This window comes from Streptomyces sp. NPDC058195 (assembly GCF_042883525.1).
Taxonomy (GTDB): Bacteria; Actinomycetota; Actinomycetes; order Streptomycetales; family Streptomycetaceae; genus Streptomyces.
In genome coordinates this window covers 1-57,408 of the sequence record NZ_JBHVVM010000015.1, presented here as the reverse complement: position 1 = coordinate 57,408, position 57,408 = coordinate 1, and the positions used below count along the sequence as shown (strand labels likewise).

At 72.3% G+C, this 57,408-nt stretch carries 52 protein-coding genes and 1 pseudogene (1 of these 53 only partly in view); 35 read left to right on the top strand and 18 right to left on the bottom strand.

The features are described from left to right. The 3 genes from ACFVWY_RS19880 to ACFVWY_RS19870 form a co-directional block, all read left to right on the top strand. A protein-coding gene (locus ACFVWY_RS19880; protein ID WP_389873948.1) for a GNAT family N-acetyltransferase crosses the window boundary here: on the top strand, positions 1–267 show its 3' portion. The gene continues 216 nt to the left of window position 1, outside the view; 267 of the gene's 483 nt are visible here — the last part of the coding sequence; its start codon lies off the left edge, out of view; it ends in the stop codon at positions 265–267. 205 nt (positions 268–472) lie between these two features. After that, positions 473–2,059, top strand: coding sequence for a Na+/H+ antiporter (locus ACFVWY_RS19875; protein WP_389873945.1), 1,587 nt, complete (start codon positions 473–475; stop codon positions 2,057–2,059). Positions 2,060–2,076: 17 nt separating this feature from the next. Beyond that, a complete protein-coding gene (locus ACFVWY_RS19870) occupies positions 2,077–2,655 on the top strand; it encodes a dienelactone hydrolase family protein (RefSeq protein WP_389873943.1) in 579 nt (192 codons plus the stop codon). 52 nt (positions 2,656–2,707) lie between these two features. Here the strand turns inward: ACFVWY_RS19870 and ACFVWY_RS19865 are convergent, their stop codons facing one another. From ACFVWY_RS19865 to ACFVWY_RS19850, 4 genes are all read right to left on the bottom strand, one after another. Next, positions 2,708–3,673, bottom strand: coding sequence for a zinc metalloprotease (locus ACFVWY_RS19865; protein ID WP_389873940.1), 966 nt, complete (start codon positions 3,671–3,673; stop codon positions 2,708–2,710). 315 nt (positions 3,674–3,988) lie between these two features. After that, the gene (locus tag ACFVWY_RS19860) at positions 3,989–5,659 is read right to left on the bottom strand and encodes an alkaline phosphatase D family protein (RefSeq protein WP_389873938.1); all 1,671 of its coding nucleotides are present in this window, start codon (positions 5,657–5,659) and stop codon (positions 3,989–3,991) included. A 144-nt stretch (positions 5,660–5,803) separates the two neighbouring features. After that, complete coding sequence (locus ACFVWY_RS19855; protein WP_389873936.1) at positions 5,804–6,622, bottom strand: thioredoxin domain-containing protein; 819 nt, start codon at positions 6,620–6,622, stop codon at positions 5,804–5,806. 54 nt (positions 6,623–6,676) lie between these two features. After that, positions 6,677–7,336 carry a hypothetical protein gene (locus ACFVWY_RS19850; RefSeq protein ID WP_389873933.1) on the bottom strand — a complete coding sequence of 220 codons (660 nt, stop codon included), beginning with the start codon at positions 7,334–7,336 and terminating at the stop codon, positions 6,677–6,679. A gap of 607 nt (positions 7,337–7,943) precedes the next feature. On the opposite strand from ACFVWY_RS19850, the gene dnaE reads away from it, so the two are divergent. Further along, positions 7,944–11,483, top strand: a complete 3,540-nt coding sequence (gene dnaE, locus ACFVWY_RS19845) for a DNA polymerase III subunit alpha (RefSeq protein WP_389873930.1) — start codon at positions 7,944–7,946, stop codon at positions 11,481–11,483. Positions 11,484–11,573: 90 nt separating this feature from the next. Here the strand turns inward: dnaE and ACFVWY_RS19840 are convergent, their stop codons facing one another. Further along, positions 11,574–11,753 carry a hypothetical protein gene (locus ACFVWY_RS19840; RefSeq protein ID WP_389873928.1) on the bottom strand — a complete coding sequence of 60 codons (180 nt, stop codon included), beginning with the start codon at positions 11,751–11,753 and terminating at the stop codon, positions 11,574–11,576. Positions 11,754–11,977: 224 nt separating this feature from the next. On the opposite strand from ACFVWY_RS19840, the gene ACFVWY_RS19835 reads away from it, so the two are divergent. The 4 genes from ACFVWY_RS19835 to ACFVWY_RS19820 all read left to right on the top strand — a co-directional run bounded on the left by ACFVWY_RS19835 (position 11,978) and on the right by ACFVWY_RS19820 (position 16,059). After that, the gene (locus ACFVWY_RS19835) at positions 11,978–13,258 is read left to right on the top strand and encodes an NYN domain-containing protein (protein ID WP_389873926.1); all 1,281 of its coding nucleotides are present in this window, start codon (positions 11,978–11,980) and stop codon (positions 13,256–13,258) included. Positions 13,259–13,399: 141 nt separating this feature from the next. Beyond that, positions 13,400–14,374: an ABC transporter ATP-binding protein gene (locus ACFVWY_RS19830; RefSeq protein WP_389874262.1), complete on the top strand. Its 975-nt coding sequence runs from the start codon at positions 13,400–13,402 to the stop codon at positions 14,372–14,374. Between the two features lie 88 nt (positions 14,375–14,462). Then, positions 14,463–15,272, top strand: coding sequence for an ABC transporter permease (locus tag ACFVWY_RS19825; RefSeq protein WP_389874260.1), 810 nt, complete (start codon positions 14,463–14,465; stop codon positions 15,270–15,272). Positions 15,273–15,306: 34 nt separating this feature from the next. After that, a complete protein-coding gene (locus tag ACFVWY_RS19820; protein WP_389873923.1) occupies positions 15,307–16,059 on the top strand; it encodes an ABC transporter permease in 753 nt (250 codons plus the stop codon). 171 nt (positions 16,060–16,230) lie between these two features. On the opposite strand, the gene ybaK is transcribed toward ACFVWY_RS19820, so the two are convergent. The 4 genes from ybaK to ACFVWY_RS19800 form a co-directional block, all read right to left on the bottom strand. Beyond that, complete coding sequence (gene ybaK, locus ACFVWY_RS19815; protein WP_389873921.1) at positions 16,231–16,737, bottom strand: Cys-tRNA(Pro) deacylase; 507 nt, start codon at positions 16,735–16,737, stop codon at positions 16,231–16,233. A 19-nt stretch (positions 16,738–16,756) separates the two neighbouring features. Further along, complete coding sequence (locus tag ACFVWY_RS19810) at positions 16,757–17,500, bottom strand: LON peptidase substrate-binding domain-containing protein (RefSeq protein WP_389873919.1); 744 nt, start codon at positions 17,498–17,500, stop codon at positions 16,757–16,759. Positions 17,501–17,505: 5 nt separating this feature from the next. Continuing rightward, positions 17,506–18,546: a hypothetical protein gene (locus ACFVWY_RS19805; RefSeq protein ID WP_389873918.1), complete on the bottom strand. Its 1,041-nt coding sequence runs from the start codon at positions 18,544–18,546 to the stop codon at positions 17,506–17,508. A gap of 233 nt (positions 18,547–18,779) precedes the next feature. Then, a complete protein-coding gene (locus ACFVWY_RS19800) occupies positions 18,780–20,381 on the bottom strand; it encodes an oxidoreductase (RefSeq protein ID WP_389873916.1) in 1,602 nt (533 codons plus the stop codon). A 138-nt stretch (positions 20,382–20,519) separates the two neighbouring features. Between ACFVWY_RS19800 and hisD the strand changes: the two genes are divergently transcribed. The 10 genes from hisD (at position 20,520) to ACFVWY_RS19750 (ending at position 28,273) form a co-directional block, all read left to right on the top strand. Continuing rightward, a complete protein-coding gene (gene hisD / locus ACFVWY_RS19795; RefSeq protein WP_389873913.1) occupies positions 20,520–21,842 on the top strand; it encodes a histidinol dehydrogenase in 1,323 nt (440 codons plus the stop codon). Further along, positions 21,839–22,960, top strand: a complete 1,122-nt coding sequence (locus ACFVWY_RS19790) for a histidinol-phosphate transaminase (protein WP_389873912.1) — start codon at positions 21,839–21,841, stop codon at positions 22,958–22,960. Before hisD ends, ACFVWY_RS19790 begins: the two co-directional genes overlap by 4 nt. Further along, positions 22,957–23,550, top strand: coding sequence for an imidazoleglycerol-phosphate dehydratase HisB (gene hisB, locus ACFVWY_RS19785; RefSeq protein ID WP_389873909.1), 594 nt, complete (start codon positions 22,957–22,959; stop codon positions 23,548–23,550). The genes ACFVWY_RS19790 and hisB overlap by 4 nt, the downstream gene beginning before the upstream one ends. Next, a complete protein-coding gene (locus tag ACFVWY_RS19780) occupies positions 23,547–23,714 on the top strand; it encodes a hypothetical protein (RefSeq protein ID WP_389873906.1) in 168 nt (55 codons plus the stop codon). Before hisB ends, ACFVWY_RS19780 begins: the two co-directional genes overlap by 4 nt. A gap of 9 nt (positions 23,715–23,723) precedes the next feature. Continuing rightward, on the top strand, positions 23,724–24,365 hold the full coding sequence (gene hisH / locus ACFVWY_RS19775) for an imidazole glycerol phosphate synthase subunit HisH (RefSeq protein WP_389873903.1): 642 nt from the start codon (positions 23,724–23,726) through the stop codon (positions 24,363–24,365). Beyond that, the gene (gene priA, locus ACFVWY_RS19770; RefSeq protein ID WP_389873901.1) at positions 24,365–25,090 is read left to right on the top strand and encodes a bifunctional 1-(5-phosphoribosyl)-5-((5-phosphoribosylamino)methylideneamino)imidazole-4-carboxamide isomerase/phosphoribosylanthranilate isomerase PriA; all 726 of its coding nucleotides are present in this window, start codon (positions 24,365–24,367) and stop codon (positions 25,088–25,090) included. The genes hisH and priA overlap by 1 nt, the downstream gene beginning before the upstream one ends. Continuing rightward, positions 25,087–25,485 carry a RidA family protein gene (locus tag ACFVWY_RS19765; protein ID WP_389873899.1) on the top strand — a complete coding sequence of 133 codons (399 nt, stop codon included), beginning with the start codon at positions 25,087–25,089 and terminating at the stop codon, positions 25,483–25,485. The genes priA and ACFVWY_RS19765 overlap by 4 nt, the downstream gene beginning before the upstream one ends. Further along, positions 25,482–26,237: an imidazole glycerol phosphate synthase subunit HisF gene (gene hisF, locus ACFVWY_RS19760; protein WP_389873897.1), complete on the top strand. Its 756-nt coding sequence runs from the start codon at positions 25,482–25,484 to the stop codon at positions 26,235–26,237. The genes ACFVWY_RS19765 and hisF overlap by 4 nt, the downstream gene beginning before the upstream one ends. A 154-nt stretch (positions 26,238–26,391) precedes the next feature. Then, positions 26,392–26,979, top strand: a complete 588-nt coding sequence (locus ACFVWY_RS19755) for a winged helix-turn-helix domain-containing protein (protein WP_389873894.1) — start codon at positions 26,392–26,394, stop codon at positions 26,977–26,979. A 25-nt stretch (positions 26,980–27,004) separates the two neighbouring features. Beyond that, complete coding sequence (locus tag ACFVWY_RS19750; protein ID WP_389873892.1) at positions 27,005–28,273, top strand: MFS transporter; 1,269 nt, start codon at positions 27,005–27,007, stop codon at positions 28,271–28,273. Positions 28,274–28,280: 7 nt separating this feature from the next. On the opposite strand, the gene ACFVWY_RS19745 is transcribed toward ACFVWY_RS19750, so the two are convergent. After that, a complete protein-coding gene (locus tag ACFVWY_RS19745; RefSeq protein ID WP_389873890.1) occupies positions 28,281–28,913 on the bottom strand; it encodes a TIGR03085 family metal-binding protein in 633 nt (210 codons plus the stop codon). A gap of 84 nt (positions 28,914–28,997) precedes the next feature. On the opposite strand from ACFVWY_RS19745, the gene hisI reads away from it, so the two are divergent. The 11 genes from hisI to lgt all read left to right on the top strand — a co-directional run bounded on the left by hisI (position 28,998) and on the right by lgt (position 37,948). Continuing rightward, positions 28,998–29,381, top strand: coding sequence for a phosphoribosyl-AMP cyclohydrolase (hisI, locus tag ACFVWY_RS19740; protein WP_389873888.1), 384 nt, complete (start codon positions 28,998–29,000; stop codon positions 29,379–29,381). Between the two features lie 11 nt (positions 29,382–29,392). Next, positions 29,393–30,886, top strand: coding sequence for an anthranilate synthase component I (locus tag ACFVWY_RS19735; protein WP_389873886.1), 1,494 nt, complete (start codon positions 29,393–29,395; stop codon positions 30,884–30,886). A 14-nt stretch (positions 30,887–30,900) separates the two neighbouring features. Then, on the top strand, positions 30,901–31,551 hold the full coding sequence (locus ACFVWY_RS19730; RefSeq protein ID WP_389873884.1) for a TIGR02234 family membrane protein: 651 nt from the start codon (positions 30,901–30,903) through the stop codon (positions 31,549–31,551). A gap of 134 nt (positions 31,552–31,685) precedes the next feature. After that, a complete protein-coding gene (locus ACFVWY_RS19725; protein ID WP_389873882.1) occupies positions 31,686–31,937 on the top strand; it encodes an HGxxPAAW family protein in 252 nt (83 codons plus the stop codon). 83 nt (positions 31,938–32,020) lie between these two features. Next, the gene (locus ACFVWY_RS19720; RefSeq protein ID WP_389873880.1) at positions 32,021–32,530 is read left to right on the top strand and encodes a DUF2752 domain-containing protein; all 510 of its coding nucleotides are present in this window, start codon (positions 32,021–32,023) and stop codon (positions 32,528–32,530) included. Between the two features lie 114 nt (positions 32,531–32,644). After that, entirely contained in the window at positions 32,645–33,454 is an 810-nt protein-coding gene (gene trpC, locus ACFVWY_RS19715; protein ID WP_389873878.1) for an indole-3-glycerol phosphate synthase TrpC, read from the top strand. Positions 33,455–33,461: 7 nt separating this feature from the next. Then, positions 33,462–33,680, top strand: a complete 219-nt coding sequence (trpM, locus tag ACFVWY_RS19710) for a tryptophan biosynthesis modulator TrpM (protein WP_389873875.1) — start codon at positions 33,462–33,464, stop codon at positions 33,678–33,680. 132 nt (positions 33,681–33,812) lie between these two features. Beyond that, positions 33,813–35,054, top strand: a complete 1,242-nt coding sequence (gene trpB / locus ACFVWY_RS19705; protein WP_389873873.1) for a tryptophan synthase subunit beta — start codon at positions 33,813–33,815, stop codon at positions 35,052–35,054. After that, on the top strand, positions 35,051–35,863 hold the full coding sequence (trpA, locus tag ACFVWY_RS19700) for a tryptophan synthase subunit alpha (protein WP_389873871.1): 813 nt from the start codon (positions 35,051–35,053) through the stop codon (positions 35,861–35,863). Before trpB ends, trpA begins: the two co-directional genes overlap by 4 nt. Positions 35,864–35,937: 74 nt before the next feature. Beyond that, on the top strand, positions 35,938–36,765 hold the full coding sequence (locus ACFVWY_RS19695; protein WP_389873869.1) for a thioredoxin domain-containing protein: 828 nt from the start codon (positions 35,938–35,940) through the stop codon (positions 36,763–36,765). A gap of 109 nt (positions 36,766–36,874) precedes the next feature. Then, positions 36,875–37,948, top strand: a complete 1,074-nt coding sequence (gene lgt / locus ACFVWY_RS19690) for a prolipoprotein diacylglyceryl transferase (protein ID WP_389873867.1) — start codon at positions 36,875–36,877, stop codon at positions 37,946–37,948. 62 nt (positions 37,949–38,010) lie between these two features. On the opposite strand, the gene ACFVWY_RS19685 is transcribed toward lgt, so the two are convergent. The 7 genes and pseudogenes from ACFVWY_RS19685 to ACFVWY_RS19655 all read right to left on the bottom strand — a co-directional run. Continuing rightward, a complete protein-coding gene (locus ACFVWY_RS19685) occupies positions 38,011–38,814 on the bottom strand; it encodes an HpcH/HpaI aldolase/citrate lyase family protein (protein ID WP_389873865.1) in 804 nt (267 codons plus the stop codon). Beyond that, positions 38,811–40,010 (bottom strand): CaiB/BaiF CoA transferase family protein, encoded by a 1,200-nt coding sequence (locus ACFVWY_RS19680; RefSeq protein ID WP_389873862.1) that lies wholly within the window; start codon positions 40,008–40,010, stop codon positions 38,811–38,813. The genes ACFVWY_RS19685 and ACFVWY_RS19680 overlap by 4 nt, the downstream gene beginning before the upstream one ends. Continuing rightward, positions 40,007–40,891: a ribokinase gene (rbsK, locus tag ACFVWY_RS19675; RefSeq protein ID WP_389873859.1), complete on the bottom strand. Its 885-nt coding sequence runs from the start codon at positions 40,889–40,891 to the stop codon at positions 40,007–40,009. The genes ACFVWY_RS19680 and rbsK overlap by 4 nt, the downstream gene beginning before the upstream one ends. Then, complete coding sequence (locus ACFVWY_RS19670; RefSeq protein ID WP_389873856.1) at positions 40,888–42,261, bottom strand: ADP-ribosylglycohydrolase family protein; 1,374 nt, start codon at positions 42,259–42,261, stop codon at positions 40,888–40,890. Before ACFVWY_RS19670 ends, rbsK begins: the two co-directional genes overlap by 4 nt. Then, positions 42,258–43,445: an ADP-ribosylglycohydrolase family protein gene (locus tag ACFVWY_RS19665; RefSeq protein ID WP_389873854.1), complete on the bottom strand. Its 1,188-nt coding sequence runs from the start codon at positions 43,443–43,445 to the stop codon at positions 42,258–42,260. The genes ACFVWY_RS19670 and ACFVWY_RS19665 overlap by 4 nt, the downstream gene beginning before the upstream one ends. After that, complete coding sequence (locus tag ACFVWY_RS19660; RefSeq protein WP_389874257.1) at positions 43,387–44,688, bottom strand: ADP-ribosylglycohydrolase family protein; 1,302 nt, start codon at positions 44,686–44,688, stop codon at positions 43,387–43,389. Before ACFVWY_RS19660 ends, ACFVWY_RS19665 begins: the two co-directional genes overlap by 59 nt. Before the next feature lie 87 nt (positions 44,689–44,775). Continuing rightward, positions 44,776–45,837, bottom strand: a pseudogene (locus ACFVWY_RS19655) (ADP-ribosylglycohydrolase family protein); the annotation flags it as partial. 263 nt (positions 45,838–46,100) lie between these two features. On the opposite strand from ACFVWY_RS19655, the gene ACFVWY_RS19650 reads away from it, so the two are divergent. The 3 genes from ACFVWY_RS19650 to ACFVWY_RS19640 all read left to right on the top strand — a co-directional run bounded on the left by ACFVWY_RS19650 (position 46,101) and on the right by ACFVWY_RS19640 (position 53,360). Beyond that, positions 46,101–46,835, top strand: coding sequence for a VIT1/CCC1 transporter family protein (locus ACFVWY_RS19650; protein ID WP_389873851.1), 735 nt, complete (start codon positions 46,101–46,103; stop codon positions 46,833–46,835). 479 nt (positions 46,836–47,314) lie between these two features. Next, on the top strand, positions 47,315–51,907 hold the full coding sequence (gene gltB / locus ACFVWY_RS19645; protein ID WP_389873848.1) for a glutamate synthase large subunit: 4,593 nt from the start codon (positions 47,315–47,317) through the stop codon (positions 51,905–51,907). Continuing rightward, positions 51,900–53,360: a glutamate synthase subunit beta gene (locus tag ACFVWY_RS19640; RefSeq protein WP_389873846.1), complete on the top strand. Its 1,461-nt coding sequence runs from the start codon at positions 51,900–51,902 to the stop codon at positions 53,358–53,360. The genes gltB and ACFVWY_RS19640 overlap by 8 nt, the downstream gene beginning before the upstream one ends. Before the next feature lie 103 nt (positions 53,361–53,463). On the opposite strand, the gene ACFVWY_RS19635 is transcribed toward ACFVWY_RS19640, so the two are convergent. Continuing rightward, positions 53,464–54,387 carry a rhomboid family intramembrane serine protease gene (locus ACFVWY_RS19635; protein ID WP_389873843.1) on the bottom strand — a complete coding sequence of 308 codons (924 nt, stop codon included), beginning with the start codon at positions 54,385–54,387 and terminating at the stop codon, positions 53,464–53,466. Between the two features lie 166 nt (positions 54,388–54,553). Here ACFVWY_RS19635 and ACFVWY_RS19630 point away from each other — a divergent pair, with 166 nt between their 5' ends. From ACFVWY_RS19630 to ACFVWY_RS19620, 3 genes are all read left to right on the top strand, one after another. After that, positions 54,554–55,165 (top strand): TetR/AcrR family transcriptional regulator, encoded by a 612-nt coding sequence (locus ACFVWY_RS19630; RefSeq protein WP_389873841.1) that lies wholly within the window; start codon positions 54,554–54,556, stop codon positions 55,163–55,165. A 217-nt stretch (positions 55,166–55,382) separates the two neighbouring features. Then, positions 55,383–55,586, top strand: coding sequence for a cold-shock protein (locus ACFVWY_RS19625; protein WP_352274958.1), 204 nt, complete (start codon positions 55,383–55,385; stop codon positions 55,584–55,586). A gap of 190 nt (positions 55,587–55,776) precedes the next feature. After that, on the top strand, positions 55,777–57,408 hold a 1,632-nt coding region (locus ACFVWY_RS19620), incomplete at its 3' end, for a DEAD/DEAH box helicase (RefSeq protein WP_389873838.1).

The window sequence follows — 57,408 nt, the reverse complement described above, 5'->3', positions numbered from 1 at the left end:
GCGGCGTCGAGGACCGGCGGTGAGCCGGGAACCGGCTCGCTCGGCAGGCTCGCGGTGACCAGGGCCGCGCGTGGCCTCGGGGTCGGTGCGGCGCTGGTGCGGGCCATCGAGGACGCGGCCCGCGAGCTGGGTCTGGACGCCGTCGACCTGCACGCGCAGACCCAGGCCCTCGGCTTCTACGAGCGCCTGGGCTATGTGGCGTACGGCCCCGAGTTCCTGGACGCCGGCATCGCGCACCGGGCGATGCGCCGCACCCTGCGGGACTGACCGGGTGGCGGTACGCCCGGCGCCGTGATGCCGGCACGCCCGCGCCGCCCCAGCCGTACCGACGACCGCACAGACATCGGAGGAATGTCGGTCGAGGGGGTGGAACAGAGGGGGGTGTTGTCTGGATTGCGGTGCTTGCGTGGCAGGCTTTGGTACCAGTCCGGCGATCACATGGATCGGCGTCCCGCGCTCCGGAAGGCACCTCGTGGACCAGATGGCCCTGCTCCTCCTGCTCTTGCTCGGGGCCGTGGTCACGGTCCCGCTGGGCGAGCGTCTGGGGCTGCCCGCGCCGGTGCTGATGACGCTCGCCGGGGTCGGGATGGCCTTCCTCAGCTTCGTGCCGAATGTGGACATCCCGCCTGAGATCATCCTTCCGGCACTGCTGCCTCCGCTGCTCTACGCCTCGGTGCAGCGGACCTCCTGGCGACAGTTCGCCGCCAACAGACGACCGATCTTTCTGCTGGCCGTGGCGCTGGTCTTCATCACCACGGCCGCCGTCGCCGCCGTCGCCAACGCGATCGTCCCGGGGCTGCCGATCGCCGCGGCCGTGGCGCTCGGCGCGCTCGTCGCCCCGCCCGACCCGGTGGCCGCGACGGCCGTCGCCGGTTCGGTCGGGCTGCCGCGCAGGCTCGTCTCCATCCTGGAGGGCGAGGGGCTGTTCAACGATGTGACCGCGATCGTGCTCTACCACGTGGCGATCGCCGCCGCGGTGAGCGGGAGCTTCTCGCTGCCGGAGGCCTTCGGGCTGCTGATCCTCTCCGCCGTGGTGGCCGTGGCGGTGGGGCTGGTGCTCGGCTGGCTGACCATCAAGCTGATGGGGCTGCTGGGCGACGCCACGCTCCAGGTCGGCCTGACCCTGCTGGTGCCGTTCGTGAGCTACGTGCTCGCGGAGGAGCTGATGGGCTCGGGGGTACTCGCTGTCCTCACCACCGCGCTCTTCCTCGCCGAGCACACCGCCGACGCCGACGACGTCCTCGGGCGGCTCACCGGCCGCACCTTCTGGGAGATCGTCGACACGCTGGTCACCGGAGTCGCCTTCGGCCTCATCGGCCTCGAACTGCACAACGTCTTCGGTACGGCGGACGGCCGCGCGCTGGAGATGCTGGGCTGGGGGCTCGCCGTGGTCGTGGTGGTCATCGGCGTACGGCTGCTGTATCTGCTGCCCGCCACCTGGCTCGCCAAGCGGCTGCACACCCGGCGCGACGTCAGCGAGGAGATCCCCACCAGCTGGCGCGAGACCGTCGTCATGTGGTGGTCCGGGATGCGGGGCGTGGCCTCGGTCGCGCTGGCGCTGGCGATCCCGCTGACGACGGACGACGGCAAGCCCTTCCCGGGCCGCGACGAGATCGTCTTCATCGCGTTCGCCGTGATCATGGCCACCCTCGTCGTCCAGGGGCTCAGTCTGCCCTGGCTGGTCCGCAGGCTCCGGGTCACGGCGGACACGGACGCCGAGGAGGCGCTGGAGAAGGACCTCGCGGTCCGCGCCGCCAGGGCCGCCAAGCAGCGCCTCAAAGAGATCCAGGAGGTCGAGGAGTTCCCGGACGAGGTCACCGAGCGGCTGCAGCGGCTGGCGTACGACGTGGGGGCGCGGATCAGCCCCGACATGGTCGACGACGAGCGGCGCGAGGCCTACGCGCAGCGCGCCGAGCGCTTCAAGGCGATCAGCCGGGTCCAGCGGGAGATGATGTCGGCCGCCCGCCACGCGGTGCTCTCGGCCCGCAACGAGGCGGGGGCGGACCCGGAGGTCGTCGACCGGGTGCTGCGCCAGCTGGACGTCCGCAGTCTGCGCTGACCCGGGCGGCTGGCACCATGGACCCCATGAACATCATCCTTTTCCACTCGACGTACGGGCTGCGCCCCGCGGTGCACGCGGCGGCCGACCGGCTGCGTGCGGCCGGACACGAGGTGCAGGTGCCCGACCTCTTCGAGGGGCGCACCTTCGACACCGTCGAGGAGGGCCTGGCCTTCAAGGAAGAGGTGGGCAAGGACGAGCTGCTGAGGCGGGCCGTGCTGGCCGCCGCGCCCTACTCCGACCGCGGCCTGGTGTACGCGGGATTCTCCTTCGGGGCCTCCACCGCGCAGACCCTGGCGCTCGGCGACGAGAAGGCGCGCGGCCTGCTGATGTTCCACGGCACCTCGGACATCGCCGAGAACGCCTCGGTGGACGAGCTGCCCGTACAGCTGCACGTCGCCGATCCGGACCCGTTCGAGACGCACGACTGGCTGAACTCCTGGTACCTCCAGATGCAGCGGACCGGCGCGGATGTGGAGGTCTACCGCTACCCGGGCGCGGGCCACCTCTTCACCGACCCCGAACTCCCGGACTTCGACCAGGCGTCGGCCGAGCTGGCCTGGAAGGTCGCGCTCGGCTTCCTCGCCACGCTGTAGGCGCACCGAAGGGCCCCGCGCGGTGCGGGGCCCTTCGTGTTCCGGGAGCGGATCAGCCGCGGTAGGCGGTCCAGCTGTCGCTCATCCGCTGCACCTGGCCCGCGGTGAACTGGGTCATGCACGCGTCGTAGGTGTAGTCCATGAAGTTGTGGATCGGGTCGGCTCCGGCCTTCTTGGCGCAGGAGTCGCGGCCCGTGGGGCACTCGTACGCGGGGCTCGACTCGGCCGCGGTGTCTTCGACGTAGTCGCCGTTGCCGTTACAGCCGCCCTGGAAGGTGTGGTAGAGCCCCATCCAGTGGCCGACCTCGTGGGTGGCGGTGTCGCCCTGGTTGTAGTTGGTGGCGGAGCCGCCGGGCAGCGAGGCGTCGAGGATGACGACCCCGTCGTCCGAGGGGTTGGACTTGTAGGAGCTGGGGAAGGTGGCCCAGCCCAGCAGCCCGCCGCCGAGGTTGGCGGTGTAGATGTTGAGCGCGTTCGAGCCGCCCTTGCGCAGCGAGGACTTCATGGCCTTCTCGGCGGCGGTGCCCGGGGAGACGTTGTACCAGCTGCTGTTGTCGGTGTAGTCCGTACCGGCCAGCGTGTACTGGAAGCCGGTGCTGGTGTTGCCCGAGCCCTGCCCGGCGTAGGCGGCGTTCAGCACGTTCATCTGGCTGCTGATCGCGGACGCGCTGAGCTTGCCGGTCGTCCCGGAGTGGATGACGTGGAAGTAGACCGGGACGGTCGCGCCCGCCGCGAGCGTGGGGCCGCTCGTCCGGCGGTCCGCGAGTCTCTGCTTCAGCTGCGCTTCCATGGCCTTGGCCTGGGCCTCGGTCAGCTCGTTGGGGTCGTCGGCGTGCGCCTTGCCCGAGGGGCGGGCCTCGCGCGCCGTGGCGCTCGTGGCCGAGCCGTCCGCGCACTTCTGGGCGGCGGAGGCCCTGGCCGCCGGGGCTCCCGAGGTGGTGGCTCCGGCAGGGGCGGAGAGCGGTGCCAGGGCCAGGGTTCCGGCCAGGACGGCGGTGCCGAACACACGGTTTCGCATACGCGGCGATATACGGCCGAGAGCGCGCACGGGTACTCCTTGAGGGTGTGTGGGAGAGGCGGATCCTCACCCGCCGCCCGGAGATTACGTGGGCATGTCATTCCTGGAAGAGGAATGATCAAGCCCAATCGGGTAGGCGTCAAAGGGGTGGAACCGGGGCGAATCTTTTGGGGGCTTGCAGAGTTTGAGGCGGCGGTGCCGTCAGAGCCGTCACCCCGGCGGGTGGTGTGTCCCCATTCGAACCCCGGGACACGCCACCCGCCGTAGTGAGGTGATACACCGTCAGTGCATGAGGGGGTGGCCGAAAGGAGCCCCTCAGCGCACCGGGCTGTTCACCCGCTCGACCTTCTGCGTCCCGCTGAGCGTCCGGTACGAGCGAGTCCACTTGGCCGTGGCGTCCTGCTTCGTGCGGTCGGAAACGGCGTAGTAGTCCATCTGCGAGCGCTCGGCGGTCACATCGAGGACGCCGTAGCCGTGCGAGTCCATGTCCACCCACTTCACATGGCGGTTGGCGGCCTTGACCGCCGTCGCCGCGACCAGGGAGAGCGTCTGCGGCGCCACGTGCAGGATGTCGTCGATGTTGTCCGAGGTCACCGACGTCACCACGAACTCGGTGGCGGCGGAGGCGGAGAGCGGGTACGTCGCCGCCTTCACCGGCACGTCGTTGGCCCATGCCATGTGGATGTCGCCGGTCAGGAAGACCGTGTTGGTGATCGACCGGTCCCGCAGGTGCGCGATCAGCTCCTTGCGGTCGTCGGTGTAGCCGTCCCACTGGTCGGTGTTGACCGCGAGCCCCTCCTGGGGCAGCCCCAGCAGCTTGGCCAGCGGTGCCAGCAGGTCCGCGGGCACGGAGCCGAAGGCGACCGGCGAGATCATGACCGAGGTGCCGACCAGCTTCCAGGCCGCGTCCGAACCGGCCAGACCCGACTTCAGCCAGTCCAGCTGCGCCCGGCCGGTGAGAGTGCGCTCCGGGTCGTCGACCGCGCCGTTGCCGACCGAAACCTGCTGGGAGCGGAAGCTGCGCAGGTCCAGGAGGTGGAGGTCGGCCAGCTTGCCGAAGCGCAGCCGCCGGTAGACGGTGCCCTCGGTGGAGGTGCGGACCGGCATCCACTCGAAGTAGGCCTGCTTGGCGGCGGCCACCCGGTCGGCCCAGGCGCCCTCCGTGTCAGGGCTGTGGTTCTCGGCCCCGCCCGACCAGGTGTCGTTGGCGAACTCGTGGTCGTCCCAGATCGCGATGACCGGGTGGACGGCGTGCAGGTTCTGGAGGTCGGCGTCCGTCTTGTACGTGGCGTGCCGGACGCGGTAGTCGGCCAGGGTCAGGATCTCGTGCCGCGGCTCGTGCTGCCGTACGACGTACTTCGCGGCGGGGTAGCTGCCGGTGGCGTACTCGTAGATGTAGTCCCCGAGGTGCAGGACCGCGTCGAGGTCGGCGCGGGCGGCGAGGTGCCGGTACGGGGAGAAGTACCCGGCCTCCCAGTTGGCGCAGGACACTACGCCGAACCGCACCCCGGGCACGGCGGCGCCGGCCGCGGGGGCCGTCCGGGTGCGGCCGACGGGGGAGCGGGTGTCGCCCGCCGTGAAGCGGTAGTAGTACGTGCTCGCCGGGGCGAGGCCCCGTACGTCCGCCTTCACGGTGTGGTCGGTGGCCGCGCTGGCGGTGGCCGTCCCGCGGCCCACCACCGTACGGAACTCCTTGTCCTGTGCGATCTCCCAGCTCACCCGCACATCGGGGCCCTTGCCCGAGCCGGGGGCCGCCCCGGCGTCCGGCGTCACCCGGGTCCACAGCAGGATGCCGTCGGGCAGCGGGTCGCCGGACGCGACGCCGTGCAGGAAGGCGGGCTCGTCGGCGGCGTGCGCGGTGGCCGCCGAGACGAGCGGGGCGGCGAGCACGGCACCGACGGCGGCGGCCTTGACGACCGTGCGGCGGCGCGGGGCGTGGGGGCCGGAGCGGTCCGGCCGGGCATCTGAAGGTATTCGACTGGTCACAGACGAGCAGACTACTGGCGGGTACGGTCAAAGAGCGGGTGAATCCGAAGAGTTCACCCGCTCTTTTGCGAAGAGCCCACATGCTCCCGCGAGTTGCGTCAGCCCGTCGGGGCACGCTGCCTCAGGCCGTCAGGCCGCTCTGCCTCAGCCCTTGAGCGCCTTGTCGACGGCGGTGTTCCAGTCGGCGGCGGTCATCGGCGCGTTCTTGCCGTCCGGGCCGGTGATCTTCTTGCCATCGGAGACGAAGGACGGGGTGCCCTGGATGTCGTACGTGTTGTTGTCGAAGTTCTTGGCCATCTCGATCGCCCAGCGATCGAAGGTGCCGTCCTTGACGTCCTTCTCGAAGGTCTTGTTGTTCTTCAGCTCCGAGACGGTGTCCGCGATCTCGATGAGGTACGCGTCGTCCTTGAACTTGTCGTCCGTCTCCTCCGGGTGGTACTTCGCGGAGTAGAGGGCCTCCTTGTAGGAGGCGAAGGCGTCCTTGGACACGTTGAGGGCGGCGCCGAGCGCGCTGAGCGCGTTCCTGGAGCCCTCACCGGGGAGGTTGACGTCGAGGAAGGTGGCCCCGACGTACTGGAGCTTGTACTTGCCGTCCTTCAGGTCCTTCTCGATCGTCGGGCCGACCGCCTGCTCGAACGTGGCGCAGACGGGGCAGCGCGGGTCCTCGTAGGCGATGATCGTCTTCTTGGCGGAGTCCTGGCCCAGGGTGACCGTCGTGTTGTTCTTGCCGGTGGTGTTCTTGGGGGCGACCATCGCCTTTTCCTTCGCGGCCTCCCAGTGCGAGGGCTTGAGGCTCTGCATCACGAGGTAGCCGGCGCCGCCGGCTATCGCCAGGACCGCGACGATCGAACCGGCGACGATGGCCTGCCGCCGTGTCTTGTCCCGCCTGGCCTGGCGCTCGCGTTCGGCACGCAGCCGCTCGCGGGCCGCGGTCTTCGCCTGCTGGCTGTTGCGCTTGCTCATGATGGATCGACTCTCCGTAGGTCTGGTGAAGGGATGGGGACTGCCGTACCGGGGTCAGTGGACCCGGCACGGTGGTCCGCGCAGTCCTACGGAGTGCGTCAGAAGGCGGGCGCGCAGGACCAGGGCGCGCGGCACGGGGCGCGGGCCGGGGCGCGTCGGCTCCTCGCGGACCGCGTCCACCGCGCAGGCGGTCAGCAGCGGTCGGAACGTGGCGGCGGCCACCGCGCGCAGCGACCGGGCCAGCGCGACCTCGCCGCGCCACAGCCACGCCGCCGCGACGAGTCCCACCGAGACGTGCGCGGCGAGCAGCAGCCAGGGGGTCATCGGCGCGGAGGCGGCGCCGGGCGGTGCGACGTGGGCCAAGGGGGCGCCGAAGGAATCGCCGCGGCAGATCAGGTCCCAGCCCATGGACCGCAGCGACCCCGCCACGGGGCCGCCCGCCGGGCCGTAACAGGTGTGCTGCCCGCTGGTGAACACGGTGTCCGCCGCGAGTTCGAGCGGTACGAGCAGTGCGGCGATGGACCAGAACCCCCGCTCGCGCGCGCCCGCGAGGGCGAAGGCGAGCAGAAAGACGGCCGTTCCGATCAGTGCGAGCAGCGGCACCGGCAGCGGCAGCGAGGAGAGCAGTGCGTGGGCGCCCGAGGACAGCGTCAGGCACAGCGCGGTGAAGAGCGCTGCCCGTGTCGCCCGGAGGCCGATCGCCTGCGTGTTCATCGCGGCAATTCTGCCATGCCGGTTTCCGGGTGAGAGGTGGCCTGCCGGTCCGGATTCAGCTATCCGGAATCATGTCCGCAATCACCGGAATTCCCTATGTCTGACGCGCATAAGGAGAAGCTGTGTCCGTCGGCCCCGCGCGTCGGCAACGCCGCGCGGGGCGGGTGGGCCGCTGGCGACGCGCATCACGTGCGGACAGCGGGAATGGCCCGCCGGAATTCCCGCGGCCCTTGCCGGGAAACCGTTCGGCGGATCGTTGCGGGACCGGATTCCAGGGGTGTGCTGCTTGAGGAGATCCAGTCCTTGATCGCGCTTCCGGCCAGACGTCCGGGGTCATGGGTTTCCGCGCCTTTCATGGCAGGTGGCCGGCTGCGGCCTCGTTTGCGGCGCCGCGGAGTGACGCGGGTATGCGGACGTCGCCATTCAGGGAAATCGGCGCATTTCGAAAGGTGAATCAAGCGGAGTGCCGCGTTTTGTCACGGTGGCGTCCGTCACGATCACGACGTGCTGTCACGGCCGGCGAGACCCGGCGGCAGGGCGCCCGGAGACGTAGACTTCCACGCTGTCCCCCAGTCAGTCATCGCCGTTCTCCCGGAGGCACAGCGCCGTGACCAAGCCGCCCTTCACGCACCTGCACGTCCACACCCAGTACTCGCTGCTGGACGGTGCCGCGCGGCTCAAGGACATGTTCGCCGCCTGCAACGACATGGGCATGACCCACATCGCGATGACCGACCACGGCAACCTGCACGGGGCGTACGACTTCTTCCACTCGGCGCAGAAGGCGGGCGTCACCCCCATCATCGGCATCGAGGCGTACGTCGCCCCCGAGTCCCGCAAGCACAAGCGGAAGATCCAGTGGGGCCAGCCGCACCAGAAGCGCGATGACGTGTCGGGTTCGGGCGGTTACACCCACAAGACGATCTGGGCGTCGAACTCGACCGGTCTGCACAACCTCTTCAAGCTGTCCTCGGACGCGTACGCCGAGGGCTGGCTCCAGAAGTGGCCGCGGATGGACAAGGAGACCATCGCCCAGTGGTCCGAGGGCCTGATCGCCTCCACCGGCTGCCCCTCGGGCGAGGTGCAGACCCGGCTGCGGCTCGGCCAGTTCGACGAGGCGGTCCAGGCCGCCTCCGACTACAAGGACATCTTCGGCGAGGGCAAGTACTTCCTGGAGCTGATGGACCACGGCATCGAGATCGAGCGCCGGGTCCGCGACGGGCTGCTGGAGATCGGCAAGAAGCTCGGCATCCCGCCGCTGGTGACCAACGACTCGCACTACACCTACGCGCACGAGGCCACCGCGCACGACGCCCTGCTCTGCATCCAGACCGGCAAGAACCTCTCCGACCCCGACCGTTTCCGCTTCGACGGCACCGGCTACTACCTCAAGTCGGCCGACGAGATGTACGCCGTCGACTCCTCCGACGCCTGGCAGGAGGGCTGCCGCAACACCCTGCTGGTCGCCGAGCAGATCGACACCTCCGGCATGTTCGAGAAGCGCGACCTGATGCCGAAGTTCGACATCCCGGACGGCTACACGGAGATCACCTGGTTCCAGGAGGAGGTCCGGGTCGGCATGGACCGCCGCTTCCCGGGCGGTGTCCCCGAGGACCGGCAGAAGCAGGTCGAGTACGAGATGGACATCATCATCCAGATGGGGTTCCCGGGGTACTTCCTGGTCGTGGCCGACTTCATCATGTGGGCCAAGAACAACGGCATCGCCGTCGGCCCCGGCCGGGGCTCCGCGGCCGGTTCGATCGTGGCGTACGCGATGGGCATCACCGACCTCGACCCGATCGAGCACGGGCTGATCTTCGAGCGCTTCCTCAACCCCGAGCGCGTCTCCATGCCCGATGTCGACATCGACTTCGACGAGCGCCGGCGCGTCGAGGTGATCAGGTACGTGACGGAGAAGTACGGCGCCGACAAGGTCGCCATGATCGGCACGTACGGAAAGATCAAGGCGAAGAACGCCATCAAGGACTCCGCCCGCGTCCTTGGCTATCCGTACGCGATGGGCGACCGGCTCACCAAGGCCATGCCCGCCGACGTCCTCGGCAAGGGAATCGACCTCAACGGCATCACCGACCCCAAGCACCCCCGCTACAGCGAGGCGGGCGAGATCCGGGGGATGTACGAGAACGAGCCGGACGTCAAGAAGGTCATCGACACCGCCAAGGGCGTCGAGGGCCTGGTCCGCCAGATGGGCGTGCACGCCGCGGGCGTCATCATGTCCAGCGAGCCGATCGTCGACCACGCCCCGATCTGGGTGCGGCACACCGACGGCGTCACCATCACGCAGTGGGACTACCCCCAGTGCGAGTCGCTCGGCCTGCTGAAGATGGACTTCCTGGGCCTGCGCAACCTCACGATCATGGACGACGCCGTGAAGATGGTGGAGTCCAACAAGGGCGTCAAGCTGGACTTGCTGGCCCTCCCGCTCGACGACCCCAAGACGTACGAGATGCTCTGCCGCGGTGACACGCTCGGTGTGTTCCAGTTCGACGGCGGGCCGATGCGCTCCCTGCTCCGCCAGATGCAGCCCGACAACTTCGAGGACATCTCCGCCGTCTCGGCCCTGTACCGGCCGGGCCCGATGGGCATGAACTCGCACACGAACTACGCCGAGCGCAAGAACGGCCGCCAGGAGATCACCCCGATCCACCCGGAGCTGGAGGAGCCCCTCAAGGAGGTCCTCGGCCTCACCTACGGCCTGATCGTGTACCAGGAGCAGGTGCAGAAGGCCGCCCAGATCGTCGCGGGCTACTCGCTCGGCGAGGCCGACATCCTGCGCCGCGTGATGGGCAAGAAGAAGCCCGAGGAGCTGGCGAAGAACTTCGTCCTCTTCGAGGCGGGCGCCAAGAAGAAGGACTTCTCCGACGCCGCGATCAAGGCCCTGTGGGACGTGCTGGTGCCGTTCGCCGGGTACGCCTTCAACAAGGCGCACTCCTCCGCGTACGGGCTGGTCACCTACTGGACCGCGTACCTCAAGGCGAACTACCCCGCCGAGTACATGGCGGCACTGCTGACCTCGGTCAAGGACGACAAGGACAAGTCGGCCGTCTACCTCAACGAGTGCCGCCGCATGGGCATCAAGGTGCTCCCGCCCAACGTCAACGAGTCGCTGTCGAACTTCGCCGCCCAGGGCGACGACGTGATCCTCTTCGGCCTCACCGCCGTGCGCAACGTCGGCCAGAACGTCGTCGACTCGATCATCCGGTGCCGCAAGGCCAAGGGGAAGTACGGCTCCTTCCCCGACTTCCTGGACAAGGTCGAGGCGGTCGTCTGCAACAAGCGCACCGTCGAGTCCCTCATCAAGGCCGGGGCCTTCGACGAGATGGGCCACACCCGCAAGGGCCTGGTCGCCCACCACGAGCCCATGATCGACAACGTGGTGCAGGTCAAGCGCAAGGAGGCCGAGGGGCAGTTCGACCTCTTCGGCGGCATGGGCGAGGAGGAGAGCGACGAGCCGGGCTTCGGCCTGGACGTGGAGTTCTCCGACATCGAGTGGGAGAAGGCCTACCTGCTCGCCCAGGAGCGCGAGATGCTCGGCCTGTACGTCTCCGACCACCCGCTCTTCGGCCTGGAACACGTGCTGTCCGACAAGGCGGACGCCTCGATCTCCCAGCTGACCGGCGGCGAGCACTCCGACGGCGCCGTCGTCACCGTCGGCGGCATCATCTCCGGCCTCCAGCGCAAGATGACCAAGCAGGGCAACGCCTGGGCCATCGCCACCGTCGAGGACCTGGCCGGTTCCATCGAGTGCATGTTCTTCCCCGCCACCTACCAGCTGGTCTCCACCCAGCTCGTCGAGGACACCGTCGTCTTCGTCAAGGGACGCCTCGACAAGCGGGAGGACGTGCCCCGCCTCGTCGCCATGGAGATGCAGGTTCCCGACATCTCCGCGGCGGGCACCAACGCCCCCGTCGTGCTGACCATCCCCACCGTCAAGATCACTCCGCCCATGGTCAGCCGCCTCGGCGAGGTCCTCAGCAGCCACCGCGGCGACACCGAGGTACGGATCAGGCTCCAGGGCCCCCGCAAGACCACGGTGCTCCGGCTCGACCGGCACCGGGTCAAGCCCGACCCGGCCCTCTTCGGTGACCTGAAGGTGCTGCTCGGCCCGTCCTGCCTGGCCGGCTGACCGGCCCGCGGACATGACGTGGGGGCGCCCCGCGAAAGCGGTGCGCCCCCACGTGCCAACCGGCCCGCGACCGGGCCGACGGCGCCCGGGTCAGTTGTGGCCGAAGCGCCGCTGGTGCTTACGCGCAACATCGGCAGGGCTGCCCTGGGCCTGCGACTGCGGCTGTATCTGCGACTCGTACGCAGTCGACCTCGACTCCTCCGAGCCCTGCTGCGGACCTGCCGCGCGGCTCTGCTGGCTGCCCTGCTTGCGGTTCTTGTTCTTGGCCATGGTGTTCCTCCTGTGGGGACTCTCGGGGCCAGGACCGCGTTCAGATTCACATGACGGTGTAAACGGTGCATGTTGGATCATTACCGTGCGTAGCGGGGGTGCGAGATGCGTCGTTCTTCCGCTGCGCCACGCCGATGATCGAGTTCCGGACGTCAAGCCTCCCCTGGTCGGGCAGACTCGAAGGAAACCCATGGCAAGGACCGCACCCGAATTTCTGGAAGAGGGTGGACCGCGTGGACCGTTGTGTCGTCCTGGTGGACGCCGGTTATCTGCTGGGCGCAGCCGCGAGCCTGCTGGCCGGGGAACCCGCGCGTTCCCGCATCACGGTCGACCACACGGCCCTCATCCGGGGCCTGCGCGAGCGGGCCGAGGCCGATACGCAGCAGCCGCTGCTGCGGATCTACTGGTTCGACGGCGCCCCTGACCGCGTACCGCAGCCCGAGCACCGCAGGCTGCGCGTGATGCCCCGGGTGACCGTCCGGCTCGGCGCGCTGACCCGCAGCGACGGACGCTGGGCGCAGAAGGGCGTCGACGCCGCGATGCACGCCGAGCTCACCGAGCTGGCCAGGAACCGGGCCTGTTCGGACGTGGTGCTGGTGACCGGCGACGGGGACCTGCTGCCCGGCCTGATGTCCGCCAAGGAACATGGCGTCGCCGTCCACCTGTGGGCCGTCCAGGCCGCCGGAGGCGACTACAACCAGTCCGAGGACCTGGTGGCCGAGGCCGACGAACGCAGGGTCCTCGACCGGGCCTGGATCATCCAGGCCGTGCGCGCCAAGGAAACCGGCGGCGTCTGCGCCCCGCCGCCCGTGCCCCGCCCCGAGATCGCCGCGATCCTCTCCGCACCGCTCCCCGAGGCGGCCCTCGCCGCCTCCGCCGAGCGGGCCTCCGAGGCCCGCGCCGCCGCCAACGGCACCGCGGCCCCGCCCGAGGAGCCCGCCGCCGACCGGCCCGTGCCCGGCGGCCGTACCGTACCCACCCCCAAGGATCTGGCGGGCAGCCTGCGCGGTCCCGGGCCCGCCGCCCAGCCCGAGCGGAGCCTCCCGCAGCCCGCCCAGGCCGGGGCCACCCTGCGCTGGTCCTCCGACAGGAGCTGGACGGATCGCGGCGGCCCCCTGGGCGAGCCCCCCGAGACCGCCGCACTGCCCACACTCGCCCAGCTCACCAGCGCCGAGCAGCGCTGGGCGGACCGCGAGGAGGACATCACCACCGTCGGCGGCGACCCCTTCGAGGTCGGCCAGGTCTTCGCCCGTCGCTGGCTGGAACGGCTCCCGGAGACCGTCCACCTCCAGAAGCTGTCCACCATGTACCCGCGCATCCCGCACCGCATCGACGGCGAGCTGCTGCGGTACGCCGCCCGGTTCGGCCTGCTCGCCCACAAGGACGACCAGATCGACGAGCACGACCGTTACGCGATCCGGGCGGGATTCTGGCGGGAGATCGACGTGCGCGCCGCCGCCGAGCACACCCCCGCCGCGGAGCGGACCGGTCCGCCCGTCGGCTGACGGCCGGGGCGCGCCCCGGCCGTCAGCCGGTTCCCCGGCACGCGCCCGGCGCGGCCCCGGGCGCGATCGGGGGCGTCCGACCCCGTACCCTCATACCTCGTGAGTACGGGCACAGCACAGGCGCAGCAGGCGGCCGGAACCGTGTGCGCGGTGCGTGATCTGGTCAAGACCTATCCCGCCGCACGCGGCCGCCGGGGCACACCGGCCACCCCCGAGGTGCGGGCCACCGACGGGATCAGCCTGGACATCCGGCGCGGTGAGATCTTCGGCCTCCTCGGCCCCAACGGCGCGGGCAAGTCAACCCTGGTACGCCAGCTCACCGGACTGATGCGCCCCGATTCCGGCAGCGTCACTGTGCTGGGCCACGACCTCGTCCGCCACCCGGACCGGGCCGCCCGGCTGATCGGCTACCTCGGGCAGGAGTCCACCGCCCTGGACGAGCTGACCGTCTCGCTCGCCGCCGAGACCACCGGGCGGCTGCGCGGCCTCACGGCGGCCGACGCCCGCGCCGAGCGCGACGCCGTCCTCGCCGAACTGGGGCTCGCCACGATCGCGGGACGCCCCCTGAAGAAGCTCTCCGGCGGGCAGCGGCGGCTCGCCTGCCTCGCCGCCGCACTGGTCGGCGAGCGGCCGGTGCTGGTGCTGGACGAGCCGACCACGGGCATGGACCCGGTGGCGCGGCGCGCCGTCTGGGCGGCGGTGGACCGGCGCCGGGCCGAGCGCGGCACCACGGTGCTGCTCGTCACCCACAACGTCATCGAGGCCGAGACGGTCCTCGACCGGGTCGCCGTGATCGACCACGGCCGGGTCATCGCCTGCGACACCCCGGCCGGGCTGAAGGAACGTGTCGCGGGCGAGGTCCGGGTCGAGCTGGTGTGGCGCGAGCGGGCACCCCTGGACGTGCCGGAGGTCGCAGCGCTGCGCTCCCTGGCCGAGGAGTCCGGGCGGCGCTGGGTGCTCCGGCTCGGCCCCGACGAGGCACGGGCGGCGGTCGCCGCGGTGACCGGTGGCGCGGCCTTCGCCGCGCTCGACGACTTCTCGCTGGCCACGCCCAGCCTGGAGGACGTCTACCTCGCGCTCGGCGGGGACACCACCGCGGGGCTGGTGAAGGCATGACCGGCGGGACGACCGGGTGCGCGTGCGCGGCCGGGCAGCGAGGGAACAGGAGCAGCACCAGGTGACGAGCATCGTGCCCGCGGACGCGGTGACCGCGTCGGTCCGGACCGGCCTCCACGGCCGCCCGGCCCACGACGGGGAACCCGCGCCGCTCGCGCCCCGGGCCCGGCTGTTCCCCTCGCTCGCGGCCGTCTACCGCGCCCAGCTGTCCCGGGCCAGGGTCGCCCGCATCCCGCTGCTCTTCGTCGCGACGTTCCAGTCGGTCGGGATCATGGTCCTGATGCGCGGGGTGGTCGACGGCGGCTCCGAGGCGCGGGCCGTGGTGGCCGGATCGGCCGTGCTCGTGGTGGCCTTCGTCGCGCTCAACCTCCTCGCCCAGTACTTCGGCCAGCTGCGGGCCGGCGGCGGTCTCGACCACTACGCCACCTTGCCGGTGCCGCCCGCAGCGGTGGTGCTCGGGGCGGCCGGGGCGTACGCCTCCTTCACGGTCCCGGGCACGATCGTCACGGCGGTCGTCGGCAGTGTGCTGTTCGGGCTGCCGCTGGCGCATCTGTGGGTGCTGGCCGCGGTGATCCCGCTGGCCGGGGCGGCGCTCGCCGGGCTGGGCGCGGCGCTGGGGCTGCTCGCGCCCCGGCAGGAGCTGGCCACGCTCCTGGGCCAGCTGGGCATGTCGGCGGCGCTGCTGCTCGGGGTGCTCCCGGCGGACCGGCTGCCCGCGCCGGTCGGCTGGGCGCGTGACCTGCTGCCCTCGACCTACGGTGTCGAGGCGCTCTCCCGGTCCTTCGACGCCCGCCCCGACTGGGCGGTCGTCGCGCTGGACCTCGCCGTCTGCGCCGTTGTCGGGGTCCTCTCGCTGGCCGTGGCGGCCTGGGCGTACCGCAGGGCAGCGGTCCGGTGAGGCGCGGCGGCGGGGCGCCTGGCACGATGGCACGGTGACCGCACCCCTGACGCCGCCTCACCAGCCCTCGCCGCACGACCCCTGGCAGACCCCGCCGGAGGGGGGCGGACCCGGGGGTTCCCACCTGATCGGTGCGCATCACCCGAAGGCGTCCGAGGAGCGGGCGCTCGCGCCGGAGCTGCGGCAGGCCGCGGTCATCGCCCTGCTCGTCACGGCCTGCGGAGTCGTGCTCGGGCTGCTCTGGCTGTGGCTGGCGCCCCGGGTTCCGCTGATCTCCGACAGCACCGCCGTCTTCCTGAACGACAGCGAGGGCGAGGAGGCGATCGGGGCCGACGGTACGTTCGTGCTGCTGGGCCTGGCCTTCGGGGCGGTCTGCGCGGCGCTGGTCTTCTGGTTCCGGCGGCGCGGCGGCATCGCGCTGGTGGTGGCGCTCGCGGTGGGCGGGCTGCTCGGCTCGCTGCTGGCCTGGCGGCTGGGGGTGTGGCTCGGGCCGACCCAGGACGTGGTCGCGCACGCGCGAGCGGTCGGCAAGGGCGTGGTCTTCGACGCGCCGCTCGAACTGAGGGCGAAGGGGGCGCTGCTGGCGTGGCCGCTGGGCGCGATGGCGGTGCATCTCGGGCTGACCGGGCTGTTCGGGCCGCGCGACCCGGAGCCGGAGTGGGGCGTGTTCCCCGGCGGACCCGCGCCGTGGCCCCCGGCACCCGGTGCGCCCGGGGTGCCTGGAGCGCCCGGGACGCCGGGCGCGCCCGCGAGCGGAGGGACGCCGCAGGGGCCCGCGCAGCCTTAGGGCCTCTCGTTTGGATCATGCCGGGCTCGCGGGGGCTGGCACGCACATCTGCCGCGTTGTCGTCAGTCACCGACGCTCCGCGTCGGCTCCTTCCTCCGCCTTGCAGCTGCACGCACCAGCCCCCGCTCCCTGATCCAGCCTGATCCAAACGAAAGACCCTAGGGCGGAGGCTCAGTCCCCCCGGCCGATCTCCGCGAACACCGCCCCCGTCAGCGACGCCAGGTCCTCGGGGGCGAGCTCGACCTCCAGCCCCCGGCGGCCCGCCGAGACGCAGATCGTCTCGTGGGCGCGCGCCGAGGCGTCCAGCACCGTGCGCAGCCGCTTGCGCTGGCCCAGCGGGGAGATGCCGCCCCGTACGTAGCCGGTGGTGCGCTCCGCGGCGGCCGGGTCGGCCATGAGGGCCCGCTTGCCGCCCACCGCGGCGGCCAGCGCCTTCAGGTCCAGCGTCCCGGCCACCGGGACGACCGCCACGGTCAGCGTCCCGTCGACCTCCGCGACCAGGGTCTTGAAGACCCGGTCGGGGGAGACACCCAGGGCCTCGGCCGCCTCCTCGCCGTAGGAAGCGGCGGCCGGATCGTGATCGTAGGAGCGGACGGTGAACGCCGTGCCGGACGCGGTCAGCGCGACCGTCGCCGGGGTGCCGCCGGACTGCTGCTGCTTCTTCGGCTTCTTCGCCACGGGGGAAGGGGTCCTCGGATCAGTTGGGGTGGGTCGGGGCGCGGGTCAGGTCCACCGCGGGCAGCGACGGCAGATGGCGGATGACGGCGGTCTCGGCGCGCAGCAGCGTCAGTTCCTCGCGCAGCCGGCTCGCGGTGTCGGGCGCCTGGAGCAGCCGCTGTTTGGCCGGTACGTCGAGCACGGCCGCCGCCGCGACCAGGTACGAGACGACGGCGGGGTCGTCCGGCAGGTCCGCGCCGGTCGTCAGGGACCGCTCGCTCGCCCCGGCCAGCCGCTTCTGGTAGGCGCGGAAGGCCCGCAGCACGCCCTCGGCCAGCGCGCCCGCCTCCTCGCCGCTCTCCTCGGCCAGCTCCTCGACCTCGGCGGTCAGGAAGGGGCCGCCGGTCTCGACGGAGAGCAGCGCGACCCGGGTGGTGCCGGTGGCCAGGACCTCGAAGCTGCCGTCCGGCCGCTCCCGGATCTTCGCCGCGTCGGCGATGCAGCCGACCTGGTGGAAGGTGTGGACGGGGTCGGTGCCGAAGCCCTCCGCCGGACCGCGCTCGGCGGGTCCGTTCACGGCGTCGGGCATGCCGGTGCCGGTGCGGGCGGTCTCGTGGCCGTCGCGGATCGCGACCACCGCGAAGCGGCGGGGCTCGTCCTCGTCGGTCTTCAGGAGTTCGCGCATCATGGCGCGATATCGCTCCTCGAAGACGTTCAGCGGCAGCACGAGGCCGGGGAACAGCACCGCGTTCAGCGGGAACAGGGGCAGGCGAGCGGTGGTCACAGCGGTCAAGCGTAATGGCCGCGGGGCCGTCCCCGACCGGTCCGTCCCGACAACGGTGCCGCACAGGCCGCCCGCAGCCGGGTGTCGTGCCGCGCCGTGAGGAACCCGCCGAGCGGATCCTCGGCCACCGACGACCACGGGAACGACGCGGCGTGCGGGCCGATCCGCCGGAACTGTTCCAGTGCCTCCTCCCAGCGGCCCCGGGCGACCAGCACGAACGCCAGCAGGTTGCGGACGTCGGCGAGCCAGGGCCCGCCCGGCGCGTACCCGGCGGACAGCGCGATGCCCAGGTCCGCCGCCGCGTCGATCCGCGCCTCCTGCACCGAGGTGATCCGTGGGCCGGGCCCCTCGGCCAGCAGGGCGAAGGCGGCCCGCAGCGGCAGCGCCTGCACCAGCGAGCGGGGCAGCGCGTCCTCGGCGGCCCGCTCGGCGAAGTCGAAGCACTCGCGGTGCGAGCCGTACCAGGCGGCGGAGAGATACCGCAGCGCGGCGACGTGGCAGCCGTAGTGGTGCGAGGAGCGGCGTACCGCCTGCTCCCACAGCGCCTCGAACACGGTGTGTGTGGCGTGGGTGCCGCGCGCGTGGTCGAGGGCCAGGCGCCAGGGCACCGGGTCGCGCGGATCACCCTCCGCTGCCGCCGTGATCAGCGGGCCCACCTCGCGCAGCTGCTCGGCGCGGGCGGGCGACTCCCAGGCCCGGCGGACCGCGAGCTCCGCCTTGACCAGAGCCGCGTCCGGGTCGTGCGGGGCGTCGGCGAGCCAGGCGGTCAGCCAGTCGTCACGGCTGCGGGCGAAGGTGACGAGCCGTCCGAGGTAGCGGTCGCGGTTCTCCCACTCGGCGCGGTCCCGGGTGGTGGCGAGCAGCCCGGCGGCCGGGCCGTACTCGCCGAGGGCGGCGGCGACCAGCGCGGGGGAGAGCCGTTCGTCGGGCGCGTCGAGCAGCACCTCGTCGTCCGCGGGCAGCCCGGCGGACGTCTTCTGCGGGGGGCGTCGGGCCGTACCCGCGGCGCGGAGCAGAGCACGAAGGATTGGCATGGTGCAGACCATTGAAAAGCCCTGGTCGGGGCGGCGCCAGAGGCACGCTGTGAAGCTTTGGTGCCGAGTGAAGGGGTTGTATCGGATCGAGTCAAGAAGAAGTAAAGGAACGTATGGAATCTGGCTTGATGTAATCGATCGGGCCAAGGGTGTGCGGCCGCCCGGACGCAGCTCGGGCGGCTGTTCGACGGCGCTCTCCGGCCGGGCGGTCGTCGCACCGCCCGGCCGGAGATGGCCGGATCGCGTCAGCCGCGGCGCAGCAGCCGTGAGGCGCCCGTCGCGACGGTCGTGGCGAGTATCCAGCCCAGCAGGATGAGCACCGCCGAGGCCCACTGCCAGCCGCCCTCCATCCGCCAGTAGCCGTCCTGGCCCAGGTTGATCACCGGGATCAGCAGGTCCAGCGCGTACAGCGCCGGGTTCCAGTCCGGATGCTCGTCCTGCTTGATCGCCGTCGGCACCTGCTGCGCGAAGGCCAGCGTCCCCGCCGCCCACAGCAGCGCCATCCACAGCGCGGCCCGCCCCGGCCGGTAGCCGTACGCCACCGTCCAGTCCTGGAGGTAGCCCCAGAGCTTCGCGGCGAGCGGCAGCGTCTCGCGCCGCCGCCGCTGCTTGGCCAGCTGCACCTCCCGGGCGTCCGCGTCCTCCCCGCAGTTGCGCAGCACCGTGGCCAGCCGCTCGTACGGCTCCGGCACGTACTCCGGGGTCGCCGCCGCCACCCACTCCAGGCGCCGGGAGAGCGGGAAGTGCCCGTACGGGACGAGGTTCTCGTACGCGAACCCGCCCATCGCCAGCCCGCCGGGGCCCGGCCAGCTGGTCGACACGTCGATCAGCGTGACCACCCGCGCGCCGTTCAGCACGACCCGGCCCTCCTCCGGCCGCTCCGCGTTGAACCGCAGCTCCGGGGTGACGATCCGGCGCAGCGACAGCTCCTCGTGCCGTCCCAGCACGAACCGCGCCCGGTGCAGGTCGACCGCGTCGCCGAAGCGCCCGTCGTCCAGCCGCACCCCGCCCCGGCATTCGAGGATCTGCGAACGCGTGCCGCTCGCCGGGGTCGACGCCATGAGGATGCCGTACGGGGGAGTGGCGCCCTGGATGCCCGTGTCGACGCTCACCCACGCCTCGCTCATGTACAGCGTGCGCTCCACGGACAGCTGCGGGGCGTTCAGCGCGCGCCGCCCCTCGGTGCTCCGCAGCCGGCTGCCGCGCAGGCTCAGCGAACCGCCGACCTTCGCCCCGCGCAGACTCAGCTCGCCGCGCGCCTCGACCAGCTCCGCCTGGAGGTCCTGGGCGACCGAGAGCCCGTCCCCGGCCAGGGCGCGCCCGGTGCGGTCCGGACCGATCTCGATCTGGCTGATCAGCAGATCGGTGCCGATCTGGGCGTCGGTGAGCCGGATGCCGTACGGGACGCGGCAGCGCGGCAGATGCAGATCGCCCTCGGTGCGCAGCCGGGCCGCCTCCAGCCGTGGCATCGCGCAGCCGACGATCCGCAACGTCGTGAAGTGGCATTCCGGCAGCACCACCTCGCGCTCGAAGCGGCAGCCGGTCATCTCCACGTACGGCGCGACCCGGCCGCCCGCGAGGTCCAGCGTTCCGGTGATCCGCACGCCCCGCAGCTTCAGAGCCGCGACCCGGCCGGGTCGCGGCGGCGGACCCGAGAGCAGCAGCCGGGCGACGACACGCCCGTCCACGCTGCGCTCCGGTCCCCAGACCACCGGGGCGAACGGGTCGTCCTGCGCGGGATCGCGGACGCGCAGATCGTAGGTACTTCCGTTCCGGAAGCTCTGCCACATGCCCAGCTCGGCAGCGCTCAGACCGTCCGGAAAATCGCCATCGTGCGGCTCGGTCACGGGTGCCCCTTCCGCTCGGAGCTGTTCTTCCCTCTGAGTGACGTGGTGAAAGCTATTGGTCACCAGTGACATCCGGGGCATGTATCAGCCAGTGATACGGGCGCCCAGACGGCGCGGGCGGTCTGCGAGAATTGCGGTGTGATCTCTCGAATCGATCTGCGCGGCGACGTCCTCCCCGAGGGTGGAGCCCTGCGCGACCTGCTGCCCCGTGCCGAGTTCGACGTGGAAGCCGCCCTGGAGACGGTGCGGCCCATCTGCGAGGACGTACGTCATCGTGGCTCCGAGGCAGTGATCGAGTGGGGCGAGAAGTTCGACGGCGTGCGGATCGAGTCGGTCCGCGTCCCGGCCGAGGCGATCGCCGAGGCCGCCGAGCGGCTGGATCCCGCCGTTCGGGCCGCCCTGGAGGAGTCGATCCGCCGCGCCCGGCTCGTCCACGCCGAGCAGCGCCGCACCACCCACACCACCCAGGTCGTCCCCGGCGGCACCGTCACCGAGAAGTGGGTGCCGGTCGAGCGCGTCGGGCTCTACGTCCCGGGCGGGCGCTCCGTCTACCCCTCGTCCGTGGTCATGAACGTCGTCCCGGCCCAGGAGGCGGGCGTCGAGGGCATCGCCGTCGCCTCCCCGCCGCAGAAGGACTTCGGCGGCCTGCCGCACCCCACGATCCTCGCCGCCTGCGCCCTGCTCGGCGTCGACGAGGTGTACGCGGCCGGTGGCGCCCAGGCGATCGCGATGTTCGCGTACGGCACGGCCGACTGCCCGCCGGTGAACCTGGTCACCGGCCCCGGCAACATCTTCGTCGCCGCCGCCAAGCGCCTCCTCAAGGGCCGCATCGGCATCGACGCGGAGGCGGGCCCCACCGAGATCGCGATCCTCGCGGACGCCACCGCCGACCCGGTGCACGTCGCCGCCGACCTGATCAGCCAGGCCGAGCACGACCCGATGGCCGCCGCCGTCCTGGTCACCGACTCGGAGGAGCTGGCCGCCGCCACCGAGGCCGAGCTGACGCCGCAGATCGCCGCGACCAAGCACGTCACCGACCGGATCGAGCCCGCGCTGGCCGGACGCCAGTCCGCGATCGTCCTGGTCGACGACCTGGAGGACGGCCTCAAGGTCGTCGACGCGTACGCCGCCGAGCACCTGGAGATCCAGACCGCCGACGCCGCCGCCGTCGCCGCCCGGGTCCGCAACGCCGGAGCGGTCTTCGTCGGCCCCTGGGCCCCGGTCTCGCTCGGCGACTACTGCGCGGGCTCCAACCACGTGCTGCCCACCGGTGGCTGCGCCTGTCACTCCTCGGGCCTGTCCGTGCAGTCCTTCCTGCGCGGCATCCACATCGTCGACTACTCGCGCGACGCGCTCGCCGAGGTCGCGCACCACGTCGTGACCCTCGCCGAGGCGGAGGACCTGCCCGCCCACGGCGCCGCGCTCAAGGCCAGGTTCGGCTGGAAGGTACCGCAGCAGTGACGCACGGCAGCACCACCCGCATCGACGACCTCCCGATCCGCGACGAGCTGCGCGGCAAGTCCCCGTACGGGGCGCCGCAGCTCGACGTTCCGGTGCGGCTGAACACCAACGAGAACCCCTATCCGCTGCCCGAGGCGCTGGTCGACCGGATCGCCGAGCGGGTGCGCGAGGCCGCCCGCGGCCTCAACCGCTACCCCGACCGGGACGCCGTCGAGCTCCGCACCGCACTGGCCCGCTACCTCACCCGCACCGCCGGGCACGAGGTCCGCCTCGCCAACGTCTGGGCCGCCAACGGCTCCAACGAAGTGCTCCAGCAGCTGCTGCAGACCTTCGGCGGGCCCGGCCGCACCGCCATCGGTTTCGAGCCCTCCTACTCCATGCACGCCCTCATCGCCCGCTCCACGGGCACCGGCTGGATCTCCGGCCCGCGCCATGAGGACTTCACCATCGACGTGGAGGCCGCCCGCGCGGTCATCGCCGAACACCGGCCCGATGTCGTTTTCATCACCTCCCCCAACAACCCCACCGGCACCGCCGTCGACGCCGCGACCGTCCTCGCGCTGTACGACGCCGCCCAGGCGGCCGGGCCGTCGATGGTCGTCGTCGACGAGGCGTACGGGGAGTTCAGCCACCACGCCTCGCTGCTCCCGCTGATCGAGGGCCGTCCGCACCTGGTGCTCTCGCGCACCATGTCGAAGGCGTTCGGTGCCGCCGGGCTGCGCCTGGGCTACCTCGCCGCCGACCCGGCCGTCGTGGACGCCGTGCAGCTGGTGCGGCTGCCGTACCACCTCTCCTCGGTCACCCAGGCCACCGCGCTCGCCGCCCTGGAGCACACCGATACGCTTCTCGGATACGTCGCGCAGCTCAAGAGCGAGCGGGACCGGATCGTCACCGAACTGCGCACCCTCGGCTACGACGTGACCGACTCGGACGCCAACTTCGTCCAGTTCGGCCGCTTCGCCGACAGCCACACCGCCTGGCAGCGCATCCTCGACCGGGGCGTCCTGGTCCGGGACAACGGCGTACCGGGATGGCTGCGGGTCTCCGCGGGCACCCCGGCGGAGAACGACGCGTTCCTCGATGCGGTACGCGAACTCAAGAAGGAGCTGGACGCATGACCCGCGTAGGCCGGGTGGAACGCACCACCAAGGAAACCTCGGTGCTCGTCGAGATAGACCTCGACGGCACCGGAGAGGTCGACGTGTCGACCGGAATCGGTTTCTACGACCACATGCTCGACCAGCTCGGCCGCCACGGGCTCTTCGATCTCAGGGTCAAGACCGACGGCGACCTGCACATCGACACGCACCACACCATCGAGGACACCGCCCTCGCGCTCGGCGCCGCGTTCAAGCAGGCCCTCGGCGACAAGACCGGCATCTACCGCTTCGGCAACTGCACGGTCCCGCTGGACGAGTCGCTGGCCCAGGTCACCGTCGACCTCTCCGGCCGCCCCTACCTGGTGCACACCGAGCCGGAGAACATGGCGCCGATGATCGGCTCCTACGACACGACGATGACCCGGCACATCCTTGAGTCCTTCGTCGCCCAGGCGCAGATCGCCCTGCACGTCCACGTGCCGTACGGGCGCAACGCCCACCACATCGTGGAGTGCCAGTTCAAGGCGCTCGCCCGCGCCCTGCGCTACGCCTGCGAGCACGACCCGCGCGCCGCCGGGATCGTCCCGTCCACGAAGGGCGCGCTGTGACCGGCCTCAACACCATCCTGATCGTTCTCGGCCTCTTCCTGGCCGGCGGTGTCTACTCCTTCTCCAAGCAGAAGATGCCCAAGGGCGTCATCGTGCTGCTCTCCCTCGCGTCCGTGATGTGCCTGCTCGCGGGCATCCTCCGGATCCAGGGACTCTGGGACTGAGGGCGGCCGATGAGTGAGCAGAAGAAGGTCGTCGTCTTCGACTACGGCTTCGGCAACGTGCGTTCCGCCGAGCGGGCGCTGGCCCACGTCGGCGCCGACGTGGAGATCACCCGCGACTTCGACCGGGCGATGAACGCCGACGGGCTGCTGGTGCCCGGCGTCGGCGCGTTCTCCGCCTGCATGGAAGGGCTGAGGAAGGCCCGCGGCGAGTGGATCATCGGCCGCAGGCTCTCCGGAGGCCGCCCCGTCATGGGCATCTGCGTCGGTATGCAGATCCTCTTCGAGCGCGGCATCGAGCACGGCGTGGAGACGGAGGGGCTGGACGAATGGCCCGGGACCGTCAGCCCGCTCCAGGCCCCGGTCGTCCCGCACATGGGCTGGAACACCGTACGGGCCCCGGAGGACTCCCAGCTCTTCGCCGGGCTCGACGCCGGCACCCGGTTCTACTTCGTCCACTCCTACGCGGTGCACGAATGGAGCCTGGAGGTCACCAACGCCAAGATCCGCGCCCCCCGGGTCACCTGGGCCACCCACGGTGAGCCGTTCGTCGCCGCCGTGGAGAACGGCGCCCTGTGGGCCACCCAGTTCCACCCCGAGAAGTCCGGCGACGCCGGCGCCCAGCTGCTGACCAACTGGATCGAGACGCTGTAATGCCGAAGCTTGAACTGCTCCCCGCCGTCGATGTCCGCGACGGCCAGGCCGTCCGTCTCGTCCACGGCGAGTCCGGCTCCGAGACGTCCTACGGCTCCCCGCTGGAGGCCGCCCTCGCCTGGCAGCGCTCCGGCGCCGAGTGGCTGCACCTGGTCGACCTGGACGCCGCCTTCGGTACCGGGGACAACCGCGCGCTGATCGCCGAGGTGGCCGCCGCCATGGACATCAAGGTCGAGCTCTCCGGCGGCATCCGGGACGACGCCTCGCTCGCCGCCGCCCTGGCCACCGGCTGCCGCCGGGTCAACCTCGGCACCGCAGCCCTGGAGACCCCCGAGTGGGTCGCCAAGGTCATCGCCGAGCACGGCGACAAGATCGCCGTCGGCCTCGACGTCCGCGGCACCACGCTGCGCGGGCGCGGCTGGACCCGTGACGGCGGAGACCTCTACGAGACGCTGGCCCGGCTCGACTCCGAGGGCTGCGCCCGCTACGTCGTCACCGACATCGCCAAGGACGGCACGCTCCAGGGCCCCAACCTGGAGCTCCTGAAGAACGTCTGCGCCGCCACCGACAAGCCCGTCGTGGCCTCCGGCGGCGTCTCCTCGCTGGACGACCTGCGGGCCATCGCCGCGCTCGTCCCGGCCGGCGTCGAGGGCGCGATCGTCGGCAAGGCGCTGTACGCCGAGGCGTTCACCCTCGAAGAGGCGCTCCGGGCGGTGTCCGGATGAGCGACGCGGTCCGGCGGGTCTCCTCCGGCGCGCCCTGGGAGGAGAAGTTCGGCTACTCCCGTGCCGTGGAGCTGCCGAACGGGCTGGTCCTGGTGGCCGGCTGCACCTCCGTGGAGAACGGGCAGATCGCCGCGGGCGGCCCGTACGAGCAGACCCTGGCCTCCTTCAAGGTCGCCCTCGGCGCGCTGGAACAGCTCGGCCTGGGCCGTGAGGACGTCGTCCGCACCCGGATGTACGTCACGCACGTCAGGGACACGGACGAGGTCGGCCGGGCCCACAAGGAGATCTTCGGCGAGGTCCGCCCGGTCGCGACGATGGTCGTCGTCGCCGGTCTGGTGGACCCGAGCCTGGTCGTCGAGGCCGAGGTCGAGGCGTACCGGGGAGGGGCCCGATGAGCCTCGCGGTCCGTGTGATCCCCTGCCTGGACGTCGACAACGGCCGGGTCGTCAAGGGCGTCAACTTCCAGAACCTGCGCGACGCGGGCGACCCCGTCGAGATGGCCAAGCTGTACGACGCCGAGGGCGCCGACGAGCTGACCTTCCTGGACATCACCGCCTCCAGCGGCGACCGGGAGACCACCTACGACGTGGTGCGCCGCACCGCCGAGCAGGTCTTCATCCCGCTCACGGTCGGCGGCGGCGTCCGTACCGCCGACGACGTGGACAGGCTGCTGCGGGCCGGTGCGGACAAGGTCGGCGTCAACACCGCCGCCATCGCCCGCCCCGAGCTGATCCGGGAGATCGCCGAGCGTTTCGGCCGCCAGGTCCTGGTGCTCTCGGTGGACGCCCGGCGCACCCCCGAAGGCACCTTCGAGGTCACCACGCACGGCGGCCGCAAGGGCACCGGCATCGACGCGGTGGAGTGGGCGCACCGCGCCGCCGAGCTGGGCGCGGGCGAGATCCTGCTCAACTCGATGGACGCGGACGGCACCAAGGACGGCTACGACACCGAGATGATCGCGGCGGTTCGCCGCCATGTGACCGTCCCCGTCATCGCCTCCGGCGGCGCCGGACGGCTCGCCGACTTCGCGCCCGCCGTCGCGGCGGGGGCCGACGCGGTGCTCGCCGCCTCCGTCTTCCACTTCGGCGATCTGCGGATCGGCGAGGTCAAGGACGCGCTCAGGGAGGCCGGCCACCCGGTCCGCTGAGCGGAGCCGTACGTACGAGCCCGTCGCCGGGCGGAGCCGAGGAGTCGGCCCCGCCCGGCGACGGGCTTTCCGCTGCCGTCCCCGCCCCGAGTTCCACAGCTTTTATTGCGCAATAAAGATTGCGCAAGTTTTCTTTCCTATCTAGGGTGAGGCCATGGCACGCAACGAATCGCGCCGGGTCTCGGACCTGGAAACCCTGAAGGCGTTCGGGCATCCGCTGAGGATGCGGCTCTACCGGGCGCTCTACATCGCCCGCAAGGCCACCGCCTCCCAGCTGGCCGACCAGGTCGACGAGGCGGTCTCCCTCGTCAGTTACCACCTGCGCAAGCTCGCCGACCACGGCCTGATCGAGGAGGCCGGGCAGCAGGGCAAGGACGGCCGCGAACGCTGGTGGCAGCCCGCCTCGAAGGGGCTCAACTTCCACGAGGAGGACTTCCACGACGCCCCCGAGAAGGCCGCCACCCACGCCGCCGTCGGCCGCCTCTCCTTCGACCAGCACGTCGAGCTGTACCGCCGCTACCTCGACTCGGCCCCCAGCTGGCCGCTCGCGTGGCGCAGTGCCGCCTCCAGCTCCGAGTACCTGGCCCGCCTGACGGTCGAGGAGCTCGCCGCCCTCAGCCGCGAGATGCACCAGCTCATCGACCGGTACGAGGAGAACGCCCGTGCCCGCGAGCAGGCGGGGGACACCGAAGGCCGCGAGAACGTCGCCCTGCACGTGTACGCGTTCCCGTTCCGCCCCTGACCCGCCGCCCCGGGAGGCCGACCCCATGAGCACCATCGACACCGCCGTACCCATACCCGCACCCGCACCCGCACCGGTGACCGAACGCCCCGCCCACCGCGACGGCAACGTCCTGCGCTGGCTCGGTGCCTACACCGCCTCGATGATCGGCGACAGCGTCTACTACATGGCGCTCGCCTGGACCGCCGCCCGCGCCGGCAGCGACGCCACGACCGGGCTCGTCCTCGCCGTCGGCTCGTTACCCCGGGCCGTGCTGATGCTCGGCGGGGGAGTGCTCACCGACCGGATCGGGCCGCGCCGCGTCGTCATCGGCAGCGACACCGTCCGCTGCCTGGCCGTCCTCGCCCTGGCCGCCGCCCTGCTGCTCACCGCGCCCGCCCTGTGGATGCTGATCACCGTCGCCCTGGTCTTCGGCGTGGTCGACGCCCTCTTCCTCCCCGCTGTCGGAGCCCTCCCGCCCCGGGTCACCGCCCCCGGGCAGCTGGGCCGCGTCCAGGGCATGCGGGGCCTGGCCATCCGGGCCGCCAGCGTCGTCGGAGCCCCGCTCGGGGGCGCCGCGGTGGCCCTCGGCGGCCCGGCGTCCGCCTTCGCCGCGGCCGGAGTGCTCTTCGCGGTGTCGCTGCCGCTGCTGATGTCGCTGCGGCTGCGCCCGCTGCCCGGCCGTGAGGACGCCGCACCCTCCGGGACCGCCTGGCGCGACCTGGTCGACGGGCTGCGTCACATCCGCCGCCACCCGCTGCTCGGACCGCTGATGCTCGTCGTCGCCGTCAGCGAGCTGGGCTTCGCCGGCCCGCTCAACCTCGGCCTCGTCCTGCTCGCCGAGGAGCGCCACTGGGGCGCCTCCGGCATGGGCTGGATCATCGCCGCGTTCGGCGTCGGCGCCGGTGCCACGGCGCTGCTGCTCGCGGTACGCGGCCGGGTGCCCCGCGCCGGACTGGTGATGTGCCTGACGGTGCTGGTCGGCGCGGTCGCCATCGGCGCCCTGGCCCAGCTGCCCTCGGTGGCCCTCGCCGCCGCGGCGGCGGTCTGCGTCGGCCTCTTCGCGGGCCTCGGCGGCTCACTGTGCGGCGCCCTGATCCAGACCGTCACCGAACCCGCCTACCTCGGCCGGGTGACCTCGGTCTCGACGCTCTTCACCCACGCCCTTGCCCCGCTCAGCTACCCGGTCACCGGCGCGGCCGTCGCCCTCTGGGGGACCGGCCCGGTCTTCGCCGCCAGCGCCGCGCTCTGCGCGGCCGGGGCGCTGACCGGCCTGGCCTTCACCCGGCTGCGCCGCGCGGAGCTCCCCGGCTGAGCACAGGTCACATCCCCAGCTCAGCCGTGTGCAGCCGGTCCACCGCCTCCTTGTCGCCCTCCAGGCCCACCGTCGCCGCCGACTGCCGGCCGAACGCGAAGAGCAGCAGCTCGCCCGGCTCGCCGGTCACCGTCACCACCGGGGCGCCCTTGTGCGCCACCACCGTCCGGCCGTCCGGGCGGCGCAGCACCAGCCCCACCGGGGACTTGCGCCCCAGCAGCCGCGCCGTCCGCTCGGTCCGCGACCAGAGCAGATCGGCGAAGACCGGGTCCAGCTCACGCCGCGACCAGTCCGGCTGGGCCCGGCGCACGTCCTCCGTATGGATGTAGAACTCCACGGTGTTGGCGGCCTCGTCGACCTGCTTCACCGCGTACGGGGAGAACCTCGGCGGCCCCGTACGGATCAGCTGGATCAGTTCCTCGTACGGCTTCGCGGCGAACTCCGCCTGCACGCGTTCGAGCCGGTTCCTCAGCACCCCCACCAGGAGCCCGCCCGCGGCGTCGGGCCGCCGTTCCCGGACCACCACATGGGCCGCCAGGTCCCGGGCCGTCCAGCCGCTGCACAGGGTCGGGGCCTCCGGGCCGACGGCCTCCAACAGGTCGGCGAGCAGAAGTCGTTCGCGCTTCGCATGGGTCGACATGGTCGCCAGCGTACGGCCGCCGCACCCGGTCCGCCCAGTGGACACCGCACCGGACGGGCGCCGCGGCCACGGCACAATGGCCTCATGAGCAGCGCGCCCACTCCCAGCACCCCGCCGCCGTCCGGCAGCCTCGACCCGGCCGTCGCCGCCCGCCTCAAGCGCGGGGCCGACGGACTCTTCCCGGCCATCGCCCAGCAGTACGACACCGGCGAGGTGCTGATGCTCGGCTGGATGGACGACGAGGCCCTGCACCGCACCCTCACCACCGGCCGCTGCACCTACTGGTCCCGCAGCCGCCAGGAGTACTGGGTCAAGGGCGACACCTCCGGCCACACCCAGGAGGTCAAGTCGGTCGCCCTGGACTGCGACGCCGACACCGTCCTGGTCAAGGTCGACCAGACGGGTGCGGCCTGCCACACCGGGGACCGCACCTGCTTCGACGCCGACGTCCTCCCGCTCGGACAGTAGGGACGGCCGCCATGGATCTCGAAACCTTCCGCAAGCTTGCCGTCGACCGGCGCGTCATCCCCGTCAGCCGCAGGCTCCTGGCGGACGGCGACACTCCGGTGGGCCTCTACCGCAAGCTCGCGGGTGAGCGCAGCGGCACCTTCCTCCTGGAGTCGGCGGAGAACGGCCGCACCTGGTCGCGCTACTCCTTCGTCGGGGTGCGCAGCGCCGCCACCCTCACCGTGCGCGACGGACAGGCCCACTGGCTCGGCGTCCCGCCGGTCGGCGTCCCCCTCGACGGCGACCCGCTGGAGGCCCTGCGCGCCACCGTCGAGATCCTGCACACCCCGCGTGACCTGCTCGCCGACGACGCACTGCCCCCGTTCACCGGCGGCATGGTCGGCTACCTCGGCTACGACGTCGTGCGCCACCTGGAGAAGATCGGCGACAGCACCGAGGACGACCTCGGCCTCCCCGAGCTGACCATGCTGCTCACCTCGGACCTGGCCGTCCTCGACCACCGGGACAGCACCGTCCTGCTGATCGCCAACGCGATCAACCACAACGACCTCGCCACCGGTGTCGACGAGGCGTACGCGGACGCCGTGGCCCGCCTCGACGCCATGGAGCGCGACCTCTCCCGCCCGGTCGAGAACACTCCCGCCGCCCTCCCGGAGTCCGCGCTGCCGCCGTATGCCGCGCGCTGGGGCGGGCAGGCGTACCAGGACGCCGTCGAGGACGTGAAGGAACGGATCCGGGCCGGTGAGGCCTTCCAGGTCGTCCCCTCCCAGCGCTTCGAAACCCCGTGCACCGCGAGCGCGCTGGACGTCTACCGGGTGCTGCGCGCCACCAATCCGTCGCCGTACATGTACCTCCTCCGGTTCGACGGTTTCGACGTCGCGGGCTCCAGCCCCGAGGCCCTGGTCAAGGTCGAGGACGGGCGGGCCATGGTCCACCCGATCGCCGGTACCCGGCACCGCGGCGCCACCCCGCAGGAGGACCAGGCGCTCGCCGAGGAACTCCTCGCCGACCCGAAGGAGCGCGCCGAGCACCTGATGCTCGTCGACCTCGGCCGCAACGACCTGGGGCGGGTCTGCGCACCGGGCACCGTCGAGGTCGTCGACTTCATGTCGATCGAGCGGTACTCGCACGTGATGCACATCGTCTCCACCGTCACCGGCCGCGTCGCCGAGGGCCGCACCGCCTTCGACGTCCTCACCGCCTGCTTCCCCGCGGGCACCCTCTCCGGCGCCCCCAAACCGCGCGCGATGCAGATCATCGAGGAGCTGGAGCCGACCCGCCGCGGGCTGTACGGCGGCTGCGTCGGCTATCTCGACTTCGCCGGGGACTCCGACACCGCCATCGCCATCCGCACCGCCCTGCTCCGTGACGGCACGGCGTACGTCCAGGCCGGGGCGGGGATCGTCGCCGACTCCGACCCGGTCGCCGAGGACACCGAGTGCCGCAACAAGGCCGCCGCGGTGCTCCGCGCGGTGCATACGGCCAACCGGCTCCGCGGCGTGTGAGGCGGTAGGGGATAGTGGAGTACGTGAGCGCTGTCCCCGTACCCCAGCCCCGTGCCCGAGCCGTTGCCGCCCCCGACGCCCCGGGGAGCCGCCGCAGCCTGGCCTCCGGCCTGCTCCTCGGGGCGGCCGGTGCCACGGTCGTCCTGCTCGCCTCCGGCCAGACCTGGGCCAGGGGCGAGGCGGCCGTCGGCGGCGGCACACTGCCGCTGAGCGCCGACGGCCAGGACGTCACCGGGGTTCCGGCCGCGCTGGCGATCGTCGCCCTGGCCGCCCTGGTCGCTGTCTTCGCCGTCCGCGGAGCCTCCCGGACGGTCGTCGCCGCGCTCCTGGCCCTCAGCGGCCTCGGTGCCGGACTGAGCGCCTGCCTGGGTGCCTCCGACAGCGCGGCGCTCGACGAGAAGGCCGCCGGCACGACCGGTGACACCTCCGCGACCATCGACGCGCTCGCCCATACCGCCTGGCCCTACGTCACCGCCGCGGGCGGTCTGCTGATCCTGCTCGCCGGGCTGCTCGCCCTGCGGTACGGCAAGCTCTGGCCCACCATGTCGGGACGGTACGAGCGGGACGGCACCCCCCGCCCCCGCAAGGCGGCGCGCGCCATGGACCCGGACCGGCCCGAGGACCTCTGGAAGGCCCTGGACCGCGGCGAGGACCCGACGCGCTAGCTCACCCCGAGATCACGTCCTCCCCGTTCGTACGGGACAATGGGGCCGAGCTTTCAGCACAGCGGCACCAGCATCGCGTACAGCAGCTTTGCCTACAGCGAAACCAACAGCGCAACATCAACAAGGAGCAACTCATGGCGGGCAGCAGCCACGGACACACCCCGGCCGCCTGGACCGGTGTCCTCATCTCCTTCGTCGGCTTCTGCGTCGCGGGCGTCTTCATGGTCGCGGCCAGCCCCGTCGGCTTCTGGGCCGGTATCGGCGTCATCCTCCTGGGCGGGGTCGTCGGTCTCGCGATGAAGGCCGCGGGCCTCGGCATGCCGAAGGAGTCGGCCGAGATGGCCGCCGCGCGGGCCCGCGCCGGACAGGCGCAGGTCTCCTCCTGACGCCGCACGGCACCCGTACGCACGCGAGGCGCGGCCCGGACCACCGGGCTGCGCCTCGCCGCGTCAGCGGGGACAATCACCGGGTGGACGCATCGACCGACCCCGCCGTCACCCCGGAGCGGACCCAGGCCCAGGCCGCCGGGCCCGTGCCCGGCCCGCCGTATCCGCCGTTCCTCCCCCCGGCCCCCGTACCCGCCTCGCGCATCCGGCGGCTGGCCACTCCGGTGGGTGTACTGGCCGTCGTCGTCGGCGCCTTCGCCTACGTCGGTGCCGTGGACCCCAACGAGTCCGGGCACTACCCGCTCTGCCCGCTGCTGCGGTTCACCGGGATCTACTGCCCGGGGTGCGGCGGACTGCGCAGCGCCCACGCGGTGGCGCACGGCGACCTCGCCGCCGCCCTCGGCTCCAACGCGCTCGCCGTCGTCGGGTACGCGGCCTTCGCCGTCCTCTGGACGCTCTGGACGGTCCGGGCCGCCCGCGGCACCCGCATGAGCCTCGCGGTGAGGCCCGCCGTCTGGTGGGGCATCGGTGCCGTGGTGCTGGTCTTCTCCGTGGTGCGTAATCTGCCGTTCGGATCCACTCTGGCCCCTTGAATGCCCAGGTAGTGGGACATTCGGCAAATCAGGTTCGGGTCGGCGGTCTTCTGCGGATAGCATGGACAAGGCTGATCCTGTTCCCTCATCACCGTCCGGAAGGGGGCCGCTCGCGTGAGTGTGCTCGACGAGATCATCGACGGCGTACGCGCCGACCTCGCAGAGCGGCAGGCGCGTGTCAGCCTCGACGAGCTGAAGGAACGCGCCGCGCGCGCCCCGCAGGCCAGGGACGGGGTCGCCGCGCTGCGCGGCGAGGGCGTCAACGTCATCTGTGAGGTCAAGCGGTCCAGCCCCTCCAAGGGCGCGCTGGCCGCGATCGCCGACCCGGCGGGACTCGCCGCGGACTACGAGGCGGGCGGCGCGTCCGTCATCTCGGTCCTCACCGAGCAGCGCCGTTTCGGCGGTTCGCTCGCCGACCTGGAGGCCGTCCGCGCCAAGGTCGACATCCCGATCCTCCGCAAGGACTTCATCGTCACGTCGTACCAGCTCTGGGAGGCCCGCGCCTATGGCGCCGACCTGGCCCTGCTGATCGTCGCGGCCCTGGACCAGGAGGCCCTGGTCTCGCTGATCGAGCGCGCTGAGTCCATCGGCCTGACGCCGCTGGTCGAGGTCCACGACGAGGACGAGGCGGAGCGCGCCGTGGCCGCCGGGGCGAAGATCGTCGGTGTCAACGCCCGCAACCTGAAGGACCTCAAGGTCGACCGCTCCACCTTCGACCGGGTCGCCCCCGAGATCCCCGACCACATCGTCAAGGTCGCCGAGTCGGGTGTCCGCGGTCCGCACGACCTGATCGCCTACGCCAACGCGGGCGCCGACGCGGTGCTCGTGGGTGAGTCCCTGGTCACCGGACGTGACCCGCGCGTCGCCGTCGCCGACCTCGTGGCCGCCGGGGCCCACCCCGCCCTCCGGCACGGACGGGGCTGACCTGCCCGTGTCCGCCGTCCGCCCCACGTCCCGCCCCCGGCAGGGCCTGCGCCCCACCGCCGCGACGGCCCGGGTTCCGCACGCCCCGCTGGCGCGTGGCTGCCGTCCCCGCGGCTGCCGGGCTCCCGCCCGCCGCGTGCACGGCCGTCGGGTGCGGTACGTGATCGGTGACGAACCCGGACAGGTCAACGGCATGCGATGGCGCACGGGGTCCGCGCCCAGCTGACCCCGGCCGACGTACCGAAACGCTCCCGTCTCGTACGTACGACCGCACCGCCCGCCCTTCCCGGCCGGGTGGCGCTCCGCTCATGGCGCACACGGTCAACTCACCCATCGCGATGTCGAGGAGCAAGGTCGGATGTCATCTGACTTCTTCATTCCGGACCCCGAAGGTCTGATCCCCAGCGCCGAGGGCTACTTCGGAGCGTTCGGCGGCAAGTTCATCCCGGAGGCGCTGGTCGCCGCCGTGGACGAGGTCGCCGCCGAGTACGACAAGGCGAAGGCGGACCCCGCCTTCGCCGCCGAGCTCAACGACCTCATGGTCAACTACACGGGCCGGCCCAGCGCGCTGACCGAGGTGCCGCGCTTCGCGGAGCACGCGGGCGGCGCCCGGGTCTTCCTCAAGCGTGAGGATCTCAACCACACTGGCTCGCACAAGATCAACAACGTGCTGGGGCAGGCTCTGCTCACCCGGCGGATGGGCAAGACGCGGGTCATCGCCGAGACCGGCGCGGGCCAGCACGGCGTCGCCACCGCCACCGCCTGCGCGCTCTTCGGCCTGGACTGCACCATCTACATGGGCGAGATCGACACCGAGCGGCAGGCGCTGAACGTGGCGCGGATGCGGATCCTCGGCGCCGAGGTCATCGCCGTGAAGTCCGGCTCCCGGACCCTGAAGGACGCCATCAACGAGGCGTTCCGCGACTGGGTCGCCAACGTGGACAGCACGCACTACCTCTTCGGCACGGTCGCCGGACCGCACCCCTTCCCGGCCATGGTGCGCGACTTCCACCGGGTCATCGGCGTCGAGGCCCGCCGCCAGATCCTGGAGCGGGCAGGACGGCTGCCGGACGCCGCCGTGGCGTGTGTCGGCGGCGGCTCCAACGCCATCGGCCTCTTCCACGCCTTCATCCCGGACGCCCGCGTCCGGCTGATCGGCTGCGAGCCCGCCGGACACGGCGTGGAGAGCGGCGAGCACGCGGCGACGCTGACCGCGGGCGAGCCCGGCATCCTGCACGGCTCGCGCAGCTACGTCCTCCAGGACGAAGAGGGCCAGATCACCGAGCCGTACTCCATCTCGGCCGGTCTCGACTACCCGGGCATCGGCCCGGAGCACGCGTATCTCAAGGACATCGGCCGCGGCGAGTACCGCGCGGTCACCGACGAGGCCGCCATGCAGGCACTCCGCCTCCTCTCCCGCACGGAGGGGATCATCCCGGCCATCGAGAGCGCCCACGCGCTGGCCGGGGCCCTGGAGGTCGGCAAGGAGCTCGGCAAGGACGGACTGATCGTGGTCAACCTGTCCGGCCGCGGCGACAAGGACATGGACACCGCGGCCCGCTACTTCGGGCTGTACGACGGGGCGGAGGACGGCAAGTGAGCGGCAACGTGGAGCTGTTGGAAACCACCCTGGCACGGACGAAGGAGGAGGGCCGGGCCGCGCTCGTCGCCTACCTCCCGGCCGGGTTCCCGACCGTCGACGGCGGGATCGAGGCCGTGAAGGCGGCCGTCGCGGGCGGCGCCGACATCATCGAGGTGGGCCTGCCGCACAGCGACCCGGTGCTCGACGGACCGGTCATCCAGACCGCCGACGACATCGCCCTGCGCGGCGGCGTGAAGATCGCCGACGTGCTGCGCACCGTCCGGGAGGCGCACCAGGCGACCGGCGTCCCGATCCTCGTCATGACGTACTGGAACCCGATCGACCGGTACGGCGTCGAGCGCTTCACCGCCGAGCTCGCCGAGGCGGGCGGCGCCGGGTGCATCCTGCCCGACCTGCCCGTCCAGGAGTCCGCCCTGTGGCGGGAACACGCCGCCAAGCACAGGCTCGCGACCGTCTTCGTCGTCGCGCCGAGCAGCAAGGACGAGCGCCTCGCCACCATCACCGCGGCCGGCTCCGGCTTCGTCTACGCGGCCTCGCTGATGGGCGTCACCGGCACCCGTGAGTCGGTCGGCGACCAGGCCCAGGACCTGGTGCGGCGCACCCGCGCCACCACGGACCTGCCGGTCTGCGTCGGTCTGGGCGTCTCGAACGCCCGGCAGGCCGCCGAGGTCGCGGGCTTCGCCGACGGGGTGATCGTCGGCTCCGCCTTCGTCAAGGCGATGCTGGACGCCCCCGACGAGACGGCCGGTCTGGCCGCCGTCCGCTCCCTGGCGGGCGAACTCGCCGAGGGCGTTCGAAAGCGCTGATCGGAGTATCACCCGAACGGGTGGACCTGGACCGGGGAGGCACGCGTGTGCCTCCCCGGTTCGTTGCTGCGGTTGTGAGCGAGAAGAACGAACAGGGAAAGAGAGCCGCGCGCGACCGGCTCGCACAGCAGCGTGAACAGCAGCGGGCGAGCGAGCGCCGCAGGCGCACGCTGATCGTCTCCAGCGCCGTGGTGGGCGTGCTGGCGCTGGCCGCCGTCGTCGGTGTGATCGCCGCGAACTCCGGCGGCAAGAACAGCAAGGGCGAGGCGGCGGGCCCCGCCGTCGCCCCGTCCGGCGCGAGCGGGAAGGACAGCCTGGCCATCCCGGTCGGCGCGGACGACGCCCCGTCCACGCTCACCATCTGGGAGGATTTCCGCTGCCCGGTCTGCGCCCAGTTCGAGAACGCGTTCCGTGACTCCATCCACGAGATGGAGAAGGCCGGGCAGCTCAAGGTCGAGTACCACCTCGCCACGATCATCGACGGCAACCTCGGCGGCAGCGGCTCGCTGCGCGCCGCCAACGCCGCGGCCTGCGCCCAGGACGCCGGGAAGTTCTCCGCGTACCACGACGTGCTCTACCGCAACCAGCCGCAGGAGACCGACGACGCCTTCGGTGACAACGCCAAGCTGATCCAGCTCTCGGAGAAGGTCCCCGGTCTCGACACGTCCACGTTCCGTGGCTGTGTGGAGGACGGCACGCACGACGCCTGGGTCAAGAAGTCCAATACGGCGTTCCAGAACGGCGGGTTCCAGGGCACGCCCACCGCGCTGCTCAACGGGGAGACGATCTTCCCGAAGAAGGGCAACGAGGCGATCACCGTGGCGAACCTGAAGAAGTGGGTGGCAGAAGCCAACAAGGGCAAGAAACCGGGCACAGCCACCCCTGCCCCGCCAGGTTCCTGACCGGCCACCGGGCAGTGCCCGGAAGGGAATTCGATGCCCGGCCCGTTACCCATACGTTGCCGGGTGGGTTGCCTCAGCCCCCACCCGGCAAGGTAGCGTCGACTCTGCCATGGAACTTGCCTACATTCCCAGCCCGTCGACCGGCGTGATCAATCTCGGCCCGATCCCGCTCCGCGGCTACGCGTTCTGCATCATCATCGGCGTCTTCGTCGCTGTCTGGTTCGGCAACAAGCGCTGGGTCGCCCGGGGCGGCAGAGCCGGTACCGTCGCCGACATCGCCGTCTGGGCGGTGCCCTTCGGCCTCGTCGGAGGCCGCCTCTACCATGTCATCACCGACTACCAGCTGTACTTCAGCGAAGGACAGAACTGGGTCGACGCCTTCAAGATCTGGCAGGGCGGCCTCGGCATCTGGGGTGCGATCGCGCTCGGTGCCGTCGGTGCCTGGATCGGCTGCCGTCGCCGCGGTATCCCGCTGCCCGCCTGGGCCGACGCGCTGGCCCCCGGGATCGCCCTGGCCCAGGCCTGCGGCCGCTGGGGCAACTGGTTCAACCAGGAGCTGTACGGCAAGGCGACCGACCTGCCCTGGGCGCTGGAGATCAGCGAGGGCCCCAACCGGCTCGCCGGTACGTACCACCCGACGTTCCTGTACGAGTCGCTGTGGTGCGTCGGTGTCGCCGTGCTGGTGATCTGGGCGGACCGCCGCTTCAAGCTCGGACACGGCCGGGCCTTCGCCCTGTACGTCGCGGCGTACTGCGCGGGGCGGGCCTGGACCGAGTACCTGCGGGTCGACGAGGCCCACCACGTCCTGGGCCTGCGCCTGAACGTGTGGACCGCGCTGATCGTGTTCGTGCTGGCCGTGGTCTACATCGTGATCTCGGCGAAGGTACGGCCGGGACGCGAGGAGATCGTGGAGCCGGGCGCCGCCGGGGAAGTGGCCGCCGAGTCCGCGGGCGACGCCTCCGAGGACGCCCCGGCCGCCGGGGCCAAGGGCACGGACGAGGACGGGCCCGAGGACGCGACCGCGAAGAAGGACGCGGCGGCCAAGGACACGGACGGGAAGAGCGGCGCCGCCGACAAGGACACCGAAGCCGAGGCCGACGCGGGTGACACGCCCGAGGACGGGACCGGGGCGCCGGAGAAGCTGAAGAAGAAGGACACCGCGGAAGCGGCCAAGAACGGCTGAGCCGTAGCGAACCCGTGCGTGGGGCCCCGGACCGAACGGTCCGGGCCCCACGCGTCTCCCGCTCAGCCCGCCAGCGCCAGCGTCCGGCGGGCCGAGGCCACCACCGCCGCGTCGACGAACCGCCCGTCCGGCAGTGCCAGCGCGCCCCCGTCCGCCTCCGCGGCCGCCACGATCTCCTGCGCCGCCTCGATCTCCCGCGGCGTGGGGCGGAAGGCCCGCTCGATCACCGAGAGCTGCCGGGGATGGATCGCCGCCCGCCCCAGGAAGCCCAGCGACCGGCCGTGCGCACAGGACGCCCACAGCCCGTCCAGGTCCCGGACGTCCGGGAACACGGACTGGGCGGGCGGGGACAGCCCGGCCGCGCGGGCGGCGACCACCACCCGGCTGCGCGACCAGTCCAGACCGGAGTCGTGCCGTACCCCCAGATCGGCGCGGAGGTCGGCCTCGCCGAGCGCGAGGGCATGGACCTGGGGGTGGGCGGCGGCGACCGAGTAGGCGTGCTCGATACCGAGCGCCGACTCCAGCAGCGGGCAGAGCGCGACCCCGGGCGCCACGGCCGCGATGTGGTGGACGGACGCCGCGTGCGTGATCTTGGGCAGCCGGAGCCCGGCGAGCCCCGGCAGCCCGGCCAGCGCGAGGACGTCCGTCTCGGTGTGGACGCGGACGTGGACCGGCACGGCGTGCTCGCCGGCCGGATCGGAGAGCAGTTCGACGGTGGCGGAGCGGGCGTACTCCTTGCGGTCCGGCGCGACCGCGTCCTCCAGGTCCACGATCACCACGTCCGCCCCCGATTCCCGGGCCTTGCGCACCACCTCCGGGCGGTCCCCGGGGACGTACAGCCAGGTGAGCGGGACCGCCGCGGTCACAGGACGCCCGCTGACCGGAGCGTGGCGATCTCCGGGGCCGCCAGCCCCAGCACGGTGAGGATCTCCTCGGTGTCCGCGCCGTGCGGCCGGCCCGCCCAGCGGATCGAGCCCGGTGTCTCCGAGAGCCGGAAGAGCACGTTCTGCATCCGCAGCGGTCCCAGCTCCGGGTCGTCGATCTCGGTGACCGAGTCCAGCGCCCGGTACTGCGGGTCCTCCATCACGTCCTGGATACCGTGGATCGGGGCGATGGCCGCCTCCGCCTTCTCGAAGGCCGTCATCGCCTCCTCGCGGGTGTGCCGGGCGATCCAGTGCCCGACCGCCTCGTCCAGCTCGTCGGCGTGCTCGGCGCGGGTGGTGCCGGAGGCGAACCAGGGCTCGTCGATCAGCTCCGCCCGGCCGACCAGGCGCATCACCCGTTCGGCGACCGACTGCGCGGAGGCGGAGACCGCGACCCAGTGCCCGTCGGACGTGCGGTACGTGTTGCGCGGGGCGTTGTTCCGGGAGCGGTTACCGGTGCGCGGCTGCACGTAACCGAGCTGGTCGTACCAGAGGGGATGCGGGCCCAGTACGGTCAGGATCGGCTCGATGATCGCCATATCGACGACCTGCCCCTGCCCGGTCCGGTCGCGCCCGGCGAGCGCGGCCATCACGGCGTACGCGGTGGCCAGCGCGGCGATCGAGTCGGCGAGCCCGAAGGGCGGCAGCGTGGGCGGCCCGTCCGGCTCCCCGGTGAGCGAGGCGAAGCCGCTCATCGCCTCGGCGAGGGTGCCGAAGCAGGGACGCCGCGCGTACGGGCCGAACTGGCCGAAGCCGGTGACCCTGACCAGGACCAGCCGGGGGTTGGCCGCGTGCAGCTCGTCCCAGCCCAGACCCCAGCGCTCCAGCGTCCCGGGCCGGAAGTTCTCGATGATCACATCGGTCCGGGCGGCCAGCCGGAGCAGGAGGTCACGGCCCTCGGGGGCGGAGAGGTCGAGGGTCATGGTGCGTTTGTTGCGGCCCAGCAGCTTCCACCACAGGCCGACGCCGTCCTTCGTCGGTCCGTGTCCGCGCGAGGGGTCGGGGCGGCGCGGATGCTCGACCTTGATCACCTCGGCGCCGAAGTCGCCGAGCAGAGTGGCGGAGAGGGGCGCGGCGAAGAGCGTGGCGAGGTCGACGACCCGCAGCCCGGTCAGCGGTGCCTGCGCGGGCGTGTTCATGCGGCCTCGATCTCGGTGCGGTAGGGCATGGAGGCCGAGGCGCCGGGCCGTTGTACGCAGAGCGCGGCGGCCGACGCCGCCCAGGCCAGCGCCTCCGGTACGGGCCGCCGCTCGGCGAGTGCCACGGCGAGTGTGCCGACGAACGTGTCGCCCGCCCCGGTGGTGTCGACGGCGGTCACCTCGGGGGCGGGGAAGCGGACGGGTTCGGTGCCGCGGGCCGCGTACAGGCAGCCCTGCGCGCCCAGGGTGATGACGACGGCGGGGACCTGGCCGAGCAGGTGCTGCGCCGCCGCCCGGGGGTCCGTGAAGCCGGACAGCTCGGCGGCCTCGTGTTCGTTGGGGACCAACAGGTCGACGCAGTCCAGGAGTTCGGGGGGAAGCGGCTGTACCGGAGAGGGCGTGAGGATGGTCCGTACGCCCTGGGCGTGGGCGGTGCGGGCGCCTTCGAGCACCGCGGCCAGCGGCAGCTCCAGCTGGAGGAGGAGCAGTTCGGCGCCCGCGATGGCGGCCATCTCGCCGGGGCCGAGCGCGGTGACGGTGCCGTTGGCCCCGGGGATCACCACGATCGCGTTGGCGCCCGTGCCGTCGACCACGATGTGGGCGGTGCCGCTGGGGCCCTCGGCGGTGTGCAGCAGACCGGTGCCGACGCCCGACTGTTCCAGGTTCGCCCGCAGCAGGCCGCCGTACACGTCGTCGCCGACCGCGCCGATCATCAGGACGTCGCCGCCCGCGCGGGCCGCGGCGACGGCCTGGTTGGCGCCCTTGCCGCCGGGCACGGTGCGAAACTCCCGCCCGGTGACGGTCTCGCCGAGCCGCGGGGCCCGTTCGGTGTAGGCGACCAGGTCCATATTGGTGCTCCCGAGCACCGCGATGCCGGTCATGGGCACAGTGTCTCCTCGAAGGTGAGCCGGTGGGTCTGCCGGGCGAGTTCGTCGAAGCCGATGCCGTCGAAGCCGGGTACGGAGGTGGCGAGCCGGTTCTTCAGCGGGGCGGTCCACCGGTCCGGCAGCAGCGAAGGCGCCCCGGCGAGCAGCCCGGCGAGCGAACCAGCGGTCGCCCCGTTCGAGTCGGTGTCCCCACCGCCTTCCACCGCACGGCAGATGGAGCGGGAGAAGTCCCCGTCGGCGTGGGTGAGAGCGGCGGCGAGCAGCGCGGCGTTGGGCAGCACATGCACCCAGTGATACCCGCCGTACTCGGTGTGCAGCCGGTCGGCCACCGTGTCGAAGGAGGCGTGGGCGCGGGCCGCCGCGATCCCGGCGCGGACCGCGCGCACGAACCGTGAGCGCGGGGGCACGACCCGCAGTCCGGTGGCCAGGCAGCCGTGCACATCGCTCGTGCCCCCGGCCGCACCGGCGAGCGCGGCGGCGGTGAACATCGCCCCGTACACCCCGTTGGCGGTGTGGCTGAGCACGGCGTCGCGGTGGGCCTGTTCGGCGGCGGCCGAGGGGTCGCCGGGGTGGGTCCAGCCGTGCACGTCGGCCCGGATCTGCGCGCCGATCCACTCCCGGAACGGATTGCGGTAGCGGGCGGTGTGCGGAGGCTCGACGCCGTCCAGCAGATTGCGGTACGCGATCCGCTCGGCGGTGAACGTCCGGCCCGCGGGCAGTTCGTCGAGCCAGAGCCGGGCGAGGTCACCGGTGGTGAAGGACGGGCCGTGGCGCCGGAGCAGCAGCAGGGTCAGCAGCGGGTGGTTGAGGTCGTCGTCCTCCGGCATGCCGTCGATGTTCTCGGCCAGCGAGCAGGGGGCCGAGCGGCGGTTGAAGGGGTGGGCGGCGGCCAGCGGGGCGGGCAGTCCACGGGCGGTGAACCAGGTGGTCAGCGGCCAGTTGCCGGTGGCGCGGGCCAGCGCCCGGATGCCGTCCAGCGGCAGCTTCTCGACGGGTTTGCCGAGCAGACAGCCAGCCGCCCGGCCCAGCCAGGCGGCGTGCAGCCGCTCCAGGGACACCGGCGGCGCCTCGGGGCGGGGCATCGGCCAGTGGGGGCAGGCGGCCCGGATCGCGGCCAGGTCCGTCGGCTCTTCCTCGCTCAACGGGGATTCCAGCAGGGCGAGTTCGTCGAGCAGCCGTTCGGCGAGAGCGCGCAGTTCCGGTGCCGGGGCGGGGGAGGCGCCCGCGCGCTCGGGGGCGGGGGCACCTCCCGCCTCGTACCACCGGCGTGCGATGGTCCGTGCGTCCCGTCCGTCCTCGGCGGCCTGGCGCAGTTCGTGCCCGACCAGGTCCTCCGGCTGCACCCAGGTCACCCGTACGGTCATCGGGCGGCCGCCAGCGCGGTGAAGGCGGTCTCGTGACCGCGGCGGCGGGCCGTGTCGCGGGCGAACACCTCGCGGGCGACCGCCGCCAGGGTGCGCGCGGGGGCGTGCAGATCGAGGCGGCTGGCCTCGGCGACGGTCTCGGCCCAGTCGGCGGGGACCGCCCGTCCGCCGCCGAGCGCGCCCGCGAGGGCCCCGCCCATCGTGGCGATCGAGTCGCAGTCCCGGCCGTAGTTGACCGAGCCGAGCACCGTGTGCCGGTAGTCGCCGTCGGCGACCAGCAGCATGCCGAGCGCGATCGGCAGCTCCTCGATCGCGTGCAGCCGGGAGGGCCTGCGCGCGCCGAGGGACGGGGCGCGGTAGTCGGGGCCGACCGAGTCGAAGGGGGCGACGGCGGTGCGCAGCGGGGCCAGCGCCGACTCGAAGTCGTGGAGCCCGGCGGCGGCTTCGCACACCGCCTCGATCGCCGACCGGGTGCCGTCCTTGGCGAGCGACAGACAGGTGTCGACGATGCCCGTGGGGGTGGCGCCCGGGGCGCAGGCGGCGGCGACGGCCGCCGCGAAGACCCCGGCGGCCTCCCGGCCGTAACTCGACTGGTGGGCCCCGGCGACGTCCAGGGCCTCGGCGTACGCGGCCTGCGGGTGGGCGGCGTTGACCAGGCCGACCGGCGCCATGTACATCGCCGCGCCGCAGTTGACGATGTTGCCGTTGCCCGCCTCGCGGGGGTCGGCGTGGCCGTAGTGCAGCCGGGCGACGATCCACTTCTCGGCGAGGAAGATCCGCTGGAGCGGCAGCGCCTCGGCCTCCAGCTCCGGGATCCAGCGCGGGCGGGAGATCAGCTCGGGCACCAGGTGCCTGGCGACCGCGTACGCGTCGAGATGGTCGCGCACGGTGCCGTAGACCCGCACCAGCGCATGGGTCATCAGGGTGTCGTCGGTGACGTGCCCGTCGCCCTTGTGGTACGGGGCGATGGGGCGCGCGGTGCGCCAGTTCTCACCGTCCCAGGGGCCCACGATGCCGTCGATCCGCCCGCCGTGGCGGGCCACGATCTGCTCGGGGGACCGGCCCTCCACCGGGCCGCCGAGCGCGTCGCCGACGGCGGCTCCGAGGAGTGCGCCGGTGATCCGTTCATCGAGTGCGGGTGTCGTGGGCCCGGCCTCGGGCCGTAGGGGCATCGTGGATGTCATGTCCGAATTGTCCACCCGAGGGGGCTGGTTCCCGGTCTGCCAGCAGCCCGGCGAGTTCGATGAGATCGGTTCCGGCGAGCCGGGGCAGCGCACAGCCCGCGAGAGTGCGGCAGGACTCGCGCCAGCCGTCCGGGACGGCACCGATCCCGCCGAGCGCGCCGGTCAGCGCACCGGCCAGGGCGGGCGCGGAGTCGGCCACCCGGGACAGGCAGGCCGCCGCGGGCACGGCCTGGGCGATCCGGCCGCGGGCGGCGGTGGCCAGGGCCAGGGCGACCGGGACGGTCTCGGCGGCGGCGATCCCGTAGCTGTAGACGTGGTCGACGATCTGGTGCTCCAGTACGGGGACGAGGGCGAAGGCGCCCGCCGCCTCGCCGACGAAGTCGCGGGCGATCCGGACGGCGTGGGCGGCGTTGCGGGCGATCTCGGTGCCCTCGGGGAGCCGGTCGAGCGCGGCGTTGACCGCGGTGTCCACGTCGGCGCCGCCGAGTGCCGCGGCGACGGCCGCCGCCATCGCGCGGGCGCCGTGCACCCCGTCGCCGTCCTGGGTGTAGCGCGCGTCGAACTCGGCGAGGGCGGCGGCGGCGCCGGGGTCGCCCGGGTGGGCGACGGCGAGCACGGCGGCCCGTACGCAGGCCGCGTCGTCGAAGTAGTGCGGGTTGTCATGGCCGGTGGCGGGCGGGCGCAGCCCGGCGGCGAGGTTGCCGAGTCCGGCGCGCACCGAGATCCGGGCGCGCAGCGGGAGCACCGCGGACTCGACCTCTGGCGCGCGGGCGGAGGCCGCAGCGACCTCGGCGGCCAGTGCGTTCCAGGCGACGTCGATGGCGGCCCGCAGCCGTTGGCCGGGGGAGAGGCCGTGCAGCGGTCCGGCCTCGGAGGCGAGGACGGTCCCGGCGGCGAACGCCGCCCATTCGGCGTCGTCGGAGGGGCCCAGGCGCAGTGGCTCGGGCGGCTGGTTGAGGGCGATCGGGACGGGCAGCGTGGTGGTGGCGTTCTGCTCGGCGAAGGTGTCGAGCTCCCGGGTGAGCCGCCGGGTCCACTCGGGCATCCGGGCGGCCCGGTGCCGGGCGGCGGGCCAGCCCGCGGCGTCCCCGGCGGCGAGCCCGAGCAGGAGTCCCTCGACACGGGAGCGGAGCCCGGCGACGGGGCGGGGGTGCGGGCGGACCGCGGGGGAGGCGGGGGCGCGGGGCGCGTCCGGACCACCCCGTACGCCGGACCGGGCGCCGGTGTGCGCCTTGGTCCGCACGCCGGTGCCCGCCCCGGTGCGTACGCCGGTGCCTGGGCCGGTCCCGCCGAAGGGGCCGTCGTCCGCCGCGCCGGGCGCGGCGCGTACCCGGGGCGCGGCGTACGCGCTCGCCCCGCCGTCGCGGGCCCCGCCCGGGGTGAGCAACTCCGCGATGTCCAGGACATGATGACCCCGCATGGTCGGCAGACAGCTGCCCCGGACCGGGCCGATCACCTCGCCCCAGGACGGCGGGATCGCCGACATCCCGTGCAGGGCCCCGGCCAGGGCCCCCGCCACCGCCGCCGTGGTGTCCGCGTCCCGGCCCATGTTGACCGCGGTCAGCACCGCCCCCGGGAAGTCGCCGCGCGCCGCCGCGAACGCGCCGAAGGCGAGGCCCACCGCCTCGGGCGCCAGGTCCGTCCACGGGTATCCGCCGATCACCACCGCGGAACGCACCGCGCGCTCCATGGTGAGCCGGTCGGGGTAGGAGCGCTGTGCCGCCGCGACCGCGCGCCGCAGCGACCGCGCCGTCCAGGAGTCCATCGGCACGACCGACAGGGCGGCGGCGATCACCGAGGCGACCCCGGCGCCCACCATCGCCGCGGCGACCCCGGCCGCTACCGCCTGGCCGCCGTAGATGCCCTCCCCGTCATGGCTGACCCGTCCGTCCACCGCGACCAGCCGCGCCGCCTCGTCCGGGCGGCCCGCCGCGAACACCCCGAACGGCGCCGCCCGCATCGCCAGCCCGTCGCTCCAGGCGTGCCGGTGCTGGGCGGAGATGGGGGCTGCCAGCCCCCGGCGCAGGTTCTCCAGCGTGCCCCGCTCGCTGAACCCGGCGCCGCGGAACTGTCCTTCGTCCAGGTCGGCGATCCACCGGTGCCAGGCCCGCTCCACATGGGTGACGGTCAGCGCGGAACCGTGCCGGGCGAGCAGCAGCCCGGAGAAGATCGTGTACTCCGTGTCGTCCGTACCGGCGGGGTCATCGCTGACGAAGCCCTCGATCCGGCCCCAGCGGCGACGGATCTCCGAGGGGCGCATGTTCTCCGCGGGCGCACCCAGCGCGTCCCCGACCGCGAGGCCGAGCAGGGCGCCGCGCGCCCGGTCGCCGGGGCCCGTCCGGGGTGTGCGGCCCGCGCGCGGCTCCGCCGGACCCCCTGTGATCAACTCCATCGCGTCGACCCTTCGCTCGCGCCGAGCCAGTTCCCCGGCTTCCTCGCATCTGTGCCACGCGGAGCCCCGGCAGAGGCCGGTGGCCGCGAGAAAAGAGCCAGTCGGATGATCTGTCAGGAGAGGCAAGGCAGGCCGTACTTACCTGGTCAGAGCGGTGGTAAGTACGGCCTGCCTTGCTGGCGGAAGCCGTTTTTCGTGCGTACTTTCGATGTGTTGAGCAGGGGTGGGGCGAGTGAAACCCGCTTCCGGAGAAGGGGAGATCCGTGGCCATCATCGAGACCGACGCCGTACTGCACGAGGCGCACCGCGACAACCACACCCACCGTGACGTCAACGGCGGCTGGCTGCGTCCGGCCGTGTTCGGGGCCATGGACGGTCTGGTCTCCAACCTCGCGCTGATGACCGGCGTCGCGGGCGGCGCGGTCTCCCAGCAGACCATCGTGATCACGGGGCTGGCGGGCCTGGCCGCCGGGGCGTTCTCCATGGCGGCCGGCGAGTACACCTCCGTGGCCTCCCAGCGTGAGCTGGTCGAGGCCGAACTCGACATCGAGCGACGGGAGTTGCGCAAGCACCCGGTGGACGAGGAGCGGGAGCTCGCCGCGCTGTACGTGTCCCGCGGTGTCGAGCCGGAGCTGGCCCGCGAGGTCGCGCGGCAGCTGTCGCGCGACCCGGAGCAGGCCCTGGAGATACACGCCCGCGAGGAGCTGGGCATCGACCCGGGCGACCTGCCCTCGCCGCTGGTGGCCGCGGTGTCGTCGTTCGGCGCGTTCGCGCTGGGGGCGCTGCTGCCCGTACTGCCGTATCTGCTCGGTGCGAGCGTGCTGTGGCCCGCGGTGCTGCTCGCGTTGACGGGGCTGTTCACCTGCGGTGCGGTGGTGGCCAGGGTGACCGCCCGCGGCTGGGTGTACAGCGGGCTGCGTCAGCTGCTGCTGGGCGGCGCCGCCGCGGCCGTCACCTACGGCCTGGGCACGCTGTTCGGCGTGGCCGTCGGAGGCTGAGGCCGCGGAGGCGGGGACGGGCGGGCCGGGCGGCTCCGCTGGACGGGACGGGCGGGCGCATTCGGGCGGATGCGCCCGCCCGCCGTATGTCCGGACTGTCTCCCGTCTGCCCCGTTGTGTGTACGCCACCCGTGTGACGTACGTCGTGACGGTCACCCCTGGGCGGACGGCTTCCGCCCGCGTAAAGTGAGTCGCCATGCAGGACTACGCATAAGTAGTCATTACTCGGCGGTTTCGTTTTCCTCGCCACCGGGCAAGAGCTGTAGACACCGCGGGCAACGACGCCTGCTCTCTGCGGCCCCCAGGGCGCCGATCCTCCTTGTGCGGCAACCCCCTCACCGGTTCCTCCGGTGTCCGCATATTGGAACGAACTATCCGCTTTTTGAGAAGCGCCCCATCATGTAACCTGCATCAACTTTCGCAGAGGGCCAACGTCGTCCCTCGGCACAGCACATGCCACGACGACGACGGGAGAGCCGATGCGTATCGACGCCTGGTCGCCCATGGACGGTCGCCCCGCCCAGCAGGGGATGTACGACCCCCGTAACGAGCACGACGCCTGCGGCGTCGGGTTCGTGGCCACTTTGACCGGTGTGGCCAGCCATGAGCTGGTCGAGCAGGCGCTGACCGTGCTGCGCAACCTCGAACACCGCGGCGCCACCGGATCAGAGCCCGACTCCGGCGACGGCGCCGGTGTCCTCCTCCAGGTCCCGGACGCCTTCCTGCGCGCCGAGACCGCCTTCGACCTCCCCGAGGCCGGTGCCTACGCCGCCGGAATCGCCTTCCTGCCCGCCGACGACTCCACCGGGGCCGTCCGCGCGCTGGAGAAGATCGCCGCCGAGGAGGGCCTCAAGGTCCTCGGCTGGCGCCAGGTCCCGGTCACCCCCGGTCTCCTCGGCAAGGGCGCCCGCGCCACCATGCCCGAGTTCCGCCAGCTCTTCGTCGCCGACGGTACGAGCACCGGCCTCGCCCTGGACCGCAAGGCATTCGTCCTGCGCAAGCGCGCCGAGCGGGAGGCCGGGGTGTACTTCCCCTCGCTCTCCGCCCGCACGATCGTCTACAAGGGCATGCTCACCACCGGGCAGCTGGAGCCGTTCTTCCCGGACCTCTCCGACCCCCGCCTGGCCACCGCGGTCGCCCTGGTCCACTCCCGGTTCTCCACCAACACCTTCCCGAGCTGGCCGCTCGCCCACCCGTACCGTTTCGTCGCGCACAACGGCGAGATCAACACGGTCAAGGGCAACCGCAACTGGATGAAGGCCCGCGAGTCCCAGCTCGTCTCCGACCTGTTCGGCCCCGCCGGCGACGGACCCGGCGACACGGCGGGGCTCGACCGGATCTTCCCCGTCTGCACCCCCGACGCCTCCGACTCCGCCTCCTTCGACGAGGTGCTGGAGCTGCTCCACCTCGGCGGCCGGTCGCTGCCCCACTCGGTGCTGATGATGGTGCCCGAGGCGTGGGAGAGCCCCGAGGCGAAGAACGCCATGGACCCGGCCCGGCGCGCCTTCTACCAGTACCACTCCGCGATGATGGAGCCCTGGGACGGCCCGGCCTGCGTCACCTTCACCGACGGCACCCAGGTCGGCGCGGTCCTGGACCGCAACGGACTGCGCCCCGGCCGCTACTGGGTCACCGACGACGGGCTCGTGGTCCTCTCCTCCGAGGTCGGTGTCCTGGACATCGACCCCGCGAAGGTCGTCCGCAAGGGCCGCCTCCAGCCCGGGAAGATGTTCCTCGTCGACACGGCCGAGGGCCGCATCATCGAGGACGACGAGATCAAGGCGTCCCTCGCCGCCGAGCAGCCCTACGCACAGTGGCTGGAGGCCGGTGAGATAGAGCTGGAGGACCTCCCCGAGCGGGAGCACATCGTGCACACGCACGCCTCCGTCACCCGCCGTCAGCAGACCTTCGGCTACACCGAGGAGGAGCTGCGCGTCCTCCTCGCGCCGATGGCCCGCACCGCCGGTGAACCGCTCGGTTCCATGGGCACGGACTCGCCGATCGCCGCGCTGTCCGAGCGCCCCCGCCTCCTCTTCGACTACTTCACCCAGCTGTTCGCGCAGGTCACCAACCCGCCGCTGGACGCCATCCGCGAGGAACTCGTCACCTCGCTGCGCTCCACGCTCGGCCCGCAGGGCAATCTGCTGGCCCCGACCGCCGCGTCCTGCCGCGCCGTCACACTGCCGTTCCCGGTGATCGACAACGACGAGCTGGCCAAGCTGATCCACATCAACGCCGACGGTGACATGCCCGGCATGAAGGCCGCCACGCTCTCCGGCCTCTACCGGGTCGGCGGCGGCGGCGAGGCCCTCGCCGCGCGGATCGAGCAGATCTGCGCCGAGGTCGACACCGCCATCGAGGACGGCGCCCGCCTGGTCGTCCTCTCCGACCGGCACTCCGACGCCGAGCACGCCCCGATCCCCTCGCTGCTGCTCACCTCCGCCGTCCACCACCACCTCATCCGCACCAAGCAGCGCAGCCAGGTGGGCCTGCTGGTCGAGGCCGGGGACGTCCGCGAGGTCCACCACGTCGCCCTGCTCATCGGCTACGGAGCCGCCGCGGTCAACCCGTACCTCGCGATGGAGTCGGTCGAGGACCTGGTCCGCGCGGGTACGTTCATCGAGGGCATCGAGCCCGAGGACGCCATCCGCAACCTGATCCACGCGCTCGGCAAGGGCGTCCTGAAGGTCATGTCCAAGATGGGCATCTCGACCGTCGCCTCCTACCGCGGCGCCCAGGTCTTCGAGGCCGTCGGCCTGGACGAGGGATTCGTCGCGAAGTACTTCCACGGCACCGCGACCAAGATCGGCGGCGCCGGTCTCGGCATCGTCGCCCAGGAGGTCGCCGCCCGGCACGCCAAGGCGTACCCGCCCTCCGGCATCTCCGCCTCGCACCGCGCGCTGGAGATCGGCGGCGAGTACCAGTGGCGCCGCGAGGGAGAACCGCACCTCTTCGACCCGGAGACGGTCTTCCGCCTCCAGCACGCCACCCGTACCAAGCGCTACGACATCTTCAAGAAGTACACCGACCGGGTGAACGAGCAGTCCGAGCGCCTCATGACGCTCCGCGGCCTGTTCGGCTTCACGCCGGACCGCGCCCCGGTCCCCGTCGACGAGGTCGAGTCCGTCGCCGACATCGTCAAGCGCTTCTCCACCGGCGCCATGTCGTACGGCTCGATCTCCCGCGAGGCGCACGAGACCCTCGCCATCGCCATGAACCAGCTGGGCGGCAAGTCCAACACCGGCGAGGGCGGCGAGGACGCCGACCGGCTGTACGACCCGGCGCGCCGCTCGGCCATCAAGCAGGTCGCCTCCGGCCGCTTCGGTGTCACCAGCGAATACCTGGTCAACGCCGACGACATCCAGATCAAGATGGCGCAGGGCGCCAAGCCCGGCGAGGGCGGCCAGCTGCCCGGCCACAAGGTCTACCCGTGGGTCGCGAGGACCCGGCACTCCACCCCTGGCGTCGGCCTCATCTCGCCGCCGCCGCACCACGACATCTACTCCATCGAGGATCTGGCCCAGCTGATCCACGACCTCAAGAACGCCAACCCGGCCGCCCGCATCCACGTGAAGCTGGTCTCCGAGGTCGGCGTCGGAACCGTCGCCGCCGGCGTCTCCAAGGCCCACGCCGACGTCGTACTGATCTCCGGTCACGACGGCGGCACCGGCGCCTCCCCGCTGACCTCGCTGAAGCACGCGGGCGGCCCCTGGGAGCTGGGCCTCGCCGAGACCCAGCAGACCCTGCTGCTCAACGGCCTGCGCGACCGTATCGTCGTACAGACCGACGGCCAGCTGAAGACCGGCCGCGACGTCGTCATCGCCGCGCTGCTGGGCGCCGAGGAGTTCGGTTTCGCGACCGCGCCGCTCGTCGTCTCCGGCTGCGTCATGATGCGCGTCTGCCACCTGGACACCTGCCCGGTCGGCATCGCCACCCAGAACCCCGTCCTGCGCGACCGGTTCTCCGGCAAGGCCGAGTACGTCGTCAACTTCTTCGAGTTCATCGCCCAGGAGGTCCGCGAGATCCTCGCCGGGCTGGGCTTCCGGACGATCGAGGAGGCCGTCGGCCACGCCGAACTCCTGGACACCGACCGGGCCGTCACCCACTGGAAGACCCAGGGCCTGGACCTGGCCCCGCTCTTCCACGTACCCGAACTGCCCGAGGGCGCCGCCCGCCACCAGCGCACCGAGCAGGACCACGGCCTCGACAGGGCCCTCGACAACGAGCTGATCAGGCTCGCCGCCGACGCCCTGGACGCGGACAGCGCCGAGGCCGCCCAGCCGGTCCGGGCCCAGCTCCCGATCCGCAACATCAACCGCACCGTCGGCACCATGCTCGGCCACGAGGTGACCAGGAAGTTCGGCGGCGCCGGGCTGCCGCAGGACACCATCGACATCACCTTCACCGGTTCCGCGGGCCAGTCCTTCGGCGCCTTCGTGCCCAGCGGAGTCACCCTGCGCCTGGAGGGCGACGCCAACGACTACGTCGGCAAGGGCCTCTCCGGCGGCCGGATCGTCGTCCGCCCGGACCGCGGCGCCGACCACCTCGCCGAGTACTCCACCATCGCGGGCAACACCATCGCCTACGGCGCCACCGGCGGTGAACTCTTCCTCCGCGGCCGCACCGGCGAACGGTTCTGCGTCCGCAACTCCGGTGTCACCGTCGTCTCCGAGGGCGTGGGCGACCACGGCTGCGAGTACATGACCGGCGGACACGCCGTCGTACTCGGCGAGACCGGACGCAACTTCGCGGCCGGCATGTCCGGCGGCGTCGCGTACGTCATCGACCTGAACCGCGACCACGTCAACCCCGGCAACCTCGGCGCGATCGAGGAGCTCTCCGCCACCGACCGGCAGTGGCTGCACGACGCCGTGCGCCGCCACCACGAGGAGACCGGCTCCACCGTCGCCGAGAAGCTGCTCGCCGACTGGGAGCGCGCCGTGACGCGGTTCAGCAAGATCATCCCGTCCACGTACAAGGCAGTGCTCGCCGCCAAGGACGCCGCTGAGCTCGCCGGTCTCTCCGAACAGGAGACCACCGAGAAGATGATGGAGGCGGCGACCCATGGCTGACCCCAAGGGCTTCCTGACCACCGGACGCGAAGTCGCCGAGACCCGCCCCGTGGCCGAGCGTGTCAAGGACTGGAACGAGGTCTACGTTCCCGGCTCGCTGCTCCCGGTCATCAGCAAGCAGGCCGGGCGCTGCATGGACTGCGGCATCCCGTTCTGCCACAACGGCTGCCCGCTCGGAAACCTCATCCCCGAGTGGAACGACTACGCCTACCGCGAGGACTGGGCGGCGGCGTCCGAGCGGCTGCACGCCACGAACAACTTCCCGGAGTTCACCGGACGGCTCTGTCCGGCCCCGTGCGAGTCGGCGTGCGTCCTCGGCATCAACCAGCCGGCCGTCACCATCAAGAACGTCGAGGTCTCCATCATCGACAGGGCGTGGGACAGCGGCGACGTCACCCCGCAGCCGCCCGAGCGGCTCTCGGGCAAGACCGTCGCCGTCATCGGCTCGGGCCCGGCCGGTCTCGCCGCCGCCCAGCAGCTGACCCGGGCCGGTCACACCGTCGCCGTCTACGAGCGCGCGGACCGCATCGGGGGTCTCCTGCGGTACGGCATCCCCGCGTTCAAGATGGAGAAGTCGCACATCAACCGCCGCATCGAGCAGATGCGCGCGGAGGGCACCAAGTTCCGCACCGAGACGGAGATCGGCCGGGACATCGACGCCGCCCGGCTCCGCCGCCGCTACGACGCGGTGGTCGTCGCCGCGGGCGCCACGGTCTCGCGCGACCTGCCCGTCCCGGGCCGTGAGCTGAACGGTGTGCACTTCGCGATGGAGTACCTGCCGCTCGCCAACAAGGTGCAGGAGGGCGATCTGACGGTCGCTCCGATCACCGCCGAGGGCAAGCACGTCGTCGTCATCGGCGGTGGCGACACCGGCGCCGACTGCGTCGGCACCGCCCACCGCCAGGGCGCCCTCTCCGTCACCCAGCTGGAGATCATGCCCAAGCCGGGCGAGGAGCGGAACGCCGGCCAGCCCTGGCCGACCTTCCCGATGCTCTACAAGGTCACCTCCGCGCACGAGGAGGGCGGCGAGCGGGTGTACTCCGTCTCGACCACCCACTTCGAGGGCGACGAGAACGGCGACGTCCAGGCCCTGCACCTGGTCGAGGTGGAGTTCAAGGACGGTAAGCTGGAGCAGAAGCCCGGCACCGGGCGGCGCATCCCGGCCCAGCTGGTCACGCTCGCCATGGGCTTCACCGGAACCGACCAGGCCAACGGCCTGGTCCAGCAGTTCGGCCTGGAGCTCGACGAGCGCGGCAACGTCGCCCGCGACGCGGACTTCGCCACCAACGTCGACGGGGTCTTCGTCGCCGGTGACGCCGGACGCGGCCAGTCCCTCATCGTGTGGGCCATCGCCGAGGGCCGCTCCGCGGCACGCGGGGTGGACCGCTACCTGACCGGAGCCAGCGCCCTGCCGGCCCCGATCCGCCCGACCGACCGCGCTCTGACGGTCTGATCGCGGCGTACGGAGATGTCCCGCACAACGGCGTGCGGAACTGAACGCGGCGCCTGCCTGTCCCCGACCGGACAACTCGGCAGGCGCCGCGGCGCGTGTGGGCTCAGCCCGTCAGCGCGGAGGTCTTCAGCACCACCAGCAGCACCAGTACCGCCAGCAGCACCACGCACGCGGCGGCCTGGAACGCGGTACGCCGGTTCGCCGGGGCGTACGCGTACGCGAGGGTCACGATGCCGCCGGTCACCAGCCCGCCCAGGTGGCCCTGCCAGGAGGCGAATCCGGCCGAGATCACCATCCAGAGCAGGAAGCCCGTCATGAACCGGTTCACCGGACGCATGTCGCGGCCCAGCCGAAGGTTGATCACGTAGAAGGCCGCGCCGAGGCCGAAGATCGCACCCGAGGCGCCCACCGTGGCGTCGAACGGCGCGATCAGATGGACCAGCACCGAACCGCCCAGCGCGGCCAGCAGGTACAGCGCGAGGTAGCGGGCCCGGCCCAGCTGCTCCTCGACGACCCGGCCGAGGTTCCACAGCGCGTACATGTTGAAGACGATGTGCAGGACCCCGAACGGCAGCGCCCCCAGGGCCGATCCGGTGGGCGGGAGGTGCAGGAAGGCCCCGGTCAGCAGCCGGTACCACTCGCCGCCCGCCACCCCGACCACGTCGAAGCCGGGGAACTCCCCGGCCCGGTAGAGGTAGTGGGCCCCGTCCGGCCCGTCCAGCCCGGCCCCCAGCATCGCGAACCGGTCGAGGATGCCCGGCCGGATCACCTCGCCCAGGTACGCGAGGATGTTGAGCCCCATCAGGACGTACGTGACGAACGGCACCGCGGACCGGGGGACCGTGCCGCCGAAGACCGTGCGCGTCCGCCGGATCGAACGCTGCCCCTCCTTCACGCACTCCACGCAGTGGTGCCCGACGGCCGCCTCGCGCATGCAGTCGGGGCATATGAAGCGCTCGCAGCGGACGCAGCTCACGTACGTCTCGTACGACGGATGGCGGTAACAGGTGGTGGCTGCGGCCTCCACGGCGGGCTCCTTCGGTAGGGAACGGATACGAGCGGCCGGTGGGGCGGCGGCGGATCAGGGCGCGGCGGACCGGAATGCGGCGGATCGGGACGCGGCGATCAAGATAGCGAACGCCGCACGGAGGGCCGGAAGGCCGGGGGTGCCGGGGCGGGCGGAGAATGGCCGGGTGCCTACCAAGAAGAAGCCCCAGGCGACCCCCTCGCCCGAGCGGCGGAGCGAACTGCTCGCCACCGCGGCCGAGGTCTTCGCCGCGCAGGGATACAACGCCACCACCGTCCGCAACATCGCGGACGCCGCCGGGATGCTCGCGGGCAGTCTCTACTACCACTTCGATTCCAAGGAATCGATGGTCGACGAGATCCTCTCGACCTTCCTCGACGAGCTCTGGGAGGGGTACGACGCGGTGCTCGCCGCCGGACTGGCCCCCCGGGCGGCCATCGGGGCGCTGGTCACCGAGTCCTTCCGGGAGATCGACCGGCACCGGGCCGCCGTCGCCATCTACCAGAAGGAGGCCCGGCACCTGGCCGCCCTGCCGCGCTTCGGGTACCTCGTGGAGTCCCAGCGCAGATTCGAGACGGCATGGCTCGGCACGCTGGAGCGCGGCGTGGCCGACCACAGCTTCCGGGCCGACCTCGACATCCGGCTGACCTACCGCTTCGTCCGCGACACCGTCTGGGTCGCGGCGTCCTGGTACCGGCCGGGCGGGCTGCACAGCCCCGAGGAGATCGCCCGCCAGTACCTCTCGATGGTCCTGGACGGCATCGCACTGAAGAACTGAGGCGGTGGGGCGCGGCGCGTCTCCGGCGTGGGGCGGCGGAATGTGCTAAGGTTGCTGTGTTGCAGTTTTGGTACCCATGAACTCTTGGTGCGCCTGACGGGAATGCTTCGTCAGGCGCATTATTGTTTTCCGGCTTTCTCCGGATGGGGCTCAATGCGGCGACTCGGAATTCGTAAAGTGCGGAATTCCGGCACTGCATCTCGTTAAGGAGAATGACATGGCTACGGGAACCGTGAAGTGGTTCAACTCTGAAAAGGGCTACGGCTTCATCGAGCAGGACGGCGGCGGCGCCGACGTCTTCGCCCACTACTCCAACATCGCCACGCAGGGCTTCCGCGAGCTCGTCGAGGGCCAGAAGGTCAGCTTCGACGTCACGCAGGGCCAGAAGGGCCCGCAGGCGGAGAACATCGTCCCGGCCTAATCAGCCGCCGGACGCGTACCTCGCAGCCGGGGCCCGCACCTCGAAGGTGCGGGCCCCGGCTTGTGCTGTCCCAGGGCCCCGGCCGGACGGATCCGTCCGGCCGTGCCGCCCCAGCAGTCCCACGCAGTTCCGAGGAAATCCACCGGACGCCCCGGAACTCCTCAGGAATCCCCCAGGAGGGCAATTCCGTATGACCCGCTCCGAACGCCCGGACCGGCCCGCCCGTACCCGCCCGTCGAGGGGACGCGGCACGGCCCCGGCCAAGGCAACCACCAAGGGATCCGGCAAGGCGCCGTCCCGTCGCAGGGCCACGCCGCCGCAGGGCGAGTTCGCCCTGCCGGAGACCATGACCCCCGCCCTGCCCGCCGTGGAGGCGTTCGCCGAGCTGGACATGCCCGAAGCCCTGCTGAAGACCCTTGCCGCGCAGGGCGTCACCGAGCCGTTCCCGATCCAGGGCGCCACCCTGCCGAACTCGCTGGCCGGCCGGGACATCCTCGGCCGGGGCCGCACCGGCTCCGGCAAGACGCTCGCCTTCGGTCTCGCCCTGCTGGCCCGCACCGCCGGGCGCCGCGCCGAGCCGACGGCGCCGCTGGCGCTCGTGCTCGTACCGACCCGTGAGCTGGCCCAGCAGGTCACCGACGCGCTGACGCCGTACGCCTCCGCGCTGCGGCTGAGGCTGACCACGGTCGTCGGCGGCATGTCGATCACCCGGCAGTCCTCCGCGCTGCGCCGGGGCGCCGAGGTGCTCGTCGCCACGCCCGGCCGGCTGAAGGACCTCATCGAGCGCGGTGACTGCACGCTCGGCCAGGTCGCGATCACCGTTCTCGACGAGGCCGACCAGATGGCCGACATGGGCTTCATGCCGCAGGTCGTCGGTCTGCTGAAGCAGGTCGAGCCGGACGGCCAGCGGATGCTGTTCTCCGCGACCCTCGACAAGAACATCGACCGGCTGGTCACGATGTTCCTGACCGACCCCGTCGTGCACTCCGTGGACCCGTCCGCCGGTGCGGTCACCACGATGGAGCACCATGTGCTGCACGTGGCCGACGCGACCGACAAGAAGGCCGTCGCCACCAGGATCGCCGCCCGGGACGGCCGGGTGATCATGTTCGTGGACACCAAGCGTGCCGCCGACCGCTTCGCCAAGCGGCTGCTCGCCAGTGGCGTACGGGCCGCGGCCCTGCACGGCGGGCGTTCGCAGCCGCAGCGCAACCGGACCCTGGACCAGTTCAAGAACGGCCAGGTCACCGCGTTGGTGGCGACGAACGTGGCGGCCCGCGGCATCCATGTCGACGACCTCGACCTGGTCGTGAACGTGGACCCGCCGACCGACCACAAGGACTATCTGCACCGGGGCGGGCGCACCGCCCGCGCGGGGGAGTCCGGCAGTGTCGTCACGCTGGTGCTGCCCGAGGAGAAGCGGGACATGGCCCGGCTGATGGCCGACGCGGGCATCGCCCCGCGGACCACCCGGATCAGCTCCGGTGACGAGGAGCTCACCCGGATCACCGGCGCCCGCGAACCGTCCGGCGTCGCGGTGGTCGTCGAGGTTCCGCAGCCGACCCCGCCGAAGCAGCGCACCCGCTCCTCCGGCGGACGGGGCCGCCGCGGCGGCAGCGGCGGCGGACAGGGCGGCGGCGAGTCCAGGGCCGCGAACGGGGCTTCCCGCGCCACCGGTACGAGCGGGACTTCCCGTGGCACGGGCACGGGCGGCGCTTCCCGCGCGGCGGGCACCGGCGGCGCCGGTCGCGCGGCGGGTTCCGGCGGCGGCCGTGGCCGCGCCGGCGCGCGTGCGGCGGGCGCCGGGCGCTCCGGTCAGGGG

What these genes read in the sequence shown, in the direction of transcription:
- ACFVWY_RS19870 (WP_389873943.1), top strand. Translation starts at nt 2,077, where the DNA reads ATGGACCCCATGAACATCATCCTTTTCCACTCGACGTACGGGCTGCGC.
- ACFVWY_RS19865 (WP_389873940.1), bottom strand. Translation starts at nt 3,673, where the DNA reads ATGCGAAACCGTGTGTTCGGCACCGCCGTCCTGGCCGGAACCCTGGCC.
- ACFVWY_RS19855 (WP_389873936.1), bottom strand. Translation starts at nt 6,622, where the DNA reads ATGAGCAAGCGCAACAGCCAGCAGGCGAAGACCGCGGCCCGCGAGCGG.
- ACFVWY_RS19850 (WP_389873933.1), bottom strand. Translation starts at nt 7,336, where the DNA reads ATGAACACGCAGGCGATCGGCCTCCGGGCGACACGGGCAGCGCTCTTC.
- ACFVWY_RS19840 (WP_389873928.1), bottom strand. Translation starts at nt 11,753, where the DNA reads ATGGCCAAGAACAAGAACCGCAAGCAGGGCAGCCAGCAGAGCCGCGCG.
- ACFVWY_RS19805 (WP_389873918.1), bottom strand. Translation starts at nt 18,546, where the DNA reads ATGGTCTGCACCATGCCAATCCTTCGTGCTCTGCTCCGCGCCGCGGGT.
- hisB (WP_389873909.1), top strand. Translation starts at nt 22,957, where the DNA reads ATGACCCGCGTAGGCCGGGTGGAACGCACCACCAAGGAAACCTCGGTG.
- hisH (WP_389873903.1), top strand. Translation starts at nt 23,724, where the DNA reads ATGAGTGAGCAGAAGAAGGTCGTCGTCTTCGACTACGGCTTCGGCAAC.
- priA (WP_389873901.1), top strand. Translation starts at nt 24,365, where the DNA reads ATGCCGAAGCTTGAACTGCTCCCCGCCGTCGATGTCCGCGACGGCCAG.
- ACFVWY_RS19765 (WP_389873899.1), top strand. Translation starts at nt 25,087, where the DNA reads ATGAGCGACGCGGTCCGGCGGGTCTCCTCCGGCGCGCCCTGGGAGGAG.
- hisF (WP_389873897.1), top strand. Translation starts at nt 25,482, where the DNA reads ATGAGCCTCGCGGTCCGTGTGATCCCCTGCCTGGACGTCGACAACGGC.
- ACFVWY_RS19755 (WP_389873894.1), top strand. Translation starts at nt 26,392, where the DNA reads ATGGCACGCAACGAATCGCGCCGGGTCTCGGACCTGGAAACCCTGAAG.
- ACFVWY_RS19750 (WP_389873892.1), top strand. Translation starts at nt 27,005, where the DNA reads ATGAGCACCATCGACACCGCCGTACCCATACCCGCACCCGCACCCGCA.
- ACFVWY_RS19745 (WP_389873890.1), bottom strand. Translation starts at nt 28,913, where the DNA reads ATGTCGACCCATGCGAAGCGCGAACGACTTCTGCTCGCCGACCTGTTG.
- hisI (WP_389873888.1), top strand. Translation starts at nt 28,998, where the DNA reads ATGAGCAGCGCGCCCACTCCCAGCACCCCGCCGCCGTCCGGCAGCCTC.
- ACFVWY_RS19735 (WP_389873886.1), top strand. Translation starts at nt 29,393, where the DNA reads ATGGATCTCGAAACCTTCCGCAAGCTTGCCGTCGACCGGCGCGTCATC.
- ACFVWY_RS19725 (WP_389873882.1), top strand. Translation starts at nt 31,686, where the DNA reads ATGGCGGGCAGCAGCCACGGACACACCCCGGCCGCCTGGACCGGTGTC.
- trpB (WP_389873873.1), top strand. Translation starts at nt 33,813, where the DNA reads ATGTCATCTGACTTCTTCATTCCGGACCCCGAAGGTCTGATCCCCAGC.
- lgt (WP_389873867.1), top strand. Translation starts at nt 36,875, where the DNA reads ATGGAACTTGCCTACATTCCCAGCCCGTCGACCGGCGTGATCAATCTC.
- ACFVWY_RS19680 (WP_389873862.1), bottom strand. Translation starts at nt 40,010, where the DNA reads ATGAACACGCCCGCGCAGGCACCGCTGACCGGGCTGCGGGTCGTCGAC.
- rbsK (WP_389873859.1), bottom strand. Translation starts at nt 40,891, where the DNA reads ATGACCGGCATCGCGGTGCTCGGGAGCACCAATATGGACCTGGTCGCC.
- ACFVWY_RS19670 (WP_389873856.1), bottom strand. Translation starts at nt 42,261, where the DNA reads ATGACCGTACGGGTGACCTGGGTGCAGCCGGAGGACCTGGTCGGGCAC.
- ACFVWY_RS19665 (WP_389873854.1), bottom strand. Translation starts at nt 43,445, where the DNA reads ATGACATCCACGATGCCCCTACGGCCCGAGGCCGGGCCCACGACACCC.
- gltB (WP_389873848.1), top strand. Translation starts at nt 47,315, where the DNA reads ATGCGTATCGACGCCTGGTCGCCCATGGACGGTCGCCCCGCCCAGCAG.
- ACFVWY_RS19640 (WP_389873846.1), top strand. Translation starts at nt 51,900, where the DNA reads ATGGCTGACCCCAAGGGCTTCCTGACCACCGGACGCGAAGTCGCCGAG.
- ACFVWY_RS19625 (WP_352274958.1), top strand. Translation starts at nt 55,383, where the DNA reads ATGGCTACGGGAACCGTGAAGTGGTTCAACTCTGAAAAGGGCTACGGC.